Annotated in this window: 56 protein-coding genes (2 of these 56 cut by a window edge); 38 read left to right on the top strand and 18 right to left on the bottom strand. The window is 73.2% G+C overall.

The window, feature by feature from the left end; genetic code table 11:
* The 6 genes from ACWCYY_RS01085 to ACWCYY_RS01110 all read left to right on the top strand — a co-directional run.
* Positions 1 to 412, top strand: the 3' portion of a protein-coding gene (locus ACWCYY_RS01085; RefSeq protein ID WP_449794703.1) for a glycerate kinase. Its footprint begins 713 nt before the window's first position; 412 of the gene's 1125 nt are visible here — the last part of the coding sequence; its start codon lies off the left edge, out of view; it ends in the stop codon at positions 410 to 412.
* A 125-nt stretch (positions 413 to 537) separates the two neighbouring features.
* Positions 538 to 1920: an allantoinase AllB gene (gene allB / locus ACWCYY_RS01090; RefSeq protein ID WP_345280237.1), complete on the top strand. Its 1383-nt coding sequence runs from the start codon at positions 538 to 540 to the stop codon at positions 1918 to 1920.
* A complete protein-coding gene (alc, locus tag ACWCYY_RS01095) occupies positions 1917 to 3182 on the top strand; it encodes an allantoicase (RefSeq protein ID WP_345280235.1) in 1266 nt (421 codons plus the stop codon). The genes allB and alc overlap by 4 nt, the downstream gene beginning before the upstream one ends.
* A gap of 112 nt (positions 3183 to 3294) precedes the next feature.
* The gene (locus tag ACWCYY_RS01100; protein ID WP_345280233.1) at positions 3295 to 4758 is read left to right on the top strand and encodes a catalase; all 1464 of its coding nucleotides are present in this window, start codon (positions 3295 to 3297) and stop codon (positions 4756 to 4758) included.
* Between the two features lie 83 nt (positions 4759 to 4841).
* Positions 4842 to 4988: a hypothetical protein gene (locus tag ACWCYY_RS01105; protein WP_449794704.1), complete on the top strand. Its 147-nt coding sequence runs from the start codon at positions 4842 to 4844 to the stop codon at positions 4986 to 4988.
* 64 nt (positions 4989 to 5052) lie between these two features.
* A complete protein-coding gene (locus ACWCYY_RS01110; RefSeq protein ID WP_449794705.1) occupies positions 5053 to 6279 on the top strand; it encodes a L,D-transpeptidase in 1227 nt (408 codons plus the stop codon).
* 48 nt (positions 6280 to 6327) lie between these two features.
* Here the strand turns inward: ACWCYY_RS01110 and ACWCYY_RS01115 are convergent, their stop codons facing one another.
* Both ACWCYY_RS01115 and ACWCYY_RS01120 read right to left on the bottom strand, forming a co-directional pair.
* Complete coding sequence (locus ACWCYY_RS01115; RefSeq protein ID WP_449794706.1) at positions 6328 to 7224, bottom strand: hypothetical protein; 897 nt, start codon at positions 7222 to 7224, stop codon at positions 6328 to 6330.
* Complete coding sequence (locus tag ACWCYY_RS01120) at positions 7221 to 8258, bottom strand: SPFH domain-containing protein (RefSeq protein WP_345280227.1); 1038 nt, start codon at positions 8256 to 8258, stop codon at positions 7221 to 7223. Before ACWCYY_RS01120 ends, ACWCYY_RS01115 begins: the two co-directional genes overlap by 4 nt.
* A 187-nt stretch (positions 8259 to 8445) precedes the next feature.
* On the opposite strand from ACWCYY_RS01120, the gene ACWCYY_RS01125 reads away from it, so the two are divergent.
* From ACWCYY_RS01125 to ACWCYY_RS01145, 5 genes are all read left to right on the top strand, one after another.
* Positions 8446 to 9204, top strand: coding sequence for an IclR family transcriptional regulator (locus ACWCYY_RS01125; protein ID WP_449794707.1), 759 nt, complete (start codon positions 8446 to 8448; stop codon positions 9202 to 9204).
* Between the two features lie 166 nt (positions 9205 to 9370).
* A complete protein-coding gene (locus ACWCYY_RS01130) occupies positions 9371 to 9910 on the top strand; it encodes an EF-hand domain-containing protein (protein WP_345280225.1) in 540 nt (179 codons plus the stop codon).
* Positions 9907 to 11028 (top strand): isocitrate/isopropylmalate family dehydrogenase, encoded by a 1122-nt coding sequence (locus tag ACWCYY_RS01135; protein WP_449794708.1) that lies wholly within the window; start codon positions 9907 to 9909, stop codon positions 11026 to 11028. Before ACWCYY_RS01130 ends, ACWCYY_RS01135 begins: the two co-directional genes overlap by 4 nt.
* Positions 11025 to 11681, top strand: coding sequence for a cysteine hydrolase family protein (locus ACWCYY_RS01140; protein ID WP_345280223.1), 657 nt, complete (start codon positions 11025 to 11027; stop codon positions 11679 to 11681). Before ACWCYY_RS01135 ends, ACWCYY_RS01140 begins: the two co-directional genes overlap by 4 nt.
* Positions 11678 to 12610 carry an SAM-dependent methyltransferase gene (locus tag ACWCYY_RS01145; protein WP_449794709.1) on the top strand — a complete coding sequence of 311 codons (933 nt, stop codon included), beginning with the start codon at positions 11678 to 11680 and terminating at the stop codon, positions 12608 to 12610. The genes ACWCYY_RS01140 and ACWCYY_RS01145 overlap by 4 nt, the downstream gene beginning before the upstream one ends.
* Positions 12611 to 12617: 7 nt before the next feature.
* Here ACWCYY_RS01145 and ACWCYY_RS01150 read toward each other — a convergent pair whose 3' ends face one another.
* Entirely contained in the window at positions 12618 to 13583 is a 966-nt protein-coding gene (locus ACWCYY_RS01150) for a DUF6528 family protein (protein ID WP_449794710.1), read from the bottom strand.
* 204 nt (positions 13584 to 13787) lie between these two features.
* Between ACWCYY_RS01150 and ACWCYY_RS01155 the strand changes: the two genes are divergently transcribed.
* From ACWCYY_RS01155 to ACWCYY_RS01195, 9 genes are all read left to right on the top strand, one after another.
* Positions 13788 to 14681 (top strand): metal-dependent hydrolase, encoded by an 894-nt coding sequence (locus tag ACWCYY_RS01155; protein ID WP_345280218.1) that lies wholly within the window; start codon positions 13788 to 13790, stop codon positions 14679 to 14681.
* 380 nt (positions 14682 to 15061) lie between these two features.
* On the top strand, positions 15062 to 16135 hold the full coding sequence (locus ACWCYY_RS01160; protein ID WP_449794711.1) for a PDR/VanB family oxidoreductase: 1074 nt from the start codon (positions 15062 to 15064) through the stop codon (positions 16133 to 16135).
* Positions 16132 to 16974 (top strand): M24 family metallopeptidase, encoded by an 843-nt coding sequence (locus ACWCYY_RS01165; protein WP_449794712.1) that lies wholly within the window; start codon positions 16132 to 16134, stop codon positions 16972 to 16974. The genes ACWCYY_RS01160 and ACWCYY_RS01165 overlap by 4 nt, the downstream gene beginning before the upstream one ends.
* Positions 16971 to 18686: an SDR family oxidoreductase gene (locus tag ACWCYY_RS01170; protein WP_449794713.1), complete on the top strand. Its 1716-nt coding sequence runs from the start codon at positions 16971 to 16973 to the stop codon at positions 18684 to 18686. The genes ACWCYY_RS01165 and ACWCYY_RS01170 overlap by 4 nt, the downstream gene beginning before the upstream one ends.
* A gap of 195 nt (positions 18687 to 18881) precedes the next feature.
* Entirely contained in the window at positions 18882 to 19433 is a 552-nt protein-coding gene (locus ACWCYY_RS01175) for a hypothetical protein (RefSeq protein WP_449794714.1), read from the top strand.
* Positions 19434 to 19447: 14 nt separating this feature from the next.
* Positions 19448 to 20608, top strand: a complete 1161-nt coding sequence (locus tag ACWCYY_RS01180; protein ID WP_449794715.1) for a sensor histidine kinase — start codon at positions 19448 to 19450, stop codon at positions 20606 to 20608.
* Between the two features lie 57 nt (positions 20609 to 20665).
* Positions 20666 to 20872, top strand: a complete 207-nt coding sequence (locus tag ACWCYY_RS01185; protein ID WP_345280209.1) for a cold-shock protein — start codon at positions 20666 to 20668, stop codon at positions 20870 to 20872.
* Positions 20873 to 20889: 17 nt separating this feature from the next.
* Entirely contained in the window at positions 20890 to 21609 is a 720-nt protein-coding gene (locus ACWCYY_RS01190; RefSeq protein ID WP_449794716.1) for a transporter substrate-binding domain-containing protein, read from the top strand.
* A 22-nt stretch (positions 21610 to 21631) separates the two neighbouring features.
* The gene (locus ACWCYY_RS01195; protein WP_449794717.1) at positions 21632 to 22258 is read left to right on the top strand and encodes a LysE family translocator; all 627 of its coding nucleotides are present in this window, start codon (positions 21632 to 21634) and stop codon (positions 22256 to 22258) included.
* A 7-nt stretch (positions 22259 to 22265) separates the two neighbouring features.
* Here ACWCYY_RS01195 and ACWCYY_RS01200 read toward each other — a convergent pair whose 3' ends face one another.
* Positions 22266 to 22676, bottom strand: a complete 411-nt coding sequence (locus ACWCYY_RS01200; protein WP_449794718.1) for a hypothetical protein — start codon at positions 22674 to 22676, stop codon at positions 22266 to 22268.
* Positions 22677 to 22762: 86 nt separating this feature from the next.
* Here ACWCYY_RS01200 and ACWCYY_RS01205 point away from each other — a divergent pair, with 86 nt between their 5' ends.
* The 3 genes from ACWCYY_RS01205 (at position 22763) to ACWCYY_RS01215 (ending at position 24878) form a co-directional block, all read left to right on the top strand.
* The gene (locus tag ACWCYY_RS01205; protein WP_449794719.1) at positions 22763 to 23260 is read left to right on the top strand and encodes a DUF1203 domain-containing protein; all 498 of its coding nucleotides are present in this window, start codon (positions 22763 to 22765) and stop codon (positions 23258 to 23260) included.
* Positions 23261 to 23289: 29 nt separating this feature from the next.
* Positions 23290 to 24429: a Fic family protein gene (locus ACWCYY_RS01210; protein ID WP_449794720.1), complete on the top strand. Its 1140-nt coding sequence runs from the start codon at positions 23290 to 23292 to the stop codon at positions 24427 to 24429.
* Between the two features lie 176 nt (positions 24430 to 24605).
* Positions 24606 to 24878 carry a DUF6228 family protein gene (locus tag ACWCYY_RS01215; protein WP_345280199.1) on the top strand — a complete coding sequence of 91 codons (273 nt, stop codon included), beginning with the start codon at positions 24606 to 24608 and terminating at the stop codon, positions 24876 to 24878.
* A gap of 192 nt (positions 24879 to 25070) precedes the next feature.
* Here the strand turns inward: ACWCYY_RS01215 and ACWCYY_RS01220 are convergent, their stop codons facing one another.
* The 6 genes from ACWCYY_RS01220 to ACWCYY_RS01245 form a co-directional block, all read right to left on the bottom strand.
* Complete coding sequence (locus ACWCYY_RS01220; RefSeq protein ID WP_449794721.1) at positions 25071 to 25367, bottom strand: hypothetical protein; 297 nt, start codon at positions 25365 to 25367, stop codon at positions 25071 to 25073.
* Between the two features lie 97 nt (positions 25368 to 25464).
* Positions 25465 to 26646 carry an XdhC family protein gene (locus ACWCYY_RS01225; RefSeq protein WP_345280196.1) on the bottom strand — a complete coding sequence of 394 codons (1182 nt, stop codon included), beginning with the start codon at positions 26644 to 26646 and terminating at the stop codon, positions 25465 to 25467.
* An 87-nt stretch (positions 26647 to 26733) separates the two neighbouring features.
* Positions 26734 to 28215 carry an NCS2 family permease gene (locus ACWCYY_RS01230; RefSeq protein WP_449794722.1) on the bottom strand — a complete coding sequence of 494 codons (1482 nt, stop codon included), beginning with the start codon at positions 28213 to 28215 and terminating at the stop codon, positions 26734 to 26736.
* 259 nt (positions 28216 to 28474) lie between these two features.
* The gene (gene pucD, locus ACWCYY_RS01235; RefSeq protein WP_449794723.1) at positions 28475 to 30835 is read right to left on the bottom strand and encodes a xanthine dehydrogenase subunit D; all 2361 of its coding nucleotides are present in this window, start codon (positions 30833 to 30835) and stop codon (positions 28475 to 28477) included.
* Complete coding sequence (locus ACWCYY_RS01240) at positions 30832 to 31317, bottom strand: (2Fe-2S)-binding protein (protein ID WP_345280190.1); 486 nt, start codon at positions 31315 to 31317, stop codon at positions 30832 to 30834. Before ACWCYY_RS01240 ends, pucD begins: the two co-directional genes overlap by 4 nt.
* The gene (locus tag ACWCYY_RS01245; RefSeq protein ID WP_345280188.1) at positions 31314 to 32201 is read right to left on the bottom strand and encodes an FAD binding domain-containing protein; all 888 of its coding nucleotides are present in this window, start codon (positions 32199 to 32201) and stop codon (positions 31314 to 31316) included. The genes ACWCYY_RS01240 and ACWCYY_RS01245 overlap by 4 nt, the downstream gene beginning before the upstream one ends.
* A gap of 355 nt (positions 32202 to 32556) precedes the next feature.
* On the opposite strand from ACWCYY_RS01245, the gene ACWCYY_RS01250 reads away from it, so the two are divergent.
* Positions 32557 to 34149: a PucR family transcriptional regulator gene (locus ACWCYY_RS01250; protein WP_345280186.1), complete on the top strand. Its 1593-nt coding sequence runs from the start codon at positions 32557 to 32559 to the stop codon at positions 34147 to 34149.
* 89 nt (positions 34150 to 34238) lie between these two features.
* Here ACWCYY_RS01250 and ACWCYY_RS01255 read toward each other — a convergent pair whose 3' ends face one another.
* Positions 34239 to 35366: an alpha/beta hydrolase gene (locus ACWCYY_RS01255; protein ID WP_449794724.1), complete on the bottom strand. Its 1128-nt coding sequence runs from the start codon at positions 35364 to 35366 to the stop codon at positions 34239 to 34241.
* Positions 35367 to 35626: 260 nt separating this feature from the next.
* Between ACWCYY_RS01255 and ACWCYY_RS01260 the strand changes: the two genes are divergently transcribed.
* From ACWCYY_RS01260 to ACWCYY_RS01280, 5 genes are read left to right on the top strand one after another with little or no spacing between them, the layout of a single operon-like run.
* Positions 35627 to 36640, top strand: a complete 1014-nt coding sequence (locus tag ACWCYY_RS01260; RefSeq protein WP_446685262.1) for a substrate-binding domain-containing protein — start codon at positions 35627 to 35629, stop codon at positions 36638 to 36640.
* Entirely contained in the window at positions 36637 to 37659 is a 1023-nt protein-coding gene (locus tag ACWCYY_RS01265) for an ABC transporter permease (protein WP_449794725.1), read from the top strand. Before ACWCYY_RS01260 ends, ACWCYY_RS01265 begins: the two co-directional genes overlap by 4 nt.
* The gene (locus ACWCYY_RS01270) at positions 37656 to 38447 is read left to right on the top strand and encodes an ATP-binding cassette domain-containing protein (protein WP_345280180.1); all 792 of its coding nucleotides are present in this window, start codon (positions 37656 to 37658) and stop codon (positions 38445 to 38447) included. Before ACWCYY_RS01265 ends, ACWCYY_RS01270 begins: the two co-directional genes overlap by 4 nt.
* A gap of 8 nt (positions 38448 to 38455) precedes the next feature.
* Positions 38456 to 39553: an ROK family glucokinase gene (locus ACWCYY_RS01275; RefSeq protein ID WP_345280178.1), complete on the top strand. Its 1098-nt coding sequence runs from the start codon at positions 38456 to 38458 to the stop codon at positions 39551 to 39553.
* Positions 39554 to 39610: 57 nt separating this feature from the next.
* Positions 39611 to 40237, top strand: a complete 627-nt coding sequence (locus ACWCYY_RS01280) for a GDSL-type esterase/lipase family protein (protein ID WP_449794726.1) — start codon at positions 39611 to 39613, stop codon at positions 40235 to 40237.
* A gap of 74 nt (positions 40238 to 40311) precedes the next feature.
* On the opposite strand, the gene ACWCYY_RS01285 is transcribed toward ACWCYY_RS01280, so the two are convergent.
* Positions 40312 to 40587: a DUF2087 domain-containing protein gene (locus ACWCYY_RS01285; RefSeq protein WP_345280174.1), complete on the bottom strand. Its 276-nt coding sequence runs from the start codon at positions 40585 to 40587 to the stop codon at positions 40312 to 40314.
* A gap of 208 nt (positions 40588 to 40795) precedes the next feature.
* Here ACWCYY_RS01285 and ggt point away from each other — a divergent pair, with 208 nt between their 5' ends.
* The 4 genes from ggt to ACWCYY_RS01305 all read left to right on the top strand — a co-directional run bounded on the left by ggt (position 40796) and on the right by ACWCYY_RS01305 (position 44704).
* Positions 40796 to 42580, top strand: coding sequence for a gamma-glutamyltransferase (gene ggt / locus ACWCYY_RS01290; RefSeq protein ID WP_449794727.1), 1785 nt, complete (start codon positions 40796 to 40798; stop codon positions 42578 to 42580).
* A 197-nt stretch (positions 42581 to 42777) separates the two neighbouring features.
* Positions 42778 to 43581, top strand: a complete 804-nt coding sequence (locus tag ACWCYY_RS01295) for an exodeoxyribonuclease III (RefSeq protein ID WP_345280170.1) — start codon at positions 42778 to 42780, stop codon at positions 43579 to 43581.
* A gap of 141 nt (positions 43582 to 43722) precedes the next feature.
* Positions 43723 to 44301, top strand: coding sequence for a hypothetical protein (locus tag ACWCYY_RS01300; RefSeq protein ID WP_345280168.1), 579 nt, complete (start codon positions 43723 to 43725; stop codon positions 44299 to 44301).
* 100 nt (positions 44302 to 44401) lie between these two features.
* Positions 44402 to 44704 carry a hypothetical protein gene (locus ACWCYY_RS01305; RefSeq protein WP_449794728.1) on the top strand — a complete coding sequence of 101 codons (303 nt, stop codon included), beginning with the start codon at positions 44402 to 44404 and terminating at the stop codon, positions 44702 to 44704.
* A gap of 39 nt (positions 44705 to 44743) precedes the next feature.
* Here the strand turns inward: ACWCYY_RS01305 and ACWCYY_RS01310 are convergent, their stop codons facing one another.
* Positions 44744 to 45439 (bottom strand): lysoplasmalogenase, encoded by a 696-nt coding sequence (locus ACWCYY_RS01310; RefSeq protein ID WP_449794729.1) that lies wholly within the window; start codon positions 45437 to 45439, stop codon positions 44744 to 44746.
* Positions 45436 to 46296 carry a sterol desaturase family protein gene (locus ACWCYY_RS01315; RefSeq protein WP_345280162.1) on the bottom strand — a complete coding sequence of 287 codons (861 nt, stop codon included), beginning with the start codon at positions 46294 to 46296 and terminating at the stop codon, positions 45436 to 45438. The genes ACWCYY_RS01310 and ACWCYY_RS01315 overlap by 4 nt, the downstream gene beginning before the upstream one ends.
* Positions 46297 to 46414: 118 nt before the next feature.
* Between ACWCYY_RS01315 and ACWCYY_RS01320 the strand changes: the two genes are divergently transcribed.
* Positions 46415 to 47824, top strand: coding sequence for a DUF2398 family protein (locus ACWCYY_RS01320; protein WP_345280305.1), 1410 nt, complete (start codon positions 46415 to 46417; stop codon positions 47822 to 47824).
* A 192-nt stretch (positions 47825 to 48016) separates the two neighbouring features.
* Here ACWCYY_RS01320 and ACWCYY_RS01325 read toward each other — a convergent pair whose 3' ends face one another.
* Together ACWCYY_RS01325 and ACWCYY_RS01330 are read right to left on the bottom strand one after the other, a co-directional pair.
* Positions 48017 to 48202 carry a hypothetical protein gene (locus ACWCYY_RS01325; protein ID WP_345280160.1) on the bottom strand — a complete coding sequence of 62 codons (186 nt, stop codon included), beginning with the start codon at positions 48200 to 48202 and terminating at the stop codon, positions 48017 to 48019.
* A 146-nt stretch (positions 48203 to 48348) separates the two neighbouring features.
* Positions 48349 to 50007: a BCCT family transporter gene (locus ACWCYY_RS01330; protein ID WP_449794730.1), complete on the bottom strand. Its 1659-nt coding sequence runs from the start codon at positions 50005 to 50007 to the stop codon at positions 48349 to 48351.
* A 186-nt stretch (positions 50008 to 50193) separates the two neighbouring features.
* On the opposite strand from ACWCYY_RS01330, the gene ACWCYY_RS01335 reads away from it, so the two are divergent.
* On the top strand, positions 50194 to 51498 hold the full coding sequence (locus tag ACWCYY_RS01335) for a sulfite oxidase (RefSeq protein ID WP_449794731.1): 1305 nt from the start codon (positions 50194 to 50196) through the stop codon (positions 51496 to 51498).
* Here the strand turns inward: ACWCYY_RS01335 and ACWCYY_RS01340 are convergent.
* A complete protein-coding gene (locus ACWCYY_RS01340; protein WP_345280155.1) occupies positions 51483 to 52100 on the bottom strand; it encodes a TetR/AcrR family transcriptional regulator in 618 nt (205 codons plus the stop codon). The two genes, ACWCYY_RS01335 and ACWCYY_RS01340, sit on opposite strands and share 16 nt — an antisense overlap.
* A 105-nt stretch (positions 52101 to 52205) precedes the next feature.
* Positions 52206 to 53105: an acyl-CoA thioesterase gene (locus tag ACWCYY_RS01345; protein ID WP_345280153.1), complete on the bottom strand. Its 900-nt coding sequence runs from the start codon at positions 53103 to 53105 to the stop codon at positions 52206 to 52208.
* 87 nt (positions 53106 to 53192) lie between these two features.
* On the opposite strand from ACWCYY_RS01345, the gene ACWCYY_RS01350 reads away from it, so the two are divergent.
* From ACWCYY_RS01350 to ACWCYY_RS01360, 3 genes are all read left to right on the top strand, one after another.
* A complete protein-coding gene (locus tag ACWCYY_RS01350) occupies positions 53193 to 53714 on the top strand; it encodes a TetR/AcrR family transcriptional regulator (protein ID WP_449794732.1) in 522 nt (173 codons plus the stop codon).
* 13 nt (positions 53715 to 53727) lie between these two features.
* The gene (locus tag ACWCYY_RS01355; RefSeq protein ID WP_345280149.1) at positions 53728 to 54084 is read left to right on the top strand and encodes a hypothetical protein; all 357 of its coding nucleotides are present in this window, start codon (positions 53728 to 53730) and stop codon (positions 54082 to 54084) included.
* 105 nt (positions 54085 to 54189) lie between these two features.
* Positions 54190 to 54308: the beginning of a DUF389 domain-containing protein gene (locus tag ACWCYY_RS01360; protein ID WP_345280148.1), read on the top strand. It continues 817 nt past the right edge of the window; only the first 119 of its 936 coding nucleotides appear in the window; its start codon is at positions 54190 to 54192; its stop codon lies beyond the right edge, outside the window.

Raw genomic sequence — 54308 nt, forward strand, 5'->3', positions numbered from 1 at the left:
CTTCCGTGACGCCCCCGGCGCCGGGGCGGCAGGAGGGGTCGGCTTCGCCGCCCTGGCCCTGCTCGGCGCCACCATGCGACCCGGCATCGAGCTGCTGCTCGAACTGCTGGGCTTCGACGAGGCCGTGCGTGGGGCACGACTCGTCGTGACCGGTGAGGGATGCCTGGACGCGCAGACGCTGCACGGCAAGGCCCCCGCCGGTGTCGCCGCGGCGGCCACTCGGGCGGGGGTTCGGGTGGCCGCCGTGGCCGGACGGCTGGAGCTCTCGGAGCCCCAGTGGCGGTCGGCCGGCTTCGTCGCGGCGTACGCGCTGACCGACCTGGCCGAGCAGCCGGGGGACTCCATGACCAAGGCGGGGGAGCTGGCCGAGGTCGCGGGGGAGCGGCTGGCGGCCGAACTCCTGCAGGCCTGACCGATCGTACTTTCCTACATTGACGTTTTGTTGAAGGCGGGCCTAGGCTCCGAGCAATCGCAGCTGGCGACCCGGTGAACGGGCCCCAATTGCCTTGTCCGCCTTCGCTATTCCCGGAGGTCCCCATGCCCATCAGCGAGACGCCCGCCAGCACGGCGGTGATCCGCTCCCGCCGCGTGGTCCTGCCGGACGGCGAGCGCCCCGCTGACGTGCTGGTCCGGGACGGCCGGATCGAGCAGATCGCCGAGCACGGCTCCCTGCTCGTCGGCGACGCCCACCTCACCGACCTCGGCGACACCGCGCTGCTGCCCGGCCTGGTCGACACCCACGTGCACGTCAACGAGCCCGGCCGCACCGAGTGGGAGGGCTTCGCCACCGCCACCAAGGCGGCCGCCACCGGCGGCGTCACCACCATCATCGACATGCCGCTCAACTCCATCCCGCCGACCACCACGGTCGAGGGCCTGGAGGCCAAGCGGAAGATCGCCGAGGGCCAGGCCTGGGTCGACCTCGGCTTCTGGGGCGGGGCGATCCCCGGCAACGTGGCCGACCTCGAACCGCTGCACCGCGAGGGCGTGTTCGGCTTCAAGAGCTTCCTCGCCCCCTCCGGGGTGGACGAGTTCCCGCACGTCGAGCAGGAGGACCTGGAGGCCGCGCTGGCCGAGCAGGCCCGGATCGGCGCGCTGGCCATCATCCACGCCGAGGACCCGGCCGTCCTGGACGCCGCCCCGCAGCACCCGGGCGTGCACTACCGCGACTTCCTGGCCTCCCGGCCCGACGACGCCGAGGCCGCCGCCGTGGCCCGGCTGCTCGACACGGCCCGCCGCACCGGCGCCCGCGTCCACATCCTGCACGTCTCCTCCGCCGCCGTGCTGCCGCTGCTGCGCCAGGCCCGCGAGGACGGCGTCCGGGTGACCGCCGAGACCTGCCCGCACTACCTCACCCTCGCGGCCGAGGAGGTGCCGGACGGCGACACCGCCTTCAAGTGCTGCCCGCCGATCCGCGACGAGTCCAACCGGGACCAGCTCTGGGCGGCGCTGGCGGCCGGCGAGTTCATCGCCGTGGTCTCCGACCACTCGCCCTCCACCCCGGACCTGAAGCTCCTTCAGCGCTACGGCGGCAGCGGCGACTTCGCCGCCGCCTGGGGCGGCATCGCCTCCCTCCAGCTCGGCCTGCCGGCCGTCTGGACCGAGGCCCGCCGCCGCGGCCACACCCTGACGGACCTGGTCCGCTGGATGAGCAGCGGCCCTGCCGAGCTGGCCGGCCTCACCGGCACCAAGGGCGCCATCGCCGTCGGGAACGACGCCGACCTGGTGGCCTTCGACCCCGACGCCGAGTTCGCCGTGGTCGCCGAGGACCTCCACCACCGCAACCCCGTGACGCCGTACGCGGGCAAGACCCTGAGCGGCTCCGTCCGCACCACCTGGCTCCGCGGCCGGGTGATCGACGTCGAGGCCGCGCCGTTCGGCCGTCAGATCCGCAACAACGAAGAAGGAGACCTCAGTTGAGCACCGGTCAGACCCCGAGCGCTCCGTTCACCGAGCTGGTCAACCTGGCCTCGCGCCTGCTGGGCGCCGGCGTGGTCGACACCAACGAGGACACCTTCGCGGACGCGGAGAACCTGCTGGTCGCCAAGCCCGCCGAGTTCCGCCCGCACACCTTCGGCCACAAGGGCCAGATCATGGACGGCTGGGAGTCCAAGCGCCGCCGCGGCGTCTCGGCCGAGCAGCCGCACCCCACCGACGAGGACCACGACTGGGCGGTCGTCCGGCTCGGCGTCCCCGGCCGGATCCACGGCGTGATCGTGGACACCGCCTTCTTCACCGGCAACTACCCGGAGACCGGCTCCGTCCAGGGCGCCTCCGTCCCCGGCCACCCCTCGCCCGAGGAGCTGGCCGCCGCCGAGTGGACCGACCTGGTGCCGCGCACCGCCCTCCAGGGCAACACCGCCCACGAGTTCGAGGTCACCGACCCGACCCGCTACACCCACGTCCGGCTGAACATCTGGCCCGACGGCGGCGTGGCCCGCCTGCGGGTGCACGGCGAGGTGCTGCCCGACCCGCGCGAGCTGGACGGTCTCAGCTTCGACCTGGCCGCCCAGGAGTTCGGCGGCGTGGCCGAGGCCGCCTCGGACCGCTACTTCTCGTCCCCGCACAACCTGAACGCTCCCGGTCGCGCCTCCGTCATGGGCGACGGTTGGGAGACCCGGCGTCGGCGCGACAAGGCCAACGACTGGGTACAGATCGCCCTGGCCGGGGGCGGCGAGGTCCTGGCGGCGGAGGTGGACACCTCCTACTTCGTCGCCAACGCCCCTGGCTGGGCCGACCTGGTCGGCTACGACGCCTCCACCGGCGGCGACCCGTCCACCGACGCGGACGGCTGGTTCGAGCTGCTGCCCCGCACCCGCCTCCAGCCCGACACCCGGCACCGCTTCCGGCTCGCCGCCGGACGCAACGCCACCCACGTGCGGATCAACGTCTACCCGGACGGCGGACTGGCCCGCCTGCGCCTCACCGGCAAGCTCACCGAGGCCGGCCGCGCCGCCCTCGCGCTCCGCTGGTTCAACGCCGTCCCCGCCGCCGAGGCCGAGCAGGCCCTCGCCGAGGCCGGCCTCACCCCGGCGGAGGCCACCGAGCTGACCGCCGCCCGCCCGCTCGCGGACGCCGCCGCGACCACCGCCGCCGTCGCTGCCCTGCAGCCGACCGACGGCCCCGACGGCGAGCAGTCCTCCCGCCGCCGCTCGGCCATCTGGCGCCTGCTCGGCGTCTAGGCCAGGGGCGCGAGGAACTGCGCTGCCAGCCCACCGCTCTGCCGCAGTTCCGCGCCGACCCTCCGTTGCCGCCCCTAAAACACCTCGCACCGCTGCTACTTGAAGGACCCTCATGTCGAAGATCCTCACCACCGAGTCCGGCGCCCCGGTCGCCGACAACCAGAACTCCGCCTCCGCCGGCGAGTACGGCCCGCTGCTGATCCAGGACCAGCAGCTGCTGGAGAAGCTGGCCCGCTTCAACCGCGAGCGCATCCCGGAGCGCGTCGTGCACGCCCGCGGCTCCGGTGCCTACGGCTACTTCGAGGTCACCGACGAGGTCTCGCAGTACACCAAGGCCGACTTCCTCTCGGCCGTGGGCCAGCGCACCGAGGTCTTCCTGCGCTTCTCCACCGTCGCCGGCGCCCTCGGCTCCTCGGACGCAGTCCGCGACCCCCGCGGCTTCGCGCTGAAGTTCTACACCCGCGAGGGCAACTACGACCTGGTCGGCAACAACACCCCGGTGTTCTTCATCAAGGACCCGATCAAGTTCCCCGACTTCATCCACTCGCAGAAGCGCGACCCGTACACCGGCATCCAGGAAGCCGACAACGTCTGGGACTTCTGGGCCCACTCGCCGGCCTCCACCCACCAGATCACCTGGCTCTTCGGCGACCGCGGCATCCCGGCCTCGTACCGCCACATGAACGGCTACGGCTCGCACACCTACCAGTGGACCAACGAGCAGGGCGAGTCCTTCTGGGTCAAGTACCACTTCAAGACCAACCAGGGCATCCGCTCCCTCGACGGCGGCCAGTCCGCCGAGGTGCTCGGCGCCGACGCCGACTCGCACCAGCGCGACCTGCACCAGGCCATCGAGCGGGGCGTCTTCCCGTCCTGGACCCTGTACGTGCAGCTGATGCCGGTGGCCGAGGCCGCCGACTACCGCTTCAACCCCTTCGACCTGACCAAGGTCTGGCCGCACGCGGACTACCCGCTGGTCAAGGTCGGCCGCCTGGTGCTGAACCGGAACCCCGACAACGTCTTCGCCGAGGTCGAGCAGTCCGCGTTCTCGCCGAACAACTTCGTGCCGGGCATCGGCGCCTCCCCGGACAAGATGCTCCAGGGCCGCCTGTTCGCCTACGCGGACGCCCAGCGCTACCGCCTCGGCGTCAACCACACCCTGCTCGCGGTCAACGCCCCCAAGGCCACCACCGCGCAGAACTACGGCCAGGACGGCTTCTCCGCCGTGGCCCGCAACGGCAAGGACGCCAAGAACTACGAGCCCAACTCGTACGACGGCCCGTCCCAGACCGACGCCCCGCTGGCCGCCCCCGTCGCGGTCACCGGCCACACCGGCACCTACGTGACGCCGCAGCACACCAAGGACGACGACTTCTTCCAGGCCGGTGAGCTCTACCGCCTGATGTCGGCCGGCGAGAAGACCCGCCTGATCGACAACATCGCGGGCTTCCTCTCCCAGGTCTCCCGCGACGACGTCGTCGAGAAGAACCTCGCCCACTTCCACGCGGCCGACGAGGAGTACGGCGCCCGCCTGGAGGCCGCCGTCACCAAGCTCCGCGCGGGCAACGACAACTGACCCACCCGTACCACCTGACCCACCCTCACGGGCCGGGTCCCTCCCCCTCGGGCAGTGGGGGAGGGACCCGGCCCGGGCGCGTTGTGCCGGAGCTCCTCAGGACTCCCCGCTCCACCGCGCGGGACGTCTTCCTCTGCGGCTCACCCGGTATGACCGCCTCCGCCGTCTCGGCCCTGGAGACCGCGGGCGTGCCGCGCGGCCGGATCCACTGCGAGACCTTCGCGTTCTGACGCCCCGCCGCCGCCGGACCGGGTGCAACCTTCCGGCCCCGTCGGAGCGTATAGAGCGTGAACCATGAACGAGGGGGAGCACGTGACGTACGGACGGGCGGCCGGGGCCGCAGCGGTGATGGGCAGTGTGCTGGTGCTGGGGACGGCCTGCGGCGGTACGACGGGGGAGCCGAAGGCGGCCGCGTCCGGGGCGGCCCCGGTCTCGGCGTCGGCCTCGGCGGAGGTGCTGCCGAAGAGCTCGGCGGCGGTGCTGCGGGTGAGCCCGGCGAACGGGGCGGCGGACGTCCGGCTGGCCGGGGCGCTCAAGGTGGAGGTGGACGGCGGCACGCTGTCCGAGGTGGTGGTGACGGACAAGAACGGCACCAAGGTGGCGGGCACCACCGCTGCCGACGGCCGGAGTTGGACGCCGGAGGGCGGCCTGGTCGCCGGGACCGCCTACACCGTCAGCGCGCAGGCGAAGGACGGCCAGGGGCTGGTCTCGGCGGTGAGCAGCGGCTTCACCACGCTGGTGCCGGCCGGCAAGGTGTCGGTCCGGGACAACATCGGCTCGGGGGAGACCTACGGCGTCGGGATGATCGTCTCGGTCAACTTCGGCAAGCAGGTCAAGGACAAGGACGCGGTGGCCAAGGCGGTCACCGTCCAGGGCAGCGACGGCACCGTGGCCCGGGGCCACTGGCTGGAGGACGACACCCGGCTGGACTTCCGCCCGCAGGAGTACTGGAAGCCGGGCACCAAGGTCACCGTCAAGTACCGGCTGAAGAGCGTGGAGATCACCCCGGGCCTGTACGGCGACAAGGACGCCGAGGAGAGCTTCACCGTCGGCGAGAGCCGGATCAGCACGGTGGACGCCAAGACCCACCGGATGACCGTCACCACGGCGGCCGGCTCCCGCTCCGTCCCCATCTCGGCGGGGAACGACCAGAACCCGTCCTGGAACGGCACGATGGTGATCTTCTCCAAGGAGCGGGTCACCCGGATGAACTCGGCCACCGTCCCCGGCGTCAGGGGCGAGCCCTACGACCTGGCCGCCGTCCCGCACGCCATGAAGCTCACCGACACCGGCACCTACGTGCACGGCAACTCCTGGAACCAGAACATCGGCCGCGGCAACTACAGCCACGGCTGCGTCGGCCTGTTCGACACCGAGGCGGGCAGCAAGTCCTCCGACGCGGGCAAGTTCTACGAGGAGTCCCGGATCGGCGACGTGGTCTCGATCGTCAACTCCAAGGGCGAGACCGTCCAGCCGGAGAACGGCCTGAGCGGCTGGACCCTCCCGTGGAGCCAGTGGTGACCCTCCCGTGGAGCCAGTGGTGACGGACCATCGGGGCCCTCGCGGCCCTCACAGCAGCCGCAGGCGCTGGGCGGCGATGCCGATCCGCACCGTCTGACCCCAGCCGAGGCTGAGGGTGTCGGCCTCGACGCCGTCGCCGAAGGCGACCAGTTCGTCGGACTCGACGGTCAGGGTGAGGGTCTGGCCCTCCGTCAGCAGGCCCTGGACCTGGGAGGTGCCGGTGGTGGGGGAGGGCCAGGCCTCCCGGACGAACCAGGCCAGGCCCGCGGCGTCCGGCCCCGGCAGCGGGAGGGTGCTGCGGCTGGCCTGCCAGACGGAGCGGCACCAGCCGGTGGCCCCGGTGCCGGTGCCGACCAGCACGCCGGAGGAGGCCTGCGCCTCCTCCGGGGCCTCCGGGGCGGCCAGGCGGTAGCGTGCGGTCTGGTGGCCGCGCTGGCCCAGGTAGACCTCGTTGAGGGCGAGCAGCCGCTGGGTGTCGTCGGCCACCACCTCGACCATGGTCCGCTGCTCGAAGCGCCGGTCGGCCCCCGCGCCGACCGCGGCCCGCAGCAACTGGCCCGCCCGCTCGGGACGGTGACGGACCAGCACGCCCGCGTTGCGCCCCGGGTCGGCGTCCACCCCGATCACCGGCTGCCCGGTCAGGTACTTGGCGGTGTTGGCCACCAGCCCGTCCTGGCCGACCACGACCACCACGTCCTCGGGCGTGAAGAGGAAGCGGTCCAGGTCGGCCCGCTCCACCCGGCTGCGCCGCCAGTCCAGCGGGACGGCCGCCGAGACCTCGGCCAGCGCGGCGGCCGTCCGGTCGTGCCGCCGCTCCGCCTCGGCCAGTGAACGGCCGCGCGAGGCGAGGAAGAAGGAGGCCTGCCCGCGCGAGCCGTGCCGGGCGAGCAGCTCCTCGTACTCGGTGCGGCGGTGCACCAGCACCACCCGGGGGGTGAGCGTCACGACGACTGCCCGCCGCCCAGCTTGGTCAGCAGCCCGGTCAGCACGTCCGGGGTCAGGGTGACGCTGTCGATCTTCGGCAGGTGCTCGGCCATCCGGATCAGCGCCAGCGCCTTGAGCACCTCGGGCCCGGCCTGCTGGTGGGCCGCCAGCCAGGCCGCCTCGCCGGCCGCCCGGGCCTCGCCGAGCGCGCGGTCGCTCTCGGCCTTGGCGGTGGCCAGGATGGTGGCGGCCTCCGCCTCGGCCGCGGCCAGCCGGGTGCGGCGGACCGCCTCGGCCTCGGCCCGGATGCCGTCGTCGGCCGCCGCCTGCTCGGCCTGGCGGCGGGCGTTGGCGCCCTGCTGCTGGATCAACTCCTCCTCGCGGCGGGCCAGTTCGATCTGGTTGGCGAGTTCGTTCTCGGCGATCGCGCGCTCCCGCTCGACCGCGACGGCGCGCCGCTCGTAGGTGGCCCGGTCCGCCTCCTGCTGGACCTGCTCGCGGGCGGGGGTGCGCAGGGCCCGCTCCAGCTCGGCCTCGGGGCGCAGGGCGGTGATCCGGACCGCGATCACCGCGAGCCCGGTCTCGGCGAGGCGCTGGTCGCCGCCCAGGCCCTCGCCGATCCGCTGGCGGAGCAGGGTGATGCCGTCGGCCAGCGCGGCGGCCAGGGTGGTGCGGGCGATCAGCTCCAGGGCGTGCTGCTGGGCGGTCTCGGTGAGCAACCCGCCGATCTGGTCGAGCGGTTCGCCCCGCCAGCGGCCGGTGGCCAGGTCGATGCCGAAGTCCACCCGGGTGGCCGCGACCGCCGGGTCGGTGATCCGGTAGGTGACGGTGGCCTGCACGGTGAGGTCCTGGAAGTCGGCCGTGCGGGCGTGGAAGAGCAGGGTCAACTCGCGGTCGTCCGCCGGTACTTCGGAGATGCTGGCGGCCAGTGGGCGGAACCAGTAGGCCAGACCGGCGCCCTCCCGGCGCAGCTTGCCGCGCTCCAGGTGCCGGACGTACGAGGTGGGTGCGGCCCGCAGGTGCCGGTAGCCGAACCGCCGAGTGATGTCTGCCATGTCCCTCTCCTTTATCGTCATGAAGACGATAATCCCGGCTGATCCTTCTCGTCAAGATGACGAGATGATCATCCGCCCGAGCTGACGGACCTGGTGACGACCTGTCGGGCAATCCCGCCGGTGGTCCGTTCTCGAACGCTCCCTGGGGATACGCTGGGAGCGGCAGGTGCGTACGGAGGGGGTCGCCATGTCGGTGCGGGGATTGCCGGTCTCGGCCGGGCCGTTCGGAGTGCTGCGGCGGGCGCTGCGGGTGCTGGAGGCGGTGGACCGCCATCCCGGTGGCGTGCCCGAGGCGGCCCTGGCGCGCGAGCTGGGCATACCGCTGCCCGCCGTCCGGGAGCTGGCCGAGGCGCTCGAACTCGAGGGCTACCTGGCCCGGGTGGACGGGGTCTGGACGCTCGGCGGCGCGGTCGCGGTGCTCGGGCAGCACAACCGCGAGCAGCTGGTGCGGGCCCGGCTGGAGCAGCGGCTGGGCGAACTGCGCGACGAGCTGGGCGCCGCCGTCTACTTCAGCCGCTACCACGACGGCGAGCTCTCGGTGGAGGCGGTGGCCGCCGGCGACCACGCCCCCGCCGTGCTGGAGTGGGTGGACTTCCGGGCCACCGCGCACGCCAGTGCGATCGGCAAGTGCCTGCTCGGCCAGCTCGACCACGACGGACGGCGGGACCACCTCTCCCGCCACCCCGCCGCCCGGCTGACCGCCCGCACCATCACCGACCAGCAGCAGCTGATGCACCGTCTGGAGCGCCAGCCCGCCACCGTCCCGGTGCTGGACATCCAGGAGTACTCGCTCGGCACGGTCTGCGCCGCCGTCCCGGTCTCGGCCGGCACCACGGTCGGCTGCCTGGCCACCTCGCTGCCGGTCGAGCAGGCCCACCGGCTGCGTGCCGCAGCCGAGTTGCTCGCCGACCGGGCGGCGCCGCTGATGCTGGCGATGGCGGTCTGACCGCCTCCGCGTCCCCCGCTCGGCGGCGGATTCCCTCGTTCGGGTGCAATGGCGGGCCGTAGGCCGTTCGGGATCATCCGGCGCCCGGCGGAGCTGGATACTGGGTCGGCGGCCAGGCCAAGATCACCGGCCGCGACTCCCCCTTCGCTCCGAGAGGTGCTCCGCCATGCCCACTTCCGAGGCCACCGACCGCGTCGGACTCGTGTTCTCGCTCTTCGACGTCGACGGCAACGGCGTCCTGGAGCCGGACGACTTCGACCTGATGACCCGCCGGGTCGCCGAGGCGCTGCCGCAGGCCGACGCCGTCGCGAAGGACCGGCTGGCCGCCGCGCTGGACCGCTACTGGGACACCCTGGTCCGCGAGTTGGACGTGGACGGCGACGGCCGGATCAGCCCCGAGGAGTTCCGGGCCGTGGTGCTCGACCCCGAGCGCTTCGACGCCGTGGTGGACGAGTTCGCCGAGGCGCTGGCCGGCCTGGCCGACCCGGACGGCGACCAGCTGGTCACCCGGCCGGACTTCCTGGCCGTGATGACCGCGATCGGCTTCGAACTCCCCAACATCGAGGCGCTGTTCGACGCCCTCGGCCCGGTGGACGGCGACCGGGTGGAGGTGCCGGTCTGGGCCGAGGCGATCCGCGACTACTACCGGCCCGAGAAGGCCGGCATCGCGGGCGACCGCCTCCTCTCCGGCGCGGCGGCCCGGTGAACGCGATCGTCCGCCAGGCGGGTGCCCCGGCCGCGACCGACTCCGTGACCGGGCCCGCGCCCGTGATCGGGCTCGCGGTCGGCCGGGGCACCGGTCCCGAGCTCGCCACCGTCTTCGAGCGGGTGCTGGCCGCGCTCACCGAGGGGCACCCGGGCGGGGTGGAGCTGGTCCGCTCCGACCGCCTCTACCACTCGTACGTCTCGCTGCGCGGCGAGGGCGACCCGGCCGAGATCCAGGGGCTGACCGCGCGGGACGCCGAGCACTACGAGGAGTTCTGCCGGAGCCTGGCGGCCCGGGGCGCCACCGCGGTCTTCCGCACCGCGATCAACGCCCAGTCGCTCTACCTGGTGCGCCGGCGGCTGCGGGCCGTCAAGGTCGACCTGCTGCGGGAAGAAGGAACGTCACTGCTGCTGGTCCGCGACCAGGCCCAGGGCTTCTACACCGGGGAGAACGAGCACGCCCCGGGCCGGCTCACCCGCACCCTGACCTTCAGTCAGGAGCTCACCGAGGCGGTGATCGAGCACGCGCTGGGGCGGGCCCGCCGGGAGTGGCCGGACGGGCGGATCGACCGGATCTTGATGGCCTACAAGTTCCACCTGCTGGACGGGGCCTTCGACCGCTGGGTGGCCGCCGCCGCCGAGCGGCTGGGCGTGCCGATCGAGGTCTACCAGCCCGACACCGTCAACCGGAACCTGATCGCCCACGGCCTCCCGGAGCGCACCCTGCTGATCGCGGGCAACGAGTGGGCCGACATCATGCACGTCGTGCTGCTGGACCGCTTCGGCTCCGGGCGCCAGGAGAATCGTTGCACCGAGAACGTCTGCCTGGACAGGGGCGTGGCCGGCCTGGTCGAGTACCAGACGGTGCACGGCTCCGCCGACGACCTGGCGGGCCGTGACCTGGTCAACCCGGTGGCCACCGTCCGGGCCGCCGCCCTGGTCGCCGAGCGGCACGTGGGTGTCGCGGGGGCGGTGGAGCGGGTCGAGACCGCCCTGGCCGAGCTGGAGCGGGACGGGGTGGCCACCGCCGACCTGGGCGGGCGGCACTCCACCACCGAGGTCGCGTACGCGCTGCTCGCGCGGCTGGCCCGTACCCCGGCCCTGGCGCGGAACGCATGACGGACACTCAGGCCGTCGCCCCCGTGGGCCCGGCCACCGTCACCGGGTCGGCGACCGCGCTGGTGGTGGTGGACCTGCAGAACGACTTCTGCGTGGGCCCGGTCGCCACCGCCCGGTTCGCCGGGGACCCGGCGGTCCTGGAGCGGGTGGCGGAGGGCTGCGAGCGGGCGGTGGCCGAGGCCCGGCGGCGGGGTCTGGAGGTGGTGTTCGTCCGCTTCCTCGGCGACCCCGCCCACCAGGGCCCCGCCTGGCGGGCCCGCGACCTGCGCCGGGGGCGGCCCCCGAAGTGCGCGGAGGGGAGTTGGGGCGCCGAGTTCCACCGGGTCTCGCCCGGTCCGGAGGAGCGGGTCTTCACCAAACGGGCCTGCTTCGACGCCTTCCTGGCCGAGGGCTTCGAGCGGCACCTGCGGGCGCGGGGGATCGGCCACCTGGTGCTGGCCGGGCTGTTCGCCGACGTCTGCGTGGACTCCACGGCCCGCACCGCCTTCCAGAAGGGCCACCACATCACCGTGCTGACGGACTGCACCACCTCGCTCCACCTCCCGTACGAACAGGTGCTGCGCTTCGCGGCCACGCTGTACGGCGCCCGGACCCTGTCCGGGACGGATCCGGCGGCCTGGGCGGCGCCGGAGCCGCAGGGGGTGCGGGCATGACCGAACTGCTGACCCGGGGTCAGGGCGGGGTGGCCGTCGGGGTGGGCCGCACCGCCCTGCTGGTGGCGGCGGCCCGGGCCGTCGAGACCCACCGCCCGGACGCCCTGGCCCGCGACCCGCTGGCCGAGCACTTCGTCCGCGCGGCGGCGGCGGACCGGGCCGACCCGGCCGACTGGCCGGTCCGTCCCGGCCAGGTCCCCGGCGGAGACGCCGATCCGCTCTGGGGCCGGCTCGGCCGCTACTTCGGCCTGCGCACCCGGGCGTTGGACGACCACCTGCTCCGGTCCGCCCGGGAGCTCGGCGTCCGGCAGGTGGTGCTGCTCGGCGCGGGCCTGGACACCAGGGCCTACCGGCTGGACTGGCCGGCCGGCTGCGTGGTCCACGAGCTGGACACCGAGCCGGTGCTGGCGTTCAAGCAGCAGGTGCTGGACGGCACCGGCGCGCGGCCCGCGGCGGAGCGCCGGACGGTCGCGGCCGACCTGCGCGGGGACTGGGCCGCGGCGCTCGCCGCCACGGGCTTCGACCCGGCGCTGCCGACCGCCTGGCTGGCCGAGGGGCTGCTGCTCTACCTGCCCGCCGAGGCCGAGCGCCGCCTGGTCGCCCGCCTGGACGGGCTGAGCGCCCCGGGCAGCACCCTGGCGTACGAGGTGAAGGAGGTGGACGCGGAGTCCCCGGTGATCCGCTCCTCACCGGTGTACGCCGCCGCCCGCGAGCGGCTCGGCATCGACCTGGTGGCGCTGTTCGCCACCGGCAGCCGCCCGGACTCGGCCGCCGAACTCGCCGCCCGAGGCTGGACGGTGACGGTGTGCAGCCCGTACGAGTTCACCGCGCTGCACGGCCGCGGCCCGCTGCCCGAGCCGGACGACGCGCTGGCGGCCAACCGCTGGGTGTTCGCCGAGCGGCCCGGGGCGGTCGGGCCGGCGGCCTGACGGGTGCTCAGCGGTCCTGCGGGTACCACCAGCGGGCCTTGTAGAAGCGCAGTCCGGCCAGCTCGCGGCGGCCGTCCGGCCGGTGGAGCGCCAGGGTCGAGCTGCACCAGGGGCAGGCGGTGTCGGGGTCGGGGGAGACGGTCATCACCTGGCCGGTGACGGGGTCGTCGTCCACGCTCTTGACCGGCTCCCCGCTCTCCGCGCGGGGGAAGGGCGTGAAGGAGTCGTCGGCCGGGTCGTACTGCCAGACCCGGTCCCGGGCCGTGATCCACAGCCGTCCCGGGGCTCCGGCCACGGGAGCGAGGTCGTGGCCGCCCGGGCCGGGCAGCGGGACGGTCCGGACGGTGGTGAGGGTCGGCGCGGCGGGGGTGCCGCCGGGGCGCAGGGCCGTCAACTCGGTGCTGCCGAGGGCCCAGAGCAGTCCACGCGCGCCGTCCCAGTGCACCCCGTGCGCCCCGGGCAGCGGGTGCCAGGTGTAGTGGTCGCTGTGCGGACCCTGCGAGGCGGTGTAGAGGCGGAGCTGGCCGGAGGCGCTGCTCGCGACCGCGACGTTGCCGTCCGGAAGCAGCTCGATGCTGTGGGGGTTGCCCGATCCGGTGTCGACCGCCCAGCGCACCTGCCGGTACCGCTGCTCGACCACGGCGGCCAGGCCGCCCGAGGCGGTGGCGAGCAGGTAGCGGTGGCCGTGCCACCGGCGGGACTTGGCCTCGGTGGGGTTGGCGCCCACGGAGCGTCTCATCCCGGCCAGCTCCGGGGCCCGTTCGGCGTTCCAGGACCAGATCACCGGCGGCCGGCGCTCGCCGAGCTGCGGCAGCGGCCCGGCCATGACCAGGACGGAGCCGGACAGCTGGTCGGTCAGCGCGACCGGCGTGACGGCGGGGTGGGAGGCGTGGGCCTCGGTGGCGCCGGTGGCCACCGAGACGCACAGGGCCAGGGCGAGGAGCGAACGGGGCGGGCGGCGAAGGCTGCTCACGATTCGTCAGGTTAACCGTTGATAGGTGATCGTCCGGGGCGGAATCGCCGGTGTGGCGGCGCAGGTCGGGGCGTCACCCGAAAGCTATTAGACACGTTGTCGATAAGAATGGTCGAAACCCTTGTGGGTCGCCATACCCGCGAGTAGTTTGCCTGGGGTCGAGCCGTCGTCACCCCTCGTCCACCCGCCGGTCAGGAGGCCCCCGTGTCCCGTCCCGCTGTGCCCCCCGCCGTCCACGACTCCCTGGTGCTGGAGCCCCGCGACGTCCACTTCGACTGGGCCGCGCTGCCGCTGCACTGGATCCCCGACGAGCCGATGGCCACCCACACGGTGAACGTGCTGCACCTGCTGCTCCCCGAGGGCGAGCGCTGGTTCGTCGAGGTCTTCAAGGACGCCCTGCCGCTGATCACCGACGACCAGCTGCGCGAGGAGGTGCTCGGCTTCATCGGCCAGGAGGCCATCCACGCGGAGGCCCACCAGGAGGTGCTGGACCACCTGCTCGGCCAGGGCCTCGACCCCCGCCCGTACGTGCGCCAGGTGACCTGGCTGTTCCACCGGATCCTCGGGCCCCGGGACGGCCAGTCCCCGCTCCAGCAGCGCGAGTACCTGATCGAGCGGGTCGCCTTCGTCGCGGCGATCGAGCACTTCACCGCCTTCCTCGGCAACTGGGTGCTCAACTCCCCGGGCCTGGACCGGGCCAAGGCCGACCCCACCATGCTCGACCTGCTGCGCTGGCACGGCGCGGAGGAGGTGGAGCACCGCAGCGTGGCCTACGACCTGATGGTCCACCTGGACCCGGGCTACCTGCGCCGCCTGCGCGGCATGGCCATCGCCGGGCCCACCCTGGTCCACCTGTGGGTGCGGGGCGTCCGCTTCCTGCTGGCCGCCGACCCCTCGCTGCGCGGCTCCGTCCGGCCCACCTGGCGGGAGGCGCAGCAGATCGCCCGGCGCGGCCTGCTCCCCGAGCCCGCGAAGGCGTTCCGCTCGGCGCTGCGCTACTTCCGCCCGAAGTACCACCCCACCCAGGAGGGCTCCTCCTCCCAGGCCCTCGCCTACCTGGCCGCCTCCCCGGCCGCCCGCGCCGCCGCCACCCACTGACGGGCGGCCCGACCGGGCGCGGGCGGCGGCCGGTCGGCCCTCACCCCCGCCGGGCCGCCGGCCGGGGGCGCCCTGACGGGCGGTCAGACCGAGCGGACACGGGAAGGAGCCCCGGCCGCCGCATCCGCCCCGGCAGCCCGTGGCCACGGCCGGCGCCGTGCCGCAGGCGGCCGCTGCGGACGCGGCACGGCCGACGCCGGTCACCGGGGCACCGGAACCGGCCCGCCACGGCCGGCGGAGCCGCAGGTGCGGTACCCGCCGGCCGGCCAGCACCGCCCTGCCTGCTTCGCCCGCTCGCCAGCCCGCTCCGCCCGTCCGCTCCGCTCGCCCCACCCCCACCCCACGCCCCGCCGTTCCTGCACCGAGAGGATCCCGTCCGGATGGACCTGGACCTGCCGCCCGACCTCTACGGCCGTCCCCGGGCGGACCGGTACATGAGCCGGCTGACGGCCTTCGCCGACTGGCTCAACCCGCGGTTCGGCGGCCCCGGGCTGCGCCGCAACCCGCGCCGCCCCGCCGCCCGGCCGGTGCCGCCGCTCCAACTGGTGGTCGTCTCGCACCGGTTGATCGCCGACGGCGTGGCCGAGCTGCGCCTCGCCGACCCGGGCGGCTCCCCGCTGCCCGGCTGGCAGCCCGGCGCCCGGCTCGAACTCACCCTCCCCTCCGGCCTGGTGCGGCACTACTCGCTCTGCGGCGACCCGTCCGACCGCCGCTCCTACCGGATCGCGGTGCGCCGCATCCCCGGGGGCGGTGGCGGTTCGGTCGAGGTGCACGACGCGCTCCACCAGGGCGTCCGCCTCACCTCCCGCCGCCCGCGCAACGGCTTCGCCTTCTGCGCCGAGCCCACCGTGCTGCTGCTGGCCGGCGGCATCGGCGTCACGCCGATCCTCCCGATGGTCCACCAGGCCGAACGCCTGGGCCTGGACTGGAAGTTGGTCTACGCGGGCCGCGACGAGGCCTCGATGCCCTTCCTCTCCGAGCTGCGTGCCCTGGGCGCCGACCGGGTCGAGGTGCTCACCGGCCCGCCCACCCCCGCCGAGGAGCTGCTCGCCCGGGCCCGCCCCGGCTCCGCCGTCTACTGCTGCGGCCCGACCCCCATGCTGGCCGCCGTCCAGCGGGCGCTGGAGGCCTCCCCGGCCGCCTCGCTGCACTTCGAGCGCTTCGGCGCCGCCCCGGTCGTCGACGGGAAGCCCTTCACCGTCCGCCTCGGCGACGGCCCGGAGCTCCAGGTCCCCGCCGACCGCTCGGCACTCGACGTGCTGCGCGAGCAGAACCCCGCCCTGGCCTACTCCTGCCACCAGGGCTTCTGCGGCACCTGCCGACTGCGCGTCACCTCCGGCACCCCCGAACACCGGGACCGCCGCCTCACCCCCGAGGACCGCGCCGCCGGCGCCTTCCTGCCCTGCGTCTCCCGCGCCCCCGAGGGGGAGCACCTCACCCTGGAGGACCGATGAGCACCGGGACTTTCGGCTACACCGAGCAGGACCTCACCCGCTTCCGGGAGACCCAGCAGCTCGCCTACCACTGCGCCGAGCAGGTCGCTGCCTGGATCGAGCCGGGTGTGACGGAGCGTCAGGCCACCCTCAAGCTGCGCCAGTGCCTGGTGAAGGCGGGGGTGCAGGACTTCTTCCACGTCCCGTTCGCCTGGTTCGGCGACCGCACCGCCTTCCGCCACTTCCACACGCCGCTCCAGTTCTTCGCGGGCAAGCGCAAGCTGGAGGAGGGCATGCCGTACGTCCTCGACTGCGCGCCCGTGGTGGACGGCTACACCGCCGACATCGGTTACGGCGGCAAGGTCGGCGAGAACCCGATCTGGGACAGGCTGGCCGCCGACCTCCAGGTCTACCGGGAGCTGATCCTCCGTGAGGTGCGGGCCCGCAAGCCGCTGAACGAGGTCTACCAGGCCGTCGACGCCCAGATCGCCGCGCACGGCTACGACAACCGGCACAAGGTCTACCCGGGCCGGGTGATCGGCCACCAGGTGACCAGGAACACCGCCCGCGGCCCGGCCGGGGTCAACCTCTTCGGCTTCGGCGTGCGTACACTCCAGACGCTCGGCCGTGAGCTGATCAGCGAGCGGCTGCACGGCCGCTCGCCGCTCTGGGCCGACGGCCGCTCCTCCCGGCACGCGCCGACGCCGGGGATCTGGGCGGTGGAGCCGCACATCGGCTTCCGCGAGGTCGGCATCAAGTTCGAGGAACTGCTGGTGGTCACCGACGACGACGCCTACTGGCTCGACGACGACCTGCCGCACGTCCGCCGCTGGACCACCACCGAGGGGGCCGCCCGATGATCCGCCGCCGTACCGTCCACTCCCACGGCCTGCCGCTGGCCGTCTTCGAGCAGGGCGACCCGTCGCACCCGACCGTCATCCTGGTGCACGGCTACCCCGACACCCACGTGGTCTGGGACGACGTGGCCGCGGACCTGGCCGCCGACCACCACGTGGTGCGCTACGACGTGCGCGGGGCCGGCGAGTCCGGCGTCCCGGCCGACCGCGACGGGTACCGGCTGGAGCTGCTGGGCGCCGACCTGTTCGCCGTCGCGGACGCCGTCAGCCCGGACCGGCCGGTGCACGTGGTGGCCCACGACTGGGGCTCGGTGCAGTCCTGGGAGGCCGTCACCGAGCCCGGCTCCGAGCAGCGGATCGCCTCCTACACCTCGATGTCCGGCCCCTGCCTGGACCACATGGGCTTCTGGATGCGCAAGCGCTTCCGACGCCCGACGCCCCGTCACCTGCGCCAGCTGCTGGTGCAGGGCGCGCACTCCTGGTACATCACCGCCTTCCACCTGCCGCTGCTCGCCCCCGCCACCTGGCGGCTCTGGCTGGCCCGCGCCTGGCCGCGGGTGCTGCACGACCTGGAGGGCGTCAACCCGCGCCCCGGGCACCCGCAGCCCACCCTCAAGCAGGACGCGGTGCGCGGCATCGAGCTCTACCGGGCCAACATGCGCCCGGCCGTGCGCGCCCCGCGCGAGCGCTACACCGAGGTCCCCGTCCAGCTGCTCACCCTCGACCGGGACCACTACGTGGAGCCCTTCCTCTCCGAGGGCCTGGAGCACTGGGCGCCCAAGCTCACCCGGCGCACCGTGCACGGCACCCACTGGTCCGCCCTGCTGGAGCACGGCGCGGTGGTGGCCGGGCACGTGCGGGAGTTCACCGCCGCCGTCTCCGCCGGACAGGACCGCGGCCCGGCCGCACCCGGCGAACTGGTGGTGATCACCGGCGCCGGCAGCGGCATCGGGCGGGCCACCGCACTGGCCTTCGCCGCCGAGGGCGCCCGGGTGGTCGTCGCCGACCTCGACCTCGAATCCGCCGCCCGCACCGCCGAGCTGTGCACCCTGAGCGGCGGCACCGGCCACGCGTACCGGCTGGACGTCAGCGACGGCCCGGCCGTGGACGCCTTCGCCAAGCAGGTCGCCGCCGACCACGGCGTGCCGGACGTGCTGGTCAACAACGCCGGCATCGGCCACTCCGGCACCTTCCTGCAGACCACCGAGCAGGAGTGGCAGCGTGTCCTGGACGTCAACCTCTGGGGCGTCATCCACGGCTGCCGCGCCTTCGGCACCCTGATGGCCGAGCGCGGCCACGGCGGACACATCGTCAACCTCGCCTCGGCCGCCGCCTACCTGCCCTCCAAGGCACTGGCCGCGTACGCCACCAGCAAGGCCGCGGTGAAGATGCTCTCCGACTGCCTGCGGGCCGAGCTGGCCGCCTCCGGCGTCGGCGTCTCGGCGATCTGCCCGGGCCTGGTCAACACCAACATCACCCGCACCTCCACCTTCTCGGCCACCACCGAGGCGGAGCAGTCGGCCAAGCAGGAGCGCGCCTCCAAGCTCTACGCCCGGCGCAACTTCCCGCCGGAGAAGGTGGCCGTCGAGATCCTCAAGGCCGTCCGCACCGGCAAGGCCGTCGTCCCGGTCACCCCGGAGGCCAAGGGCGCCTACCTGCTCAGCCGCTTCGCCCCCGGCCTGCTCCGGCTGGCCGCCCGGCTCAACGTGACCTGAGGCCCCCGGGCCGTGGGCCCGGGACACACCCGGGACCCGCGCCTCATCCGCCCGGGACCGGCCCCGCCGCAGACTGGGACGGACGTACGGCCCGGCCCCGCTCCGACGCACCGTCACCTCCGACGCACCGTCAGGGCGGGCCGGGCCCACCGCCGTCCAGCCAGCCGCTCCGGCGGCGAAGCGGAGGACCGAACCATGACCACCACACCCACCCCGCTGCCCGCCCTCCGGGTCACCGTGCACCTGGCCGCACCCGAGGACCGCTCCGGCGAACTGCTCGGCTACGGCCTGCTCGCCGCGCCCCGGACGGTGCTGGTGCCCAGCCCGCCGACCGAGCTGGCCGACCCCTGGCAGCGGCTGTTCGTCCGGATCGCCGAGGTGCCGGACGGCGGCAGCGGGCCCGAGGGGGAGACCCCGCCCGAGGCGATCCGGGCCGGCGGCGTCTTCCTCACCGCGTACAAGGGCGAGGACTTCGACGTCTCGGCCGCCGTGCTCACCCTGGTCAGCGCCTCCCGCTACCGCAACGCGGTGGCCGTGCACACCCGGGCCCGGCTCGGCGAGGTGCTGCGGAGCCACCACGGCGACCTCTGGGAGACCTTCGCCGAGCTCGGCTACCCGGTGGCCCGCCCCGAGGTGGACCGCGGCCCGGGGGACTGGTGGTACGAGAAGGGCAACGACGCCCTGGAGTCCTTCCTCAACCCGATCTGCTGCGTGAGCTACTGCAAGCCCTGCGCCGCGGTCCGCTGAGCGGGGCGGCTGCCGTGCCCCTCTCCTGGCCGCGCTCGCCCCTGGTGCAGGACCTCGCCCTGGCGGTGGTCGCCACCTCCGCCGACGTGCTGTTCTGGGGCGGCCTGTTCTCCCCGGCCGCCACCGGCGGGGACCGGCTGCTGGTGCTGCTGCTGGCCCTGCCGGAGTTCGGCGGCCTGCTGCTGCGCCGGCGGCACCCCGCCGGTGCCTTCCTGCTGCTCTGGGCACTGGCCACCGGCACCGCCGCGCTGACCCTGTACCAGGACACCTTCTACTTCACGCCCTACCTGGGCTTCCTGATCGCCCTCTTCACGGTGGCCGAGCGTCGCCGCCTCCCGGTCGCGGCCGGGGCCCTGCTGCTCAGCCTGGCCCCGATGGCGCTCAAGGTCCGCTACGTGGTCACCGACCAGTCGATGCCCGGCTACGAGCTGGCCGCGCTGGTCTCCACCCTGGTCTTCTACCTCTGGCTCACCAGCGCCGCCTGGGCCGTCGCCCGCTGGACCGGGGCCGACCGGGCCGCCGCCGAGCGCGACCGCGAGCAGCTGGAGCAGGCCCGCCGGGCCGTGGTGCAGGAACGCACCCTGATCGCCCGCGAGCTGCACGACGTGGTGGCCAACGCGGTGGCCGTGATGGTGATGCGGGCCGAGGCCGGGCGGGTCGCCGCCGCCGGCCCGTCCGCCGAGGCCTTCGGGCACATCGAGGAGGTCGGCCGCTCGGCGGTGGCGGAGCTGCGCCGGATGCTGCGGCTGCTGCGCTCCACCGGCCTGGTCGGCGAGGAGAGCCTGGACCGGCACGGCCTGGCCGACCTGGAGCGGCTGCTCGCCGAGGCCCGCCGCACCGGCCTGGACGTCGAGCTGCGTACCGACGGCGTCCCGGTGCCACTGGCGGACAGTGTCGACATGACGGTTTATCGCCTGGTGCAGGAGGCCGTCACCAACATCGCCAAGCACGCCGGCCCCGGCACCCGCGCCACCGTCCGTCTCCGCTGGACCGACGCCCTCCGGGTCGAGGTCACCGACGACGGCGCCGGCCGCACCCCCGCCGCCCGCCAGGCCCTCTCCACCGGCCACGGCCTGCTCGGCCTGGCCGAACGCATCGCCGTCTTCGGCGGCGAACTCACCGCCGCCCCGTACCACTCCGGCTTCCGCATCACCGCCACCCTCCCGCTGGGCTGACCAGCGGCCACGCGCCGATACTGGGGAGAGCCACACCCCTCACTCCTGGAGGACACGATGGCCACCGGAAGCGTCAAGAGCTACAACATGCACCACGGCTACGGCTACATCACCCCCGACGACGGCAGCCCCGAGCTCACCGTCTACCACGACTCGATCCTGGCCCCCGAGCCGCACGAACTGACGGCCGGTCAGCACGTCGAGTACGACCCCACCATCCAGGAGTTCCGCCCGGTCGCCGAGCGCGTCCGCCCCACCGACTGAGCCATAGACTCCCCTGCATGACCGATCTCGCCGCCGTCGCCGCCGACCTCGCGCCCACCGGGGTGCTCCGCGCCTCGATCAACCTGGGCAATCCGGTGCTCGCGCACGGGACGCCGCAGGCGCCCGGCGGGGTCACGGTGGCGATCGCGCGAGAGGTGGGGGCGCGGCTGGGGCTTCCGGTGGAGCTGCTCTGCTTCGACGCGGCGCGGGACTCGTACCGGGCGATGGCGGACGGACGGGCCGACCTCTGCTTCCTGGCGGTGGAGCCCGCGCGGGAGGCGGAGGTCGCCTTCACCGCGCCGTACGTGATCATCGAGGGGGTATACGCGGTGCCGGAGGGCTCGGCGATCCGGGAGGTCGGCGAGGTCGACCGGGAGGGCGTGCGGATCGGGGTCAAGGAGGGCTCGGCGTACGACCTCTACCTCTCCCGGACGCTCCGTCGGGCGGCGGTGGTGAGGGGCGCGGAGGGCACGGCTGTCTTCGCGGCGGAGGGGCTGGAGGTGGCGGCCGGGATCCGGGAGCCGATGACCGCGTACGTCGCCGCCGAGCCCGGCCTGCGGCTGCTGGACGGCCGGTTCATGGAGATCCGGCAGGCGGTCGGGACGACGAAGGGACGCTCGGACCGGACGGTCCGCTACCTCACCGAGCTGGTCGAGGAGTTGAAGGCGAGCGGCTTCGTCGCGGACGCGCTGCGCGACTCCGGACAGTCGGACGGGCTGGTTGCCCCCGCGCGGTGACCACCCCCTAGGCTGACCGGGCATGGAGATACCCACGGCACTCTGGTCCTTCGCCCTGGTGGTCGGGCTGCTGACCCTGACCCCCGGCCTCGACACCGCCCTCATCCTCCGCACCGCCGCCCTCGGCGCCCGGGCCCGCGCCTGGGGCGTGGTGGCCGGCATCGGCAGCGGCACGATGATCTGGGGCACCCTCAGCTCGTTGGGCATCAGCGCCCTGCTCACCGCCTCCCACCTCGCCTACGAGACGCTCCGCTGGGCGGGCGTCGCGTACCTGGTCTGGATGGGCGTCCAGATGCTCCGCAGCGCCGGCGGCCCGGCCGCCCCGGAGGACGACGGTGACCTGGGCACCGGCGGCTTCTGGGCCGGCTGGCAGCGCGGCACCCTGACCAACTTGCTCAACCCCAAGGTCGGCGTCTTCTACGTCGCCGTCCTGCCGCAGTTCATCCCGGCCGGGGTGCCGCACCTGCCGATGGGCGTGGCGCTCACCTCGATCCACGTCGCCGAGGGCCTGCTCTGGTCCGCCGTTTTGATCGCCTTCGCCCGGGCCCTGCGCACCTGGCTGCGCCGCCCGTCCGCCCGGCGGGTGCTCGACCGCGTCACCGGCACCGTGATCGTCGCCTTCGGCGCCCGGTTGGCGGTCACCGACTGACGGTCCCTCACCCGGTATCGGGGTAAGGGCGTTCGTCGTCGCGGTGCTGGACGCCGCGTCCCGCCAGCCGCCACGACCGGCTGTGGGCGCTCAACCCCCAGCCCCCGGACGCGGCCCGGGCCGCCGCGGTCCAGGCCGCGAACTGCGGCATCGCGTGCCCGAGCCTCACCAGCCGGGCTGCGGTGCGGTAGGCGTCCGGGGTCGGGGCGATCCGGATCCGCAGGCTGCTCAGCGGGTCGAGACCCGAGTCGAGCGCCGGGACCCAGGCCACGTGCAGCAGGGTGCCGTCCTTCCACGGGCGGTCGTCGAACGCCAGGTCGACGGCCGCCGCCGGACCGACGCCCAGGGCAGCCCGGACGTCGTTCGGCCGGAGCGGCCAGGACAGGTGGCGGGGCAGGCGGCGGTTGCGTGCGGACATCCGCCCGAGAATGGCACGGCCCCCGGCGGAACGCGAGGTCGTTTATCCGCCGGTCCTCGGGCCGTCGAGCGGCCAGGCTGGTCGACATGACGACACTTCAGACCGCCAACGCCCTCCGGATCGACGCGATCGACCCCGCCACCTGCGAGCGGCTGCGGGAGCTCGACGACGCGGGCCGCCCGCCGGTCCTCTCCACCGACGAGACCGGCGGCGCCCCGCTCCGCTGCTGCCTCACCAAGGCCCGCCCCGGCGACCGGATCGCCCTGGTCTCCTACCGCCCGCTCGCCCCCTGGGCCACCGCCACCGGCGCCGACCCCGGCCCCTACGACGAGCGCGGCCCGGTCTTCATCCACGCCACCCCCTGCCCCGGCCCGGCCGACGCCTGGCCCGCCACCATGCACGGCGGCCCCCGCGTCCTGCGCGCCTACACCGACCGCGGCACCATCCTCGGCGGCCGCCTGGTCACCGACCCCGCCGCGTTGGAGACGGCCGCCGCCGAACTGCTGACCGACCCCGAGGTGGCCCTGCTGCACGTCCGCGCGGTCGAGTTCGGCTGCTACATGCACGCGGTCCACAGGATGTAGGAATGATAGGGAGTGGGTATCATTGACGCATGCTCTATCAGACTCCCCACCTCGATGCGGCCGACCAAGACGTGCTCGGACAGATCGACGCGAAGCGTGAACAGCTGCGGCACGCTGTCCAGCAGGCGCCGACGAAGTGGACCCTTGAACTGCGGAAGGCCTTGACCGCGAGTGCGATCGCAGCGTCGAACACGATCGAGGGTTTCCGCGTCACGGAGCAGGACGTCGCTGACTTGATCGATGGCGAGAAGGAGGTCGACGCCAGTGACGAGGACAAGGCGGAGACGCTGGCGTACCGCCAAGCGATGACGTACATCCAGTCGCTCCACGACGTGCCCGACTTCCGGTACAGCAAGGAGCTGCTCAACGCCCTGCACTGGATGCTCCAGGGTCACCACCATCCACTGCGGCTTGCCGGGCAGTGGCGGCGGGGAGCCGTGAGGATCACGGCTCCCGGCGACCCGCTCGCCACCGACTACGAGGGTCCTGATCATGACCTTGTCGCCGGACTGATGGGGGAGCTGGTCGGCTGGCTCAATGACGGTGACCTGGCGGAGCACGTCCTGGTCCGTGCGGCGATGGCCCATCTGAATCTGGTCAAGATCCATCCGTGGACCGACGGGAACGGGCGCCTCTCGCGGTCGTTGCAGACGCTGGTCATCGCCCGGGGCGGCGTACTGGCGCCTGAGTTCTCTTCCATCGAGGAGTGGCTCGGCCAACCCGGCAACACCTGGGAGTACTACAAAGTCCTGCGCGTCGTCGGCGGGCCGGTGTGGTCGCCCGAGCGGGACACCCGACCGTGGATCAAGTTCAACCTGCTCGCCTACCACCAGCAGGCCCAGCGGGTTCAGCATCGTGTCGACAGGTCCAACCGATGCTGGATGGCCTTGGACGAGGAGGTCGGGCCCCTCGGGGTGAGCGAGCGTCAGGTGACGGCCCTGCACGAGGTGGCGATGGCGGGTCGTGTTCGACGCGCTCGGTACGAGCGGGCGGAGGGCATCACCAGTCAGCAGGCCACGCGCGACCTGCAGTTCCTCACCAAGACCGGTCTACTGGAGGCGGTCGGACAGACGAAGGCCCGGCACTACGTAGCCGGTCCTCGCTTTCCCGAGCGGGTGATGGGCATCGCCCGTCAGCCGTACCAGCCGATCGACCCCTACGAGGCATAGGTGAGTCTTTCAAAGCGCGAACCGGGTGCTGAATCCGATGAGACGGTGACCGTGCGGTGCCGGGAGAACCGGGACGTTTGGGTGCGGTTCGGTGAAGCGGAGCGGACCGGGGACGGGCGGGTCCTGTTCACCGTCCGGCTCGGGGCGCCGGGGCTCGTGGCGCGGGCGACGGGGTGATGGCCTGGGAGGGGCGGGCCGGGGTGGGCGGGTTCCTGGGGGAGCTGCTGGCGGACTTCCGGCCGTGGGAGGGCCGGCGGGTGTGGGAGGGCGACGACCGGGACTTCGCGGTGGCGGCGGAGTTCCGCAGTCCTGGGCTGGTCGGGCTGACCTGGACGGTGCGGCCGTGGCGCGCGGTTGAGGGCGGGTGGGCCGCGGAGGTGACCACCTGGGTGGAGGCGGGGGCGCAGCTGTCCGGGTTGGCGGGGGAGTTGGAGCGGGTGCTCAGCTGACGGGGCGTCGGGGTCGGCGCACGCGCAGGGCGGCAGTTGGCAGCGGAGTTCCTTACCGGTAAGCCGGCCGGCGGCGCCGAGCGGCTGACCAGGGCTGTCCGGCTCGCCGCCGCGTTTACGGTCGCCATGGAGCTCTACCCGTTGCTGCCGCCCGAGCTGCTCCCGAGGCTGTGGAGGAGGGCTGAGCGGTCGTCAGCCGCTGTCGCTGATCCGGCCGAGGCCGGTCGCGAGGTCCTCGGCGTTCATGCAGGGGGTGACGCTGACGTCGGCGTTGAGGTCCCAGAACGGTTCGAGCATGGTGACCAGGGCGGCCTCCTCCGGGAGGTCGGCGAAGAGGTAGGCGGCGCGGCGGCCGCCGGTCGGGGCGAAGTACGCGGCTTCCGGCTTCAGCACGCCCATGAGGTTCTGCAGGGACTTCTGCATGGTGCCGTCGGCGAGCTGCCGGCTGGCCGTCTCGGTGTCGAACTCGACCTTGATGAGCATGCGCATGGTCCTGGTGCCTTCCCGGTGGAGGGGACCCCCTACTCCAGGCTCCCGCCGACCGCCACCGGGCGCACCCGGACGGGTGAGGCGGGATCAGGCGGGGTCAGGCCGCGCTGGCGGGCACTGCGGGTTCGGCCACGGGCGGCCGGGCGGCTTCGTGGTGGATCGGGCCGTCCCCGGCGGAGAGCGGGAGGCAGGAGCCGCCCCGGCGGTGCGCGACGATCTCGGCGGCGACCGAGACGGCCGTCTCCTCGGGGGTGCGGGCGCCGAGGTCCAGGCCGATGGGGGAGCGCAGGCGGCCGATCTCGGCGTCGGTCAGGCCGACCTCGCGGAGCCGGGCGTTGCGGTCCCGGTGGGTCTTGCGCGAGCCCATCGCGCCGACGTAGCCGACCGGCAGGCGCAGCGCGCGCTCCAGCAGCGGGATGTCGAACTTGGCGTCGTGGGTGAGCACGCAGAGCACGGTGCGGCCGTCGATCGCGGAGAGCTGGGAGTCCAGGTAGCGGTGCGGCCAGTCGACCACCACCTCGTCCGCCTCGGGGAATCGGCGGGCGGTGGCGAAGACCGGGCGGGCGTCGCAGACGGTGACCCGGTAGCCGAGGAACTTGCCGATCCGCACCACGGCGGCCGCGAAGTCGATCGCGCCGAAGACCAGCATCCGGGGCGCGGGCACGTACGCCTCGACGAAGAAGGTGACGGTGCCCTGATCCTGGTCGTCGCAGGGGCGGCCGTCCAGACCGAGCGTCAGCTGCCCGGTGCGGCCCGCCTCCAGCATCGCCCGCGCCTCGGCGACCACGGCGCGCTCCAGCGGGCCGGTGGTGGAGGGGGCGGGGGAGAGCGAGCCGTGGTGGGTGTCGGCGGTGACGGCGACGGTGGCGCCGATCAGGCCGGCCGGGCCGGCGATGGCGCGGGCCAGGGCCACCGGCGTGCCGGAGGCGATGTAGGTGATGCCGGCGTCCAGGGCGGCGTCGGCTCCCGGGACCACCGGCTGGACGAAGACGTCCAGGATGCCGCCGCAGGTCAGGCCGACGGCGAAGGCGTCCTCGTCGCTGAAGCCGAAGCGCTCCAGCACCGGGGCGCCGGAGGCGATGGCCTCCTGGCAGAGCTCGTAGACCGCACCCTCGACGCAGCCGCCGGAGACCGAGCCGATCGCCTCGCCGGCCGCGTCCACCGCGAGGGCCGCGCCCGGGTCGCGCGGGGCGGAGCCGGAGACGCCGACCACGGTGGCCACGGCGAAGGAGCGCCCGGAGGAGTGCCAGGCCAGCAGCTGCTCGGCGATGTCCTGCATGTTCGGAGGCTCCTTACGAGGGATTGAGGGGTGGAACGGACCAGCCGCTGTGCGAGAGGGCAGGCCCCCCGCACAGCGGCTCTGGTACTAGTGAACTCCCAGCCAGTCCTTGATCGGCGTCAGGGCGAAGTACACCAGGAAGACGGCGGTCAGGATCCACATCAGCGGACCGGGCTCGCGCCACTTGCCCCGGCCGGCCTTGATCACGCAGTAGGTGATCACACCGGCCGCGACGCCCGCGGTGATGCTGTAGGTGAAGGGCATCAGCACGCAGGTGAGGAAGGCCGGGATGGCCACCTCGCGGTCGGACCAGTCGATGTGCCGGGCCTGGCTCATCATCATGGAGCCGATGACGACCAGGGCGGCCGAGGCGACCTGGACCGGGACCATGCCCGCGATCGGGGTGAAGAACAGCATCAGGGTGAAGACGCCGCCGGTGACCACAGAGGCCAGGCCGGTACGGGCACCCTCGCCCACGCCGGTGGCGGACTCGACGAAGACGGTCTGGCCGGAGGCACCGGCCACGCCGCCGATCGCACCGCCGGCGCCGTCCACGAAGAGCGCCTTGGAGAGACCGGGCATCCGGCCCTGCTTGTCGGCCAGTCCGGCCTCGGTGCCGACGCCGATGATGGTGGCCATCGCGTCGAAGAAGCCGGCCAGCACGAGGGTGAAGACGGCGACGGAGGCGGAGATGGCGCCCATGCCCTGGCTGCCGAAGGCGCCGAACAGGTCGACGTGGCCGAAGAGGCCGAAGTCGGGGGCGTCCACCGGGCTGCCGGGCCACTTGGGCACCTGCAGGCCCCAGACCTTGTCGTCCAGACCGGCCGCCGCGTTCACCACGAACGCGATCACGGTGCCGACCGCGAGGCCGATCAGGATCGCGCCGCGGGTGTTGCGGACCAGCAGGACGAAGATGGTGAGCAGGGTGATCGCGAAGATCAGCACCGGCCAGCCGGCCAGCTCGCCGGTGGGGCCGAGCGAGAGCAGCGGGCCCTTGCCCTGGAAGACGAAGCCGGCCTTGTTGAGGCCGATCAGGGCGATGAAGAGGCCGATGCCGATGGTGATCGCGTGCTTGATCGGCAAGGGGATGCCGTTCATGATCTTCTCGCGCAGGCCGGAGACGACCAGCAGCACGATGGCGATGCCGTAGATGACGCAGAGGCCCATGGCCTGTTCCCACGTGGTGTGGGGGACCACGATCGCCGATACCGCGCCGGAGACCGAGAGGCCGGCCGCGGCGGCCAGCGGGACGTTGCCGACCACGCCCAGCAGGATCGTGGTCACGGCCGCGGCGAGCGCGGTGGCCGTGGTGAGCTGCGCGTGGTCCAGGTGCACGCCGTTCTTGTCGGCGCCGCCGAGCAGGATCGGGTTGAGCAGCAGGATGTAGGCCATCGCCATGAAGGTGGTGAGGCCACCGCGGAGCTCGTTGCCGAAGGTGGAACCGCGCGCGGAGATCTTGAAGTAGGCGTCCAGCGCGTTCTTCGGCGGCTTTGCCTCGGACGGCGTGAGGGAGTCGTCCGTGGCGGGTCTGTCGTCAGTGGTGCCGGGCTCCGTGGAGATCCGGGTCATGTCCACTCCCAAGGTTCATAGGGGGTTGGGGTGGGCGAGTCGACCTGATTGCCGGTTGGAGGAGGCACAGGGGGACATATCGACTCACGAGGTGCACTCAAGCGGTGCGGGTGGGGCGCACTGCTGCTGACCCCGGCGTGGGAGATGCGGCAGCGAGGGTGGTGCCTGATGGTGCGTCATGTTCTTTCTTGCGGTCTTGCGGGTGGTGCGCCCCGGGGCGGCGGGAAGACGTTGTGGCCGCCCCGGGGAGGTTCGGGTGTTAGAGCGTGCCCGTCAGGTGCTCCGGCCGGACCGGGATCCGGTTGAGGGCGATGCCCGTGGCGGCCCGGATCGCGGCGACGATCGACGGCGTGGCGGAGACGGTGGGGGCCTCGCCGACGCCGCGCAGCCCGTACGGGGCGTTCGGGTCCGGGAGTTCGAGCACGTCCACCGGGATCGGCGGGGTGTCGAGGATGGTCGGGATCAGGTAGTCGGTGAAGGAGGCGTTGCGCACCTTCCCGTCCTTGACGATGATCTCCTCCATCACGGCCAGGCCGAGGGCCTGGGTGCAGCCGCCCTGGATCTGGCCGACCACGGAGAGCGGGTTGAGCGCCTTGCCGACGTCCTGGGCGGCCGTCAGCTCGACGACCTTCACCAGGCCGAGCTCCACGTCCACGTCGACCACCGCGCGGTTGGCGCAGAAGGTGTACTGGACGTGGCCGAAGCCCTGCCCGGTCTCCTTGTCGAAGGGGACGGTCGGGCGGTGGTGGTGCTCGCGGGTCAGGTCGATCGCCTCGTCGCCGAGCAGGTCGACCATCGGGACCAGCACGCCGGCCGAGTCGGAGACCACCTTGCCGCCGACCAGGTCGATGTCGTTCTGGTCCCAGCCGTAGCGGCGGCGGCCCTTGGCGATCAGCGCCTGCTTGACCGCCTCGGCGGCCAGCTTCACGGCGCCGCCGGTCATGTAGGTCTGGCGGGACGCGGAGGTCGAACCGGCCGACCCCACCTCGGTGTTGGCCGGGTGGATGGTGACCTGCTCGACGCCCAGCTCGGTGCGGGCGATCTGGGCGTGCACGGTGACGCCGCCCTGGCCGACCTCGGCCATTGCGGTGTGCACCATCGCGACCGGCTCGCCGCCGATGACCTCCAGGCGGACCCGGGCGGTGGAGTAGTCGTCGAAGCCCTCGGAGAAGCCGACGTTCTTGATGCCGACCGAGTAGCCGATGCCGCGCACGATGCCCTCGCCGTGCGAGGTGTTGGAGAGCGCGCCGGGCACCGAGCGGATGTCCAGGTGCTCGAAGTCCATCGGCGGGGGCAGCGGCATGTCCTTGACCCGCTGGAGCAGCTCGGCCACCGGAGCGGGCGAGTCGATCTGCTGGCCGGTGGGCATGAACGAGCCCTCGGACATCGCGTTCAGCTGCCGCAGCTCCACCGGGTCCATGCCCAGCTCGGCGGCGAGCTTGTCCATCTGCGACTCGTAGCCGAAGGCCGCCTGCACCGCGCCGAAGCCGCGCATGGCGCCGCAGGACGGGTTGTTGGAGTAGAGCGCGATGGCGTGCATCCGCACGTTCGGGATCTCGTACGGGCCGTGGCCCAGCGAGGCCGCGTTGCCGACGACCGCGGGGGAGGCGGAGGCGTAGGCGCCGCCGTCCAGCACCAGGCGGGCGTCGGCGTAGACCAGCTTGCCGTCGCGGGTGGCGCCGTGCTCGTAGTACATCTTGGCCGGGTGGCGGTGCACGTGGCCGAAGAAGGACTCGTCGCGGGAGTAGACGATCTTGACGGGCTTGCCGGTGTGCAGGGCCAGCAGCGAGGCGTGGATCTGCATCGACAGGTCCTCGCGGCCGCCGAAGGCGCCGCCGACGCCGGCCAGGGTGAGGCGGACCTTCTCCTCCGGCAGGGCCAGCACGGGGGCCATCTGCTCGCGGTCCACGTGCAGCCACTGGGTGGCGATGTAGAGGTCGATGCCGCCGTCCTCGGCGGGCACCGCCAGGCCGGACTCCGGGCCGAGGAAGGCCTGGTCCTGCATGCCGACCTCGTAGTGGCCGGAGACCACCACGTCGGCCAGCGCGCGGACCTCGTCCGTGACGCCCAGGCCGGAGACCAGCTTCTGCTCGTGGCAGATGTTGTCGTAGCCGTGCGACTTGAACTCGTGCGGCTCGTGCACGTAGCCGTAGGTCTGCGGGTCGAGGCACTGCTCCTCGGTGACGATCGGGGTGAGCACCTCGTACTCGACCTTGATCTTCTTCACCGCGCGGCGGGCCGTCTCCGGGTGGTCGGCCGCGACCAGCGCGATCGCCTCACCGTGGTAGCGGACCTTGTCGATGGCCAGGGCCGGCTGGTCCTGGATCTCCAGGCCGTAGAACTTCGAGCCCGGGATGTCCTCGTGGGTCAGCACCGCGTAGACGCCGGGCACCTTGAGCGCCTCGGAGATGTCCACGCTCAGCAGGTTGGCGCGCGGGTGCGGGGAGCGCAGCGCCATGCCCCAGAGCATGTCCTCGTGCCACATGTCCGAGGAGTAGGCGAACTCGCCCTTGACCTTGAGGTTGCCGTCCGGACGCAGCGGCGAGCCGCCGATGCCGTCCTTGGAGGCCGTGTTGATGTTCTGCAGGTTCTTCTGACCCTGGATGGTGCGAGTGCTCATTCGCCCGCCGCCTTCGCGCACTTGCGGGCGGAAGCGAGCCGCACCGCGTCCATGATCTTCTCGTAGCCGGTGCACCGGCAGAGGTTGCCCGACAGCGCCTCGCGGATGTCGTTGTCGCTCGGCTGGGCGTCGTTCTCGAGCAGCGCGTCGGTCTGCACCAGCAGGCCGGGGGTGCAGAAGCCGCACTGCACGGCGCCCGCGTCCACGAAGGCCTGCTGGACCAGGCCCAGCTCGCCGTTCTCCTCGCTCAGGCCCTCGACCGTGCGGACCTCGCGGTCCTGCACCTGGCCGGCCGCGACCAGGCAGGAGCAGACCGGGGTGCCGTCCAGGTAGACGGTGCAGGAGCCGCACTCGCCCTGCTCGCACGCGTTCTTCGAACCGGGCAGGCCGACCCGCTCGCGCAGCACGTACAGGAGGCTCTCGCCCTCCCAGACGTCGTCCGCCTCGACCGGCTTGCCGTTGGCGGTGAAAGTGACCCTCATGCCGCGCTCCTGATCTGCTTGCTGTAGTCGTTCCAACACCAGGTGAGGGTGCGGCGGGCCATCACGGCCAGCGAGTGCCGGCGGTAGTCGGCGGTGCCGCGCACGTCGTCGATCGGCGAGGCCGCGGCCTTCACCAGCTCGCCGAAGCGCTGGATCACCTCGGTGCCCAGCAGGTCGCCGGACTCCCACAGGCCGCGCTCGGCGAGCACGCCCTCCAGGTAGGCCTCGGCCTCCGCGGCGCGGCGCGGCGTGGGGGCAGCCGAACCGATCCCGGTACCGACCGTGCCGTTCTTCGGGTGCAGGGCGAAGCCGAACGCGCAGACCGCGATGACCATCGCGTTCCGGGTGCCGATCTTCGAGAACTGCTGCGGGCCGTCCGCCACCGGGATGTGGACGGCGCGGATCAGCTCGTCCTGCTCCAGGCTGTTGCGCTTGACGCCGACGTAGAACTCGTCGATCGGGATCATCCGGGTGCCGCGGACGGAGGCCGCCTCCACGAAGACGTCCTTGCCGGCCGCCAGCAGTGCGGGGTGCGCGTCACCGGCCGGCGAGGCGCCGCCGAGGTTGCCGCCGACGCCGCCGCGGTTGCGGATCTGCGGGGACCCGACGGTGTGCGAGGCGAGGGCCAGACCGGGCAGCGGCTCGGAGAGCTCGTTGATGATCCGGGTGTACGGCACCGAGGCGCCGAGCTTCACGACGGCGCCGTCGTTGGACCACTCGGTCAGCTCGGTGATGCGGTTCAGGTCGAGAATCGCGGATGGCCGGTGCACGTCGAAGTTCATCTCGACCATGACGTCCGTACCGCCCGAGATCGGCACTGCGGACGGGTACTCAGCCTTCGCCGCGAGCGCCTCGTCCCAGGTAGCGGGCCGAAGGAACTCCATGCGGGTCTCTCCTCAAGTCGTCACGCCGGACAGTGGGCACATTGCCCGGGGATTTCACTGGTTGTTCGGCGTGTGGCCAGTGAACCGCTGTGACCCGGCCCACTGGGAGTCACCGATGGCATGAAGCCCTCGCCTCGACGTCGCCCGGCATCCTGTACGTTCCTCTAAGGCGGACAATTGCCCTGTACAGCGATGTGCGAGGCCCCACTTACGACCGTAATCCGCCCGTGATTCGGAAGCTACGACCCCGTGACCACGCGTCGGTTGATACGTAACACCGACCTCCGGACCGATGGGGCACACTGTCCCCCCAGTGCCCAGCGGCACGACCAAGCACAGACGAAGGAGTCGCCGGATGCGCGTCCGAGACCTGCTCGCCCCCGGGGCCCCGAGGCTGCGGCTGCTCGCCGCCGAGGACGAGCTCGACCGGCAGGTCAGCGGTGTCATGACCACCGACCTCCAGGATCCGGGCAGGTACCTGCACGGCGGCGAGCTGGTGCTCACCGGCATGCTCTGGCGCACCGGCCCGGACGATTCCGAGCGCTTCGTGCGCACCATCGTGGCGGGCGGCGCGGTCGCCCTGGCGGCCGGCGAGGCCGAGGTCGGGCCGGTCCCCGAGGACCTGGTCGCGGCGTGTCGCCGGCACCGGATGCCGCTGCTGGCGGTGCCCGACGACATCGCCTTCGGCACCGTCACCGAGTTCATCGGCCGTCAGGTCTCGGCCGACCGGGCCGCCGACCTGGCCGCCCTGGTGGACCGGCACCGCCTGCTGGTCTCCGCCGCCGGCGGCGGAGGGCTGGACGCCGTGCTCGACCTGCTCGGCGGCGACCTCGACCTGGACTGCTGGGTGCTCGCCCCCACCGGCCGGGTGGTGGCCGGCCCCGCCGACCGGCTCACCGCCGAGGAGCGGGACCAGCTGGTCCGGGCCAACCTGGCCGCCCAGCGCCAGCGCCGCCGCCCCCCGCACCGGGCCCGGCTGGCCGGCGGCTCGTACTCGCTGCTGCCCGCCCCGGCCAGCTCCGAGGCGGACGTCTCGCTGGCCGACTGGGTGCTGGTGGTGGCCGGCGACGTCACCGAATGGACCGTCAAGCGCCAGCAGCTGGCCGAGAACCTGGCCCGTCTGGTCGCGGTCGAACGGGTCCGCCGCGACGAGGGCCGGCGGCTGCGGCGGCGGCTCGCCGACGAGGTGCTGACGCTCCTTCAGCGGGACGCCGACCCGGGCGAGATCAGCCGCACGCTCTACGCCTCGGCCGCGATGGCCGCCCGGTACGAGGGCGATTCGGTGGGGCCCCTGGTGACCGAGGGGTCCTGGTTGGTGCTGAGCGCGGAAGGGACGGGGCTGCCGGACGGGGCCTGCCGGTCAATCCTGGAGGAAGCTCTCACCGACGCCACCGACGGAGCCCTGGTGGCCGGCGCCGGATCCGGCGCGGTGGTCGTGCTGCCCGCCCCCGCCACCCCCGTGCCCGCCGACGCGCTGCGCGAACTGCTCGCCCCGCTGGAGGCCGGCCTCGGCTCCGAGGGCCGGATCACCCTCGGCGTCTCCGCCCCCGCCTCCGAGGCGGGCGGCCTGCGCGGCGCCCTGGAGGAGGCCCGGCACGCCCGCCGGATCGCCGCCGCCCGGGTCGGCCGGGTCTGCGTGGCCGGCCCCGAGGAGCTCGCCTCCCACGTCCTGCTGCTGGCCGCCGTCCCCGACGAGGTCCGCCGTGCCTTCCGCAGCCGCCTGCTCGACAAGGTCATCGCCTACGACATCGAGCACCAGGCCGACCTGGTCCGCACCCTGGAGGCCTTCCTGCGCTCCGACGGCTCCTGGACCCGCTGCGCCGCCCAGCTGCACGTCCACGTCAACACCCTGCGCTACCGGATCGGCCGCATCGAGGAACTGACGGGCCGTGACCTCTCCCGCCTGGAGGACCGGGTCGACTTCTACCTGGCCCTCGAACTGGCCTGAGCGAGGCCGCGACACGCCGAAGGGCCCGCCGTCCCCGGAGGGGGAGGGCGGGCCCTTGGCGTTGACGTCGCGTCAGCCGTTGGCCGGGATCACCGTGGTGAGCCACTTGCGTTGGCCGGGATCACCGTGGTGAGCCACTTGAAGACGTCGGGGACCATGGGCTTCCAGACGTCGCTGGAGTGGGCACCGCTGGTCTCGACCGGCTGGACGGTGGTGGCGCCCTTCGCGGCGGCCTTCAGGGCCAGGGCGTCCTCGAAGCCGTCGCCCTTGTTGCCGCTGACGTAGAGGGCGACCTTGGGGGGCTGGGCGGCGTTCTTGATGATGTTCAGCGGGTTGGACTTCTCGCGCAGGGCCGGGTCCTTCGCGGTGAGCGAGGCGGGCTCCTTGGCCGGGTCGTTGTACCCGGAGAGGCTTATCCCGGCCCGGTAGCGGTTGGGGTGCTCCAGGGCGAGCTTGGCGGCGCAGTGGGCACCGGCCGAGTACCCGGCGACGGCCCAGCGGTCGGAGGACGGGTCGGCGCGGAAGTTGTCGAGCACCATCTGCGGGACGTCCCGGGCCAGCCAGGTGGCGGCGTTGACCTTGCCCGGCACGTCGGCGCAGCCGGTGTCGGCGGTGTTGCCCAGCAGCAGGGTGCGCGGGGAGACCAGGATGAACGGCGCCACGGTGCCGTTCTCCATCAGCGGCTTGAGCTGCTCGGAGACCTTGAGGGTGCCGTACCAGGTGGAGGAGGAGCCGGGCCAGCCCGGGAGCAGCTCGACCACGGGGAACTTCTTGTCCTTGTACTCCGGCTTGTCGTACTGCGGCGGCAGCCAGACCAGCACCTCGCCGTCGACCCCGGAGGCCCGGCCCTTGAGCTCGGTGCGCTGCACGTCGCCCGGCACCTTGGGGTCGTCCACCTTCTTGAACTGCTGGATCACCTTGGGCTCGGCCGAGTGCGAGGCCTTCGGGTCGTCGGGCGTGACGTGCGGCACGGCGCGGACGTGGTCCCCGGTGCCGAGCAGGTCGTCCCAGCTGCCGTAGATGAGGTTGGCGTTGTTGACCATGACGAAGACCGTCAGCACGGCCGTCACCTGGCAGAACAGCAGCATCACCAGCCGGGTGAGCGCCCTGGCCGCTCTAGGCCCGCGGACCTTGCCCCAGTACAGCATCGCGACCGCGATGGAGATCGGCACGAGGATGATCGTGACGATGAGGAAGGGGGTGCCTGTCAGTTGCATCGAGTTCTCTTGTCCGGTCGCCAACCGTCACGGAGACCCTGATCGCCCCCGGACGCTTCGATGGGATCAGACGTTTTCGAACGGATGGTCAGTTGCCCCCGAAGCTGAGTGAAAGCTGAGAGGAACGTCACAGTCTCCATGAGAACCGTCTGAACGGCCCGGACCAGTGTGCCACCCGCTTGGGCGTACGCGTCGAACGGGTCCGGCCCGTTCCCAGCGAGTTGCCGTGCGGCGGCGGCCGCTTCCTGGAGACTGTCGGAGTGTCATACCGCCCTCGCCGCACCGCGGCTCTGGTCCTGGCCCCGTTCCTGGCCCTGCTCCTGACGGCGGCGGTGGGGTGCAGCAGCACCGGGGGGAGACGGGCGGAGCAGGCCCGCTCCGCGGCCGCCACGGCGGGCGGCGCGGTGAACACCCCGCGCTGGAAGGTGGCGATGGTCACCCACGCGGGTGCGGGCGACGCGTTCTGGGACGGCGTCCGCAAGGGCGCCGAGCAGGCCGCCGCCAAGGACAACATCGACTTCCGCTACACCAACGACGCCCAGACCCAGAACCAGGTGCAGCTGGTCCAGGCCGCGATCGACCAGCGGGTGGACGGCCTGCTGGTCTCGCTCGCCAAGGGCGAGGCGATGGCCGAGGTGCTCGGGAAGGCGAAGGCGGCCGGCATCCCGGTGATCAGCATCAACTCCGGGCAGGAGTTCTCCGCCCGGTTCGGCGCGCTCACCCACGTCGGCCAGGACGAGACCACGGCGGGCCGGGCCGCAGGGGCCGAACTGGCGAAGCGGGGGCGCAAGTCGGTGCTCTGCGTGATCCACGAGCAGGGCAACGTCGGGCAGGAGCAGCGCTGCGGCGGCGCGAAGGAGGGCTTCGGCGGCCCGTTCCAGACCCTCTACGTCACCGGCACCAGCCTGCCCGACGCCAAGGCCGCGGTCTCCGCCAAGCTCCAGGCCGACGGCGCGGTCGACACCGTGCTCACCCTCAGCGCCCCGCTCGCCGCCACCGCCCTGCAGGCCGTCGCCGACACCCGGCCGGGCGTGGAGCTGGACACCTTCGACCTCGGCACCCAGGTGGTGGACGGCCTGAAGAACGGCACCGTCGGCTTCGCGGTCGACCAGCAGCCCTACCTCCAGGGCTACGAGGGCGTCGACCTGCTCTGGCTCTACCGCTACAACCTGGACGTGCTGGGCGGCGGCGGACCGGTGCTGACCGGCCCTCAGATCCTCACCAGGGAGAACGCGGCCGCCCTCGCCACCTACGTCGCCCGGGGCACCCGGTGAGCCGCGAGCTGCTCACCGCCGGCCCGCCCGAACGCCGGCGCCGGGCCCGCCCCGAGCTCGGCGCGGCCCTGGCCGCGCTCGCGGTGCTGGTGGTCTTCGCCGTGGTCGCGGACGGCTTCCTGCGGCCCGCCTCGATCGGCACCGTGCTCTACGCGGCCTCCACCATCGGCATCATGGCGGTGCCGGTCTCGCTGCTGATGATCGGCGGCGAGTTCGACCTCTCGGCCGGCGTGCTGGTCACCACCGCCGCGCTCACCTCCTCGATGGTCAGCTACCAGCTGACCGCGGTGACCTGGGTCGGGGTGCTGGTCTCGCTGGCGGTGGCGCTCGCGGTCGGCTGGGCCAACGGCTGGCTGCTGGCCCGTACCGGCCTGCCCAGCTTCATCGTCACCCTCGGCACCTTCCTGATGCTGACCGGCGCCAACCTCGGCGTCACCAAGCTGGTCTCCGGCACCGTCACCACCAAGCCGATCGCCGACATGGAGGGCTTCGCCTCCTGCCGCTGGCTGTTCGCCTCCGAGCTGACGGTGGGCGGGATGTCGCTGAAGGCCACCGTCTGGTGGTGGCTCGGCCTGGTCGCGGTCGGCTCCTGGGTGCTGCTGCGCACCCGGTACGGGAACTGGGTCTTCGCGGTCGGCGGCGACGCGGCGGCCGCCCGGGCGGTCGGCGTCCCGGTGGCCGCGGTGAAGACCGCGCTCTACCTGGGGGTCGGCTTCTGCGCCTGGGTGCTCGGGCAGCACCTGCTGTTCTCCTTCGACACCGTGCAGTCCGGCGAGGGCGTCGGCAACGAGCTGATCTACATCGTCGCGGCGGTGATCGGCGGCTGCCTGATCACCGGCGGCTACGGCTCGGTGCTGGGCGGCGCGCTCGGTGCGCTGATCTTCGGCATGGTCAGCAAGGGCATCGTCTACGCCCAGTGGAACCCGGACTGGTTCAAGTTCTTCCTCGGCGCGATGCTGCTGCTGGCCGCGCTGCTCAACTCCTGGGTCAAGCGACGGGCGGAGCGTGGCGGCCGGTGAGCCTGCTGGAACTCGACGGCGTCGGCAAGAGCTACGGCAGCGTACGGGCCCTGGAGGGCATCTCGCTGACGGTGGCGGCGGGCCAGGTGCACTGCGTCCTCGGGGACAACGGCGCGGGCAAGTCCACCCTCATCAAGGTGATCGCCGGGCTCCACCGGCACGACGAGGGGCGGTACCTGATCGACGGTCAGGAGGTGCGGCTCTCCTCGCCCAAGGAGGCGATGGAGCTCGGCATCGCCACCGTCTACCAGGACCTGGCCGTCGTCCCGCTGATGCCGGTCTGGCGGAACTTCTTCCTCGGTGCCGAACTCGGCACCCGGCTGCGCCTGGACGTCCCCCGGATGCGGGAGGTCACCCGGGAGGCGCTGGCCCGGATGGGCATCGACCTGCCCGACGTGGACCGCCCGATCGGCACCCTCTCGGGCGGGCAGCGCCAGTGCGTGGCCATCGCCCGGGCCGTGCACTTCGGGGCGCGGGCGCTGGTGCTGGACGAGCCGACCGCCGCGCTCGGGGTCAAGCAGTCGGGCGTGGTGCTCAAGTACGTGGCGGCGGCCCGGGACGAGGGGCTCGGCGTGGTGCTGATCACCCACAACCCGCACCACGCGCATCTGGTGGGCGACCACTTCACCCTCCTCAAACGAGGGAGGATGGCGGGCAGCCACCCGCGCGCCGGGATCACCCTGGAGCAGCTCACCACCGAGATGGCGGGCGGCTCCGAACTGGCCGAGCTCAGCCACGAGCTCGGCCGTGACCCAGGCCGTGCCACCGGTTCCGACCCCGAGGAGTGACCCGCCCCGTGAGCAGCCCCCAACGTCCGCCCGTCCTGCCCACCCTGCTCGGCATCGGCCCGCGCGCCGAGCGCCGCCGCCGGGCGCTGCCGGCCAGCGTGCTGCGGCTGCCCACGGTGGGCGTGGACATCGGCGGGACGAAGGTGGTCGCGGGGGTCGTCGACGGTGAGGGCAAGGTGCTGGAGCGGATCCGCACCGACACCCCCGACAAGAGCAAGAGCCCCAAGGTGGTCGAGGACGTGATCGTCGAGCTGGTGCTCCAGCTGGCGGACCGTCACGACGTCCACGCGGTGGGCGTCGGCGCGGCCGGCTGGGTCGACTCCGACCGCTCCCGGGTGCTCTTCGCTCCGCACCTCAACTGGCGCGACGAACCGCTGCGGGACGCGCTCAGCGCCCGGCTGCGCTTCCCGGTGATCGTCGAGAACGACGCCAACGCCGCCGCCTGGGCGGAGTGGCGCTTCGGGGCCGGGCGCGGCGAGGAGCACATGGTGATGCTCACCCTGGGCACCGGCATCGGCGGGGCGGTGGTCCGCGACGGCTACGTCGACCGCGGCAAGTACGGCCTGGCGGGCGAGTTCGGCCACATGCAGGTGGTCCCGGGCGGGCACCGCTGCCCCTGCGGCAACCGCGGCTGCTGGGAGCAGTACTCCTCCGGCAACGCCCTGGTCCGCGACGCGAAGGAGCTGGTGGCCGAGGAGTCCCCGGTGGTCCAGCCGCTGCTCGCCCTGGCGGGCGGCACGGCCGACGGACTGACCGGCCCGCTGATCACCGAGGCCGCGCGCGGCGGCGACCCGGTCGCCACCGAGCTGCTGTACGAGGTCGGCACCTGGCTGGGCGTCGGCATCGCCAACCTCGCGGCGGCACTGGACCCGGGGCGCTTCGTCATCGGCGGCGGCGTCTCGGAGTCGGGCGAGCTGCTCCTCGCGCCGGCCCGGCAGGCCTTCAAGCGGACCCTGACCGGGCGCGGCTTCCGGCCGGAGGCGCAGATCGTGCACGCGGCGCTGGGCAACGACGCCGGACTGGTCGGCGCCGCCGACCTGGCCCGGCAGGTGGCGCGCCGCTTCCGCACCATCAAGCGCCACCGGGTGGAGCGGGCGGCCGGCTGAGCGTCCGTCCGCTGGACACCGAACTCCCGTGCGGTCCCCGCTCCCTAGGCTGTCCTGATGAGTGATCAGCAGCTGCGCGTCTGCTTCATCGGCGACTCCTTCGTCCAGGGCATCGGCGACCCCGCGTACCAGGGCTGGGTCGGCCGCGTCCTCGCGGCCGCCGGCCCGGACGTCACTGCCTTCAACCTGGGCATCCGCCGCGACACCTCGGACGACGTCCTGGCCCGGGTCTGGACGGAGTTCTCCCCCCGCTCGGCCTCCGGCTCCGACCACCGCCTGGTCGTCTCCTTCGGCAGCAACGACACCGTCCTCGAGGACGGCGCCCCGCGGGTCGCCCCGGCCCGCACTCTGGCGAACCTCACCGCCCTGCTCACCGAGGCCGCCGAGCGCTCGATCGCCGTCCTGGTCGTCGGCCCCCCGCCGGTCGCGCTGTACGGCGACGAGCACCTCGGCCGCCTGCTCGACCTGGCCGACGCCCAGGCCGAGGTCTGCGCCTCCCGCGGCGTCCCCTTCATCCCCCTCACGGCCGCCCTGGCCACCGACCTCGCCTGGAACGCCGAAGCCCTCGCCGGCGACGGCGCCCACCCGGGTACCGGCGGCTACACCCGTGCCGCTCAGGTGGTCCTCGACGGCGGCTTCCTGCTCTGGCTGACCACCCCTCAGGCAGTGAGCGACCGCCAGTAGGCGGCGTCCTCCGGGTCGGCCGGCCACTCGGCCAGCTGTTCGGCGCACGCCGCCACGGCGCGGGTCATCGGGGGTCAGGCCGCTGTGCGCCGGTAGCTGCTGCCGTCCCGGGTGCGGGTCAGGCGGCTGCTCTCGACCAGGTAGCGGCGTAGCGCCGGGAAGTCCTCGTGCACGGTCGACAACGCCTCGTTGACCTGCTTCTCGGTGTAGGCGGTCCCGGGCTCGAACAGCGTCCCGGCCAGGTGGTCGAGCAGCTGCTCGCGGCGTGCCGCCTTGCGCGGGATGGAGACGAGGCGGCCGTCGGCGGCGAAGAGCGCGGCGACGGAGGAACTGGTGGTGTTCTCGGACATGTCCGGCAGCCTGCCGCCGGGAGGAGCGGACGGACAAGCGGTTTTCCGCGACGGCTGACTCCGGCGGAGGGTGGCTGCGACCCAGCCTCGCGGGAACGGGGTTACCGGCTGGTAGTCACTCAGAAGTGCCATTGTGGTGGGCATGGCGGATGTGAAAGAACATGAAGCGCAAGGGAGTTGACGAGCCAGCAATGTCCTGGAGGGGCCCATGCGTCTGATCCGGATCGTCCCGCTCGCGCTGACCGGCGCGCTGATCTGCGCGGCCGCCCCCGCGCAGGCGCAGGCCGGTGTGCCGCCCAAGGTGCCGGAGGCGGTGGGCTGGGGCGGTGCGGTGGCCAGTGTGGACGCCGACGCCACCGCGATCGGCCTGGAGGTGCTGAAGCGCGGCGGGAACGCGGTGGACGCGGCGGTGGCGACGGCGGCCGCGCTCGGCGTCACCGAGCCGTACTCGGCGGGCATCGGCGGCGGCGGGTTCTTCGTCTACTACGACGCCCGCAGCGGCAGGGTCTCCACCATCGACGGGCGTGAGGTCACCGGCCGGACGGCCGACGAGACGCTCTTCCTGGAGAACGGCAAGCCGCTGGCCTTCGCCGACGCCGTGACCAGCGGCCTGAGCGTCGGCGTGCCCGGCGTGCCGGCCACCTGGGACGCCGCGCTGGACCGCTGGGGCAGCCGGAGCCTGGGCGAACTCCTGAAGCCCTCCGCCAAGTTGGCCGACCGGGGCTTCACCGTCGACCAGACCTTCCAGGACCAGACCGCGCTCAACCTGACCCGCTTCCGGGCCTTCCCGGACACCGCGAAGCTGTTCCTGCCCGGCGGGGAGCTCCCGGTGGTCGGCTCGACCTTCCGCAACCCGGAGCTGGCCGCCACCTACCGCGAGATCGGCCGCAAGGGCGTCGAGACCCTCTACAAGGGCCAGTTGGCGACCGACATCGTCAACACCCTCCAGCACCCGCCGGTCGACCCGGCCTCCGGCTGGAACGCCCGCCCCGGCAAGGTGGACCGCAAGGACCTGGCCGACTACCGGGTGATCCAGCGTCAGCCCACCCACCAGGAGTACCGGGGCTACGACGTCTACGGCATGGCACCGGTCTCCTCCGGCGGCACCACCGTCGGCGAGGCGCTGGGCATCCTGGAGGCCAAGGGCGACCTGTCGAAGGTCAGCTCGACCCAGTACCTGCACCGCTACCTGGAGTCCAGCCGGATCGCCTTCGCCGACCGCGGCCGCTGGGTCGGCGACCCGGCCTTCTTCCGGGTGCCGACCCGTCAACTCCTCAGCGACGAGTTCACCGTCTCCCGGGCCTGCCTGCTGAACCCGGAGCGCGCCCTCACCAGCCCGCTCGCGCCGGGGGACCCGTACCACCCGGCGGCCTGCGCCACCGCCGGCCCGGCCGTCCCCGAGACCTACGAGGGCCCGAGCACCACCCACCTGACGGTCGCCGACCGCTGGGGCAACGTGGTCTCCTACACCCTCACCCTGGAGCAGACCGGCGGCAGCGGCCTCACCGTCCCCGGCCGCGGCTTCCTGCTCAACAACGAGCTGACCGACTTCTCCTTCGCCCCGGCCACCGCGGGCGTTCCCGATCCCAACCTGCCCGGCCCGGCCAAGCGGCCGCGCTCCTCCATCTCGCCGACCATCGTCCTCAAGGACGGCAAGCCCTTCGTCGCGGTCGGCAGCCCCGGCGGCTCCACCATCATCACCACCGTCCTCCAGGTCCTGCTCGGCCGCCTGGACCGGGGCATGACGCTGGAGCAGGCCATCGCCGCCCCGCGCGCCAGCCAGCGCAACACGGCCGCGTCGGTCGCCGAACCCGCGTTCCTCGCCTCGCCCGAGAAGGCCGGCCTGGAGGCCCTCGGCCAGGTCTTCGCACCCACCCCGGAGATCGGCGCCGCGACCGGTGTCGAACGCCTCCCCGACGGCCGCTGGGTCGCCGCAGCGGAGCCCACCCGAAGGGGCGGCGGCTCCGCGGCCGTCGTTCACCCCAGTCGGTAATCCCGGGGGCGCGAGGAACTGCGCGATGCGGAAGGCGGCGCACTTGCAACTGAAGCACCGTCAGTCAGTTGCACGTGCTGCCGTTCCCCTGCGCGCAGTTCCTCGCGCCCCCAAAGGCGTAGCCACGCCCTGTCAGGGGGTGACGGTATGTTGCAGGAGTACATGTCCGTCGTACCTGCTCGGGAAGGCCGCCCGCCGTGACCGTCCGCATCGCCACCTGGAACATCAACTCCGTCACCGCCCGGCTGCCCAAGCTGCTGGAGTGGCTGGAGGGCAGCAGCCCCGACGTGCTCTGCCTCCAGGAGCTCAAGTGCGCCTCGGACGCGTTCCCGTACGAGGCCGTCCGCGAGCTCGGCTACGAGACCGCCGCCTACGGCACCGGGCGGTGGAACGGCGTGGCGATCCTCTCCAAGATCGGTCTGGAGGACGTGGTCCGCGACCTCCCCGGCCAGCCCGGCTTCCTGGCCGACGGCGCGATGATCCCGGAGACCGAGCCCCGCGCGATCGCCGCCACCTGCGGCCCGCTCCGGGTCTGGTCGGTCTACGTGCCGAACGGGCGCGAGGTGGGCCACCCGCACTACACCTACAAGCTGGAGTGGTTCGAGGCGCTGCGCCAGGCCGTCCTCGACGACGCCGCCGGCGACCGCCCGTTCGCCGTGATGGGTGACTTCAACGTGGCGCCCACCGACGAGGACCTCTACGACCCCTCGGTCTTCGCGGGCCAGACGCACGTCACCGAGCCGGAGCGCGCCGCGCTGGCCGCCCTCCGGGAGGCCGGGCTGGCCGACGTGATGCCGCGCGCCCTCAAGTACGACCGCCCGTACACCTTCTGGGACTACCGGGCACTGGGCTTCCCGAAGAACCTCGGCATCCGGATCGACCTCACCTACGCCAACAAGCCCTTCGCCGACGCCGTGACCGACAGCTACGTGGACCGCGAGGCCCGCAAGGGCAAGGGCACCTCGGACCACGCCCCGGTCGTGGTCGACCTGGACCTCTGAGCGGTACGAGTGCGCCCCCCGAACGGTCCCGAACGGTGGCCGTCCGGGGCGGCGCTGCCTAGCGTCGCAGGTGACAGGGTGTAGCTGTCCCCTCACGCGACGACGGAGTCCGTGTGCTGCGCCCGGAACCGGAGGAACGGCATGCGCGCTCCGCGTACCGCCGCCGCGCTGATCGGCGCGACCACCCTGCTCGTCCTGGCCGCTCCCGCCGCCACCGCCAAGAGCGTCGAGCCCGCCTGGGTGAGTCCCGCCGAGGCGGCGCCGGGGCAGAGCGTGACGGTCAGTGTCACCTGCGAGACCAGTTCGGTGAAGACCATCACCGCCAACTCGCAGGCCTTCTCCACCGGCAGCGCCACCCTGACGGTGGGTCCGGACGGCAAGTACAGCGGCAGGGCCCTGCTGGCCTCCGAGAAGGAGTTCGCCTCCAAGGCGCTCGGCAACCTCGGCAGCAACCTGGGCAACCTGGTGAAGGGGGCGAAGGCCTCCGGCTGGGGCATCGACGGCAAGTGCCCGAACGGCGACACCTTCAGCGGCGCGGTCGAGGTCAAGCTGGCCGGGCACGGCGGGCAGGACCAGGGCGGCAAGCTCCCGACCGGCCCGGTGCACACCGGCGTCGGCGGCTCGGCCTCGACCGGCCCGGGGCAGCTCGCGGCGGGCGGGGCACTGGTGGCCGCCGGGGTCGGCGGCTTCTGGCTGCTGCGCCGGCGGACGACGGAGTGACATCGCGGTGACGGCTGTTGCAGGACGGTGACGCCAGGGCGGGATGCGGCCCGGCGGCCCCCGGGTAGGAGGCGGTCAGTGGCCGTCACGGGGGTGGGGCATGGCAGTGGAGACCGTCATCGGTCTGGTGGGGATCGTCGTCCTGACGGCCTGTGTGGTGGGGATCGTGCTGGTCTGGCGGACCGGTTCGCCGATCTACCTGCCGCCGTACGAGGCGCCGCGCCCGCCCTGCCGGAACTGCGGGCACTCGGCCCACACCGGGGGCTGCGACCACGAGGAGGGCAGCGGCGACCGGTACGAGAACGGCGACTGGGTGGGGTTCTGGAACTACACCTACTGCCGCTGCTCGGAGTACGTCCCGGGGGAGTGGCCGCCGCCGCGCGCCAAGCGCAGGTGGTGGTAGCCACTCCCGTCCGGGAGCGTGCCGGGACCCGACGGGCCGTCAGCGGCCGGTGGCCGCCAGGGGAGCGGTGAGCGGGGCCGAGGCCGGGGCGGTGGTGGCCCGCAGGGTGCCGTCGGCGAGCAGGAACTGGGCCAGCACGTAGGTGGCCATGATCCAGACGCCGTGGCCGGGGAGGGCCTTCCAGTCGGCCAGTTCGGTGGCGATCAGGGTGTCCGAGAGCAGGAACAGCCCGCCGCCGAGCCCGGCCCGCCAGCCCAGGCCCGCCGAGGTGACGGCGGTGGAGGCCAGCAGCAGGCTGTAGACCGCGACCGGGATCTTGAGGTCGCCGAGGCCGGGCCAGAGCTGACTGATCATCACCGCCCAGGCGGCGGCGTACGCCAGCGCCAGGACCACGGTGCGCCGCCGGTCCTCCAGGGCGCCCATCTTCACGAACATCGTGACGTAGCAGACGTGCGCCGCCGCGAAGGAGCCCATGCCGGCCAGGAAGGCGGCCTGCTGGTCGAACTGGAGCAGCACGTCCCCGCCGGTGGAGAAGGCCAGTGCGGGCAGCAGCAGCTTGGGTGCCCGCTCGGCGCGGGCCGCCACGTAGCCGGCCAGCAGTGGCACCAGCGCGGGCTTGGTGGCGTTCTGCAGCACGCTCGCCCCGGCGGCGATGGCGCCGAGGTGGGTGACCGAGGTGGCGGCGAAGGCGGTGAGCAGGCCGCGGGCGGTGCGCAGGCGGGTGGAGACGGTCATGCGGCGGTGCCCTCCGGGCGGTCGGTCGGGCCGGGCTGCCAGCCCGGGCCCTTGGTGAGGTGGCGCACCCGGTCGCGCCAGTTGGTCGCGGCGGCCACGTCACGGGCGATCGAGGCGTACTCGTGGGTGGCCACCCGCAGCGGGTTGTGGGTGCTCAGGTTCTTGGTCAGCCCGTAGACCGGCTTGGTGGTCTCGGGGGCGAAGGAGCCGAACCAGCGGTCGAACAGGATCAGGATGCCGCCGAAGTTGCGGTCCAGGTAGCCGCCCTGGGAGGCGTGGTGCACCCGGTGGTGGGACGGCGTGTTGAAGACGTACTCGACGGGGCGGGGCAGCTTGCCGATCCGCTCGGTGTGGATCCAGAACTGGTAGACCAGGTTGGCCGAGGAGCAGAAGGCCAGCGCGGCGGGGTGCACCCCGGCCAGGATCATCGGGACGTAGAACACCCAGGTTGTGGCCGAGGTCCAGGGCTGGCGCAGCGCGGTGGAGAGGTTGTAGTGCTTGCTGGAGTGGTGCACCACGTGGCAGGCCCAGAGGATCCGGATCACGTGGTGGCCGCGGTGGGACCAGTAGTAGAAGAAGTCCTGGGCCAGCAGCATCAGCGGCACGGTCCACCAGAGCACCGGCACCCGAAGGGGCGTCAGCTCGTAGAGCGCGGCGTAGATCGCCACGATCGGGATCTTCCAGAGCGCGTCGAAGACCAGGCTCCCCAGCCCCATGCTCAGGCTGGTCGCGGTGTCCTTGACGGTGTAGCCCTGCTCCTCCTCGTCGGGATGGAAGCGGTAGGAGACCACTTCCAGGACGGTGAGCAGCACGAAGGCGGGTATCGACCACAGCACGACGTTGGGCAGGTTCGGCATGCCCAGGACGATAGGTGACGGCGGGTGGCCTGCGGAAGAGGTAGTTACCCATGCGTAAGTAACGGGGTGCGGGTGGCAGCCACGCGGGGGACGTGCACCGTCTAGTCTGGTGGGCGACATGGAGCGGTACGAGGGCGGGGCGACGAGCGGGCGCGGGGCGGGGGCGGGGCAGCTCACCGCCGTCGTGCCGTCCGGCGCTGCCGTCGGCCACCCCGCCGCGGGCCCGCCCACCGGTCTCCCGGGCGCCGGCCACTCCGCTGCCGGGCGGCTCGCGGAGCTGCTGGCCGGCGCCGGGCCGTCCGAGGCCGATGCGCTCTTCACCGCCGCCTTCGGCCTCTACGGGGCCCGTCACCTGGGCGGCGTGCTGCCCGAGGACGAGGCCGACGACGAGGGCTGCAGCTGGTGGCACGGCCCGACGGTCCATCAACCCACCACCCTGCGCGGCCGCGAGGGCGGCCGCCGCAGCCGGGTCGCCCCCGGCCGGGACGCCCTGGCCGTCACCGGCCGCCGCGGCCGCCACCGCAAGCCGGTGCCCGGCAGCCCCGAGCAGGTCGCGGTCGAACGCCGCACCGCCGCCCGGCTGCTGGCCGCCCACCCGCTGGTCACCGCGGGCGGCCCGCACGGCGAGGGCCTGCCGCTGATCCACCGTCACGCCGACTGGCTGGTGGAACGCTTCGCCACCCTGCTCGGCTACCCCCTCACCGTCGGCGCCGGCTACGCCCGCCTGCACAAGGCTCCGCTGCCGGGCCGCGCCCTCGAACCGACCGAGCACGGCCCCTGGACGCCGCAGGCGTACGCGGCCCTGGTCCGCGCCCTGGCGGCGGTGGCCGACGGCGCCGCGCCCGACCTCACCGAACCGGCGGTCCGTCAGCAGCTGGCCGACTGGCGGGTGCTGACGGGAGGCCTCGCGGACCGGGAGCTGGCCGGAGCACTGCTCAGCCCGGGCCCGCCGGACTCCCCCGTACCGGACCCGGTCGCGGTACGGCGGCGCCTGGCCGAGACCCCGGTGGTGCTGCTCGACGAACTGACGCCGGACCAGCGCCGCTGGCTGCTCGCCCACCGGGCCTCGGAGACGGCCCTGTTCGCCGACTTCCTCGGCCTGACCGCCGAGCACCGGGCCGAGGGCATCGCCCTGCTCGACCCGGCCGACGAACTCACCGACCTGGCCCTGCCCGGAAACGGCACCCTCGCCCAGGCCGCCCTGCTGCTCGCCTGCCGCCTGGTGGAGGAGCTGCGCCCCCTCCCCGAGGAGTCCGCCCCGCCCGCCGTCCTGGTCCCCGACGCCCTGATAGACGGCGCCCTCGGCGACATCACCGACGAGCACGGCCTGCGCAACGGCTGGCGCCGCGCCTACCTCGCCGACCTCACGGCCTTCCGCCGCGACGCCCTCGACCTCCTGCACCGGATGCACCTGATCGCCCCGGCCGGCCGCGCCTGGCTCCTCCGCGCCCCCGCCGCCCGCTACGCCCCGGCCCTCGAACCCCTCCCCGAGACCCCGGGCCGCCACTCCCGCTCCTACGCGGGCTGACGCCGCGGCGCCCGCCCGGAGGGCGGTCAGGGGCGCGAGGAACTGCGCGAATCGGAAGAAGCCGACCCGAGTGCCGGGTGCGGACGTTCACCTGCAAGTGGTTCTCCGTACCCGGCACACGGGTCGTCGCCTGCCGCAGCGCGCAGTTCCTCGCGCCCCTGACCGCCCTCCGGGCGGTACCGGGCGGAGCCCTCAGCGGCTGGCGGTCGCTATGGTCTCCTGCTGGCGGGCCGTCTCGACGGTGGCCGCGACGCCGAGGGTGCCGAGGGCGATCGAGGCGGCGACGGCCGCGCAGGCGATCAGGCGGCGGTGGCGGCGGGGCAGGGGGAAGCGCGGGCCTGGCGGGGCCGCGGGTGCCGGGACGGGCTGAGCGTTCATGACAGTGAGCATTCCAGGGCGGTGTTAAACGGTGACGACACCGGGGTGAAGCCCAGGTGGGAGCTGGGCGACGGGTCATCGAGGCTGTTCAGCATGCCACCGGAGGGGAACGACGCTGACGAACCATCAGCCGCGTTCGGCCCAGTTCACTCGGAAGGGGGAGGCGGGGGCGGGGAGGCGCCGTTGCGGCGGCGCCCCACGCCGTGGTCGGCCAGGGCGTCGCCGACGGCGACCCGGACGGCGTCCCGCAGGCCGTGTGCGGCGTGCAGGCGGGAGGGCCCGGCCGCCGGGTCCGAGCGCAGCTCGCGCACCAGGGCCAGGCAGAGCAGCAGCATCACCACCACGAAGGGCAGGGCGACCAGGATGGTGGCGTTCTGCAGGGCGCTGAGCCCGCCGGCCAGCAGCAGGGCGGCGGCCACCCCGCCCATCAGGACGCCCCAGACCACCACCAGCCAGGTGCGCGGGTGGAGCGAGCCCCGGCTGGAGAGTGAGCCGAGGACCAGGGAGGCGGAGTCGGCGCTGGTGATGAAGAAGGTCATCACCAGCAGCACCGCGATCACGCTGGTGACCCCGCCGAGCGGGAGCGAGCGCAGGGTCTCGAACATCGAGGCCTCGGCGCCCTGGGAGATGGTGCCGACCAGGTCGGCCGCGCCGGTGGAGTCGAGCCGGATCGCGGTGCCGCCCATCACGCAGAACCAGATGACGGTGGCGCCGCTGGGCACCAGCAGCACGCCGAGCAGGAACTGACGGATCGTCCGGCCCCGGGAGATGCGGGCGATGAAGGTGCCGACGAAGGGCGCCCAGGAGAGCCACCAGGCCCAGTAGAAGATGGTCCAGGAGCCCAGCCAGGCCTCGTCGGTGAAGGCGCCGGTCTGGGTGGCCATGGTGGTCAGGTCGGAGAGGTAGCCGCCGACGGTGGAGGGGATGGCGTCCAGCAGGTAGACCGAGGGGCCGAAGACGAAGACGAAGAGCATGATCAGCGAGGCCAGCACCACGTTGGCGGTGGAGAGCCACTTGACGCCCTTGTGCACGCCGGAGAAGGCGGAGAGCACGAAGGCGGCGGTCAGCGAGCCGATGATGATCAGCTGGACGCTCTCGGTGGACTTCACGTCGGTGATGTAGCCGAGCCCGTCGGCGACCTGGAGAGCGCCGAGGCCGAGGCTGGTGGCGGAGCCGAAGACGGTGGCGAAGACCGCGAGCAGGTCGATGGCCTTGCCCATCCAGCCGTCGGCGCCCTGACGGCCGATCAGCGGGACGAAGGCGGCGGAGATCCGGTTGCCCCGGTTCTTGCGGAAGGTGGTGTAGGCGAGGGCCAGGCCGCCGACGGCGTAGATCGCCCAGGGGTGCAGGGTCCAGTGGAAGAGCGAGAACTCCAGCGCGGACTGGGCGGCGGCCGCGCTCTGCGGCTCGATCCCGGAGCCCGGCTGCGGGGCGGCGTACAGCTGGAGCGGCTCGCCCACGCCGTAGAACATCAGGCCGATGCCCATGCCGGCACTGAACATCATGGCGACCCAGGCCAGGGTGGAGAACTCGGGCTCCTCGTCGTCCCGCCCCAGCCGGATCCGGCCGAAGCGGCTGAACGCCAGCAGCACCGTGAGCACCAGGAAGACGTCGGCGGCGACCACGAACAGCCAGCCGAAGTTGTGCAGTACCCAGTCCAACCCGGTCTTGGAAGCCCGGCCGAGCGAGTCCGCCGCGAACACGCCCCAGGCGACCACCGCCAGTACGGCGACGGCGCTGACGCCGAACACCACCTTGTCGGTCGGGAGGGTGGCCCCCGGTTGTTCGTCGGGTCGGGTGCTCATCAGGGGGGCTCCAGCGGTCGGACAATACGTACATCTCGTACTATCTGCGGCTTTGACACGCGAGCCGGTGAGGACGCGCCGGTCGGCTCCTCGGTTTCCCTGACGCCACGTCATCCGCACACCTAGGATCGTCCGCCGGACGGCGCTGCCGGGGTGGCGGGCGCCACCGAGGGAGGGGACGGACGGATGGACGAGTACGCCTACGACCGGATGCGGCGCGAGCAGTGGCTGGCGGGGGAGGCCCGGGCGGAGGGGGTGGACCGGCGGACGCTGCTGCGGATGCTGGCGGCGGCCGGAGTCGCGGGGCCGGTGCTGACCGCGGTGGGGGCGGGCGCGGCGAGCGCCGCCTCGCCGGTGCCGGATGCGGCGAGCGCCGCCTCGCCGGTGCCGGGGATCGTGAAGCCGCTGCCGCCCGAGTGGTTCGTGCCGCGCGGCACCAACGCCGAGATGCGCTGGGACTCGGTGGCCGGCACCGGGTTCCACACGCCGACCGAGCGGTTCTTCGTCCGCAACCACACCAGCACCCCGCTGATCGACCCGGCCGCCTGGCGGCTGAAGCTGACGGGCAGTGGACTGCGGCGCGGCGACGTGGAGTTCGACCTCGCGCAGCTGAAGCGGCTGCCGTCCACCCGGATCACCGCCCTGGTGGAGTGCGCGGGCAACGGCCGCAGCTTCTTCCTCTCGCAGCAGGGCCGTACGGTGCCCGGCACCCAGTGGACCCTGGGCGGCGTCGGCTCGGCGAGCTGGCGCGGCGTCCGGCTGGCCGAGCTGCTGCACCGGGCCGGGCTGCGCCGGGAAGCGGTGGACGTGCTGCCCTCGGGGCTGGACCCGGAGTACGTCGCCGGTGGCGTCTCGCTCGGACGGGTCCGCCGGCCGCTGCCGCTGGCCAAGGCGCTGGACGACGTGCTGGTGGCGTACGAGATGAACGGCGAGCCGCTCGCCCCCGACCACGGGGCGCCGGTGCGGCTGGTGGTGCCGGGCTGGATCGGGATCGCCTCGATCAAGTGGCTGGGCACCGTCGAGGTGGCGGACGAGCCGCTGTACTCGCCGTGGAACACCGACTTCTACCGCCTGTTCGGCGAGGCCTACCCGGAGGGCGGCAGCGCCCCGATCACCGCGCAGGTGGTGAAGAGCGCCTTCGAGCTGCCCTGGGCCGCCGTCCTGGAGGCGGGCCGCACCCACCGGCTGACCGGCCGCTCCTGGTCGGGCTCCGCGCCGGTGCGGGAGGTGGAGGTCTCCACCGACGGCGGCGCCGTCTGGCGGCGGGCGCGCCTGCTGGACCACCCGCGCAAGGACGGCTGGGTGCGCTGGTCGTACGACTGGCGGCCCGGGCAGCCGGGCGCGTACCAGCTGCGCGCCCGCGCCACCGACCGGCGGGGGAACACCCAGCCGGTCACCGCGGTGCACAACCGCGAGGGCTACCTCTTCGACGCGGTGGTGGCCCACCCGGTGACGGTCACTCGGCCGACGGCGGGTCAGGCCGCCTCGTAGGGGGCCAGCACCAGGCGGACCACGCCCTCCAGGCGGCGCCGGGCGTCGTCGAGCGTGGTCCGCCCGGTCACCCAGGAGGTCAGCTCGCCCTGCCAGGAGTGGCCGACGATGTGGCGGACCAGCTCCCCGGCGGCGGGCGGCAGGCTGGGGCTGACGGCGTCCAGCGCGGCGCCGTCGGCCCGGGCCAGCGACTGCAGGGTCTCGGAGGCGAACGGGTCGGTGGACGCGGCCACCGCCACCCGGAGCCGGGCCAGTTGGGGCTGGCGCTGGTAGGCCCGCATGCCGTTGCGGACGAAGCGCACCACCCGGTCGGTCTCGGCCACCCCCCGCCGTGAGCCGCGCTGCTCGGCGACCAGGTCGTCCAGCAGCAGCCGGTGCCAGTCCGCGATGGCGGCGGCCAGCAGGTGGTCCTTGGAGGAGAAGTACCGGTAGGCCGTCCCGAGCGCGACTCCGGAGCGTTCGCAGACCTGTTTCATCTGGAGCCGTTCCACGCCGGTCTCGTTCACCAGCGTCAGGGCGGCCTCGATCAGGCTCTTGCGGCGTTCGAGCTGACGGGGCGACATCGCCTCCACCGGCCTTGGTGACAGGTCAACCTTGGTCACCCGCACCATGATACGGGCCGGGGTCCGCCGAGCGAACGTCACCTGAACGGCCAAGTGCCGGGCTGCGTCAGGTCGGGCCCCGCCGGAGGCGGGGCGGACGGGGCGTCAGACCGCCCGCCGCCGGATCAGGGTCTCCTGGACGGCGGAGGCGACCAGCCGCCCGGCGCGGTCGTAGAACTCGCCGTGCGCCAGGCCCCGGCCGTCCGAGGCGGAGGGGCTGCGCTGGGCGAACAGCAGCCACTCGTCGGCCCGGAACGGGCGGTGGAACCACATCGCGTGGTCCAGCGAGGCGAGCACGATCCGGGACGGCTCCGCGCGCTGGAAGCGGTGCGCCTGGAGGTCGATCGCGGCGGTGGAGGCCAGCGTCAGGTCGGAGAGGTAGGTGAGCGCGCAGACCTGGAGCAGCGGATCCCCGTCGGGCAGCCGGCCGCCGGTCCGCAGCCAGACGAACTGCTGCGGGGTGCCGGGGAGTTGGCCGGGCAGCCCGGGGGAGTCGGCCGGGACGAAGCGCAGCTCCAGGGTGCGGAAGACGGCGGCCCGCTCGTAGTCCTCGGGGGCCGCGGCGGCCCAGGCCGGGAAGGGGTCGGGCAGGTCCTCCGGGGCGGGCACCGCGGGCGCGGCGGAGTGCCGGTCGGGCTCGTCCTCGGGGGTCTTGAAGGAGGCGGAGAGGGTGAAGATCGCCTCGCCGTGCTGGACCGCGGTCACCCGGCGGGTGGCGTAGGAGAAGCCGTCCCGGACCGGGTCCACCTCGTAGTCGATGGGATGGCGGGGATCGCCGGGGCGCAGGAAGTAGGAGTGCAGCGAGTGCACGTGCCGCCCGCCGCCGATGGTCCGCCCGGCGGCGGTCAGCGCCTGGGCGGCCACCTGCCCGCCGAAGGCGCGCATCGGCGCCCCGGCGTGGCAACGACCTCGGAACAGGTTCTCGTCCAGCCGGTCGATCCGGAGCAGTTCGACGAACCGCTCGGCGGTGTCCGCTGCGCTGGTGGCTCTGGAGGCTTCCGTCACGCGCACAGCGTACGACATCAGAGGTGGAACAGGTTTCAGGAATGTTCGTTCTTGACTGACCGTTCCTTTACTCCTAGGGTTTCCCGCATGGGACGACCACGCGCGTTCGACGAGGACGAGACCGTCCGGGCCGCCGCCCGGGTGTTCGCCGACCGGGGTTTCGAGGGGACTTCGGTGGACGACCTGGTGACGGGCCTCGGGGTGCACCGCAACAGCCTCTACAAGGTCTTCGGCAGCAAGCGCGGCCTCTACCTGGCCGCCCTGCGCCGGCACCTGGACGAGGAGGTGCTCCCCGGCGCGGCGGCGCTCACCGCCGCCCCCGGCCTCGGCGTGGCCCTCGCCCGGGCCGCGGCCGCCTTCGACGACGGTCCCGCCGCCGGGCTGCTGCTGCTCGCGGCCGCCGAGCGCGCCCCGCACGACCCCGAGGTGGCGGCCCTGGTCGAGGAGGGGCTGACCGCCCTGGAGGCCGCCCTGGCCGCCCACCCGGAGGCCGGGCCCGACCTGGCCCCCGCGCTCGCCGCCACCGTGCTCGGCGTGCGGCTGCGCCGCTCCGGGAGCGGGCCCGCGCAGCTCGCCGCGCTCGCCCGTCGGATCACGTCAACCAGCTGAAGGAGTCGAGGAGATGGCAGTGGTATCGGTGGCCGACGGCGTCCTGACCGTCGAGGTCGAGGGGTGGGACCGGTTCTGGGCGCTGAAGAGCCGGATCGAGATCCCGCTCCGGCACGTCCGGGGCGCGACGGTGGACCCGGGCATCCTGCGCGAGCCCAAGGGGATCAAGGCCCCGGGCACCCACTTCCCCGGGGTGATCGTGGCGGGCACCTTCCGCCGGGACGGCGAGAAGGTGTTCTGGGACGTGAAGAACCCGGAGAAGGCCGTGGTGATCGAGCTGGTGGAGGAGGCCTACGCCCGACTGGTGGTCGAGGTGGCCGACCCCCGGGCCACCCTCGCCCTGGTCGAGCAGGCCCTGCGGACGGTCTGACGACCTGTCGACCGCCCGGAGTACGGCGCCGGACCTGACGGCTCGTCCGGTCCGGCGCGCGGCGGGTGCGGCGCCCCGGTGCGCCACGCCCTAGGGTTGCGGACCATGCTGCATCTGCGTCTGATCGTCCCGCACGACCTGCGGGACGCCGTCCTCGAACACCTCGACACCTGGGCCGGCGTCACCCACGTGGTGCTGCTGCCGGACGCCGCGCTGCGCCCCGC

The sequence above is a fragment of the Kitasatospora sp. NPDC001664 genome, assembly GCF_053596675.1.

What these genes read in the sequence shown, in the direction of transcription:
- ACWCYY_RS01335 (WP_449794731.1), top strand. Translation starts at nt 50,194, where the DNA reads ATGGACGAGTACGCCTACGACCGGATGCGGCGCGAGCAGTGGCTGGCG.
- ACWCYY_RS01305 (WP_449794728.1), top strand. Translation starts at nt 44,402, where the DNA reads ATGGCAGTGGAGACCGTCATCGGTCTGGTGGGGATCGTCGTCCTGACG.
- ggt (WP_449794727.1), top strand. Translation starts at nt 40,796, where the DNA reads ATGCGTCTGATCCGGATCGTCCCGCTCGCGCTGACCGGCGCGCTGATC.
- ACWCYY_RS01350 (WP_449794732.1), top strand. Translation starts at nt 53,193, where the DNA reads ATGGGACGACCACGCGCGTTCGACGAGGACGAGACCGTCCGGGCCGCC.
- ACWCYY_RS01230 (WP_449794722.1), bottom strand. Translation starts at nt 28,215, where the DNA reads ATGACCCGGATCTCCACGGAGCCCGGCACCACTGACGACAGACCCGCC.
- ACWCYY_RS01130 (WP_345280225.1), top strand. Translation starts at nt 9,371, where the DNA reads ATGCCCACTTCCGAGGCCACCGACCGCGTCGGACTCGTGTTCTCGCTC.
- ACWCYY_RS01355 (WP_345280149.1), top strand. Translation starts at nt 53,728, where the DNA reads ATGGCAGTGGTATCGGTGGCCGACGGCGTCCTGACCGTCGAGGTCGAG.
- ACWCYY_RS01200 (WP_449794718.1), bottom strand. Translation starts at nt 22,676, where the DNA reads ATGTCCGCACGCAACCGCCGCCTGCCCCGCCACCTGTCCTGGCCGCTC.
- ACWCYY_RS01330 (WP_449794730.1), bottom strand. Translation starts at nt 50,007, where the DNA reads ATGAGCACCCGACCCGACGAACAACCGGGGGCCACCCTCCCGACCGAC.
- ACWCYY_RS01175 (WP_449794714.1), top strand. Translation starts at nt 18,882, where the DNA reads ATGACCACCACACCCACCCCGCTGCCCGCCCTCCGGGTCACCGTGCAC.
- ACWCYY_RS01205 (WP_449794719.1), top strand. Translation starts at nt 22,763, where the DNA reads ATGACGACACTTCAGACCGCCAACGCCCTCCGGATCGACGCGATCGAC.
- ACWCYY_RS01225 (WP_345280196.1), bottom strand. Translation starts at nt 26,646, where the DNA reads ATGCAGGACATCGCCGAGCAGCTGCTGGCCTGGCACTCCTCCGGGCGC.
- ACWCYY_RS01325 (WP_345280160.1), bottom strand. Translation starts at nt 48,202, where the DNA reads ATGAACGCTCAGCCCGTCCCGGCACCCGCGGCCCCGCCAGGCCCGCGC.
- pucD (WP_449794723.1), bottom strand. Translation starts at nt 30,835, where the DNA reads ATGAGCACTCGCACCATCCAGGGTCAGAAGAACCTGCAGAACATCAAC.
- ACWCYY_RS01165 (WP_449794712.1), top strand. Translation starts at nt 16,132, where the DNA reads ATGAGCACCGGGACTTTCGGCTACACCGAGCAGGACCTCACCCGCTTC.
- ACWCYY_RS01160 (WP_449794711.1), top strand. Translation starts at nt 15,062, where the DNA reads ATGGACCTGGACCTGCCGCCCGACCTCTACGGCCGTCCCCGGGCGGAC.
- ACWCYY_RS01170 (WP_449794713.1), top strand. Translation starts at nt 16,971, where the DNA reads ATGATCCGCCGCCGTACCGTCCACTCCCACGGCCTGCCGCTGGCCGTC.
- ACWCYY_RS01220 (WP_449794721.1), bottom strand. Translation starts at nt 25,367, where the DNA reads ATGCGCATGCTCATCAAGGTCGAGTTCGACACCGAGACGGCCAGCCGG.
- ACWCYY_RS01240 (WP_345280190.1), bottom strand. Translation starts at nt 31,317, where the DNA reads ATGAGGGTCACTTTCACCGCCAACGGCAAGCCGGTCGAGGCGGACGAC.
- ACWCYY_RS01285 (WP_345280174.1), bottom strand. Translation starts at nt 40,587, where the DNA reads ATGTCCGAGAACACCACCAGTTCCTCCGTCGCCGCGCTCTTCGCCGCC.
- ACWCYY_RS01315 (WP_345280162.1), bottom strand. Translation starts at nt 46,296, where the DNA reads ATGCCGAACCTGCCCAACGTCGTGCTGTGGTCGATACCCGCCTTCGTG.
- ACWCYY_RS01300 (WP_345280168.1), top strand. Translation starts at nt 43,723, where the DNA reads ATGCGCGCTCCGCGTACCGCCGCCGCGCTGATCGGCGCGACCACCCTG.
- ACWCYY_RS01145 (WP_449794709.1), top strand. Translation starts at nt 11,678, where the DNA reads ATGACCGAACTGCTGACCCGGGGTCAGGGCGGGGTGGCCGTCGGGGTG.
- ACWCYY_RS01215 (WP_345280199.1), top strand. Translation starts at nt 24,606, where the DNA reads ATGGCCTGGGAGGGGCGGGCCGGGGTGGGCGGGTTCCTGGGGGAGCTG.
- ACWCYY_RS01110 (WP_449794705.1), top strand. Translation starts at nt 5,053, where the DNA reads ATGAACGAGGGGGAGCACGTGACGTACGGACGGGCGGCCGGGGCCGCA.
- ACWCYY_RS01120 (WP_345280227.1), bottom strand. Translation starts at nt 8,258, where the DNA reads ATGGCAGACATCACTCGGCGGTTCGGCTACCGGCACCTGCGGGCCGCA.
- ACWCYY_RS01320 (WP_345280305.1), top strand. Translation starts at nt 46,415, where the DNA reads ATGGAGCGGTACGAGGGCGGGGCGACGAGCGGGCGCGGGGCGGGGGCG.
- ACWCYY_RS01250 (WP_345280186.1), top strand. Translation starts at nt 32,557, where the DNA reads ATGCGCGTCCGAGACCTGCTCGCCCCCGGGGCCCCGAGGCTGCGGCTG.
- ACWCYY_RS01185 (WP_345280209.1), top strand. Translation starts at nt 20,666, where the DNA reads ATGGCCACCGGAAGCGTCAAGAGCTACAACATGCACCACGGCTACGGC.
- allB (WP_345280237.1), top strand. Translation starts at nt 538, where the DNA reads ATGCCCATCAGCGAGACGCCCGCCAGCACGGCGGTGATCCGCTCCCGC.
- ACWCYY_RS01255 (WP_449794724.1), bottom strand. Translation starts at nt 35,366, where the DNA reads ATGCAACTGACAGGCACCCCCTTCCTCATCGTCACGATCATCCTCGTG.
- ACWCYY_RS01280 (WP_449794726.1), top strand. Translation starts at nt 39,611, where the DNA reads ATGAGTGATCAGCAGCTGCGCGTCTGCTTCATCGGCGACTCCTTCGTC.
- ACWCYY_RS01210 (WP_449794720.1), top strand. Translation starts at nt 23,290, where the DNA reads ATGCTCTATCAGACTCCCCACCTCGATGCGGCCGACCAAGACGTGCTC.
- ACWCYY_RS01195 (WP_449794717.1), top strand. Translation starts at nt 21,632, where the DNA reads ATGGAGATACCCACGGCACTCTGGTCCTTCGCCCTGGTGGTCGGGCTG.
- ACWCYY_RS01190 (WP_449794716.1), top strand. Translation starts at nt 20,890, where the DNA reads ATGACCGATCTCGCCGCCGTCGCCGCCGACCTCGCGCCCACCGGGGTG.
- ACWCYY_RS01125 (WP_449794707.1), top strand. Translation starts at nt 8,446, where the DNA reads ATGTCGGTGCGGGGATTGCCGGTCTCGGCCGGGCCGTTCGGAGTGCTG.
- ACWCYY_RS01310 (WP_449794729.1), bottom strand. Translation starts at nt 45,439, where the DNA reads ATGACCGTCTCCACCCGCCTGCGCACCGCCCGCGGCCTGCTCACCGCC.
- ACWCYY_RS01245 (WP_345280188.1), bottom strand. Translation starts at nt 32,201, where the DNA reads ATGGAGTTCCTTCGGCCCGCTACCTGGGACGAGGCGCTCGCGGCGAAG.
- ACWCYY_RS01100 (WP_345280233.1), top strand. Translation starts at nt 3,295, where the DNA reads ATGTCGAAGATCCTCACCACCGAGTCCGGCGCCCCGGTCGCCGACAAC.
- ACWCYY_RS01140 (WP_345280223.1), top strand. Translation starts at nt 11,025, where the DNA reads ATGACGGACACTCAGGCCGTCGCCCCCGTGGGCCCGGCCACCGTCACC.